Annotated in this window: 54 protein-coding genes (1 of these 54 cut by a window edge); 25 read left to right on the top strand and 29 right to left on the bottom strand. The window is 59.7% G+C overall.

Annotation, left to right across the window (positions count from 1 at the left end; all coding sequences use genetic code 11):
• The 5 genes from T18_RS13875 to T18_RS13855 all read right to left on the bottom strand — a co-directional run.
• Positions 1-181 carry the beginning of a M14 family metallopeptidase gene (locus T18_RS13875; RefSeq protein WP_038495894.1) on the bottom strand. It extends 1553 nt beyond the left edge of the window, so only the first 181 of its 1734 coding nucleotides appear in the window; the start codon lies at positions 179-181; its stop codon lies off the left edge, out of view.
• A gap of 5 nt (positions 182-186) precedes the next feature.
• Positions 187-1035 (bottom strand): ABC transporter permease, encoded by an 849-nt coding sequence (locus T18_RS13870; protein ID WP_004430999.1) that lies wholly within the window; start codon positions 1033-1035, stop codon positions 187-189.
• Positions 1036-1041: 6 nt separating this feature from the next.
• Positions 1042-1965 carry an ABC transporter permease gene (locus T18_RS13865; RefSeq protein WP_003499197.1) on the bottom strand — a complete coding sequence of 308 codons (924 nt, stop codon included), beginning with the start codon at positions 1963-1965 and terminating at the stop codon, positions 1042-1044.
• A 76-nt stretch (positions 1966-2041) separates the two neighbouring features.
• Positions 2042-3577: an ABC transporter substrate-binding protein gene (locus T18_RS13860; RefSeq protein WP_038495069.1), complete on the bottom strand. Its 1536-nt coding sequence runs from the start codon at positions 3575-3577 to the stop codon at positions 2042-2044.
• Positions 3578-3618: 41 nt separating this feature from the next.
• The gene (locus tag T18_RS13855) at positions 3619-5439 is read right to left on the bottom strand and encodes an ABC transporter ATP-binding protein (RefSeq protein WP_038495072.1); all 1821 of its coding nucleotides are present in this window, start codon (positions 5437-5439) and stop codon (positions 3619-3621) included.
• A gap of 522 nt (positions 5440-5961) precedes the next feature.
• Between T18_RS13855 and T18_RS13850 the strand changes: the two genes are divergently transcribed.
• Positions 5962-6255: a putative quinol monooxygenase gene (locus tag T18_RS13850; protein ID WP_013762362.1), complete on the top strand. Its 294-nt coding sequence runs from the start codon at positions 5962-5964 to the stop codon at positions 6253-6255.
• Positions 6256-6343: 88 nt separating this feature from the next.
• Here T18_RS13850 and T18_RS13845 read toward each other — a convergent pair whose 3' ends face one another.
• Entirely contained in the window at positions 6344-8245 is a 1902-nt protein-coding gene (locus T18_RS13845; RefSeq protein WP_026331045.1) for a bifunctional sugar phosphate isomerase/epimerase/4-hydroxyphenylpyruvate dioxygenase family protein, read from the bottom strand.
• Positions 8246-8366: 121 nt separating this feature from the next.
• Here T18_RS13845 and T18_RS13840 point away from each other — a divergent pair, with 121 nt between their 5' ends.
• Complete coding sequence (locus T18_RS13840; RefSeq protein ID WP_004431011.1) at positions 8367-9062, top strand: TetR/AcrR family transcriptional regulator; 696 nt, start codon at positions 8367-8369, stop codon at positions 9060-9062.
• Here T18_RS13840 and aroQ read toward each other — a convergent pair.
• The 12 genes from aroQ to pcaD form a co-directional block, all read right to left on the bottom strand.
• Complete coding sequence (aroQ, locus tag T18_RS13835) at positions 9034-9477, bottom strand: type II 3-dehydroquinate dehydratase (protein ID WP_038495075.1); 444 nt, start codon at positions 9475-9477, stop codon at positions 9034-9036. The two genes, T18_RS13840 and aroQ, sit on opposite strands and share 29 nt — an antisense overlap.
• On the bottom strand, positions 9474-10361 hold the full coding sequence (locus T18_RS13830) for a shikimate dehydrogenase (RefSeq protein ID WP_013762364.1): 888 nt from the start codon (positions 10359-10361) through the stop codon (positions 9474-9476). The genes aroQ and T18_RS13830 overlap by 4 nt, the downstream gene beginning before the upstream one ends.
• Before the next feature lie 58 nt (positions 10362-10419).
• Positions 10420-11181, bottom strand: a complete 762-nt coding sequence (locus T18_RS13825) for an amino acid ABC transporter ATP-binding protein (protein ID WP_004431018.1) — start codon at positions 11179-11181, stop codon at positions 10420-10422.
• A 29-nt stretch (positions 11182-11210) separates the two neighbouring features.
• Positions 11211-12050 carry a transporter substrate-binding domain-containing protein gene (locus T18_RS13820; protein ID WP_004431020.1) on the bottom strand — a complete coding sequence of 280 codons (840 nt, stop codon included), beginning with the start codon at positions 12048-12050 and terminating at the stop codon, positions 11211-11213.
• A gap of 34 nt (positions 12051-12084) precedes the next feature.
• On the bottom strand, positions 12085-12921 hold the full coding sequence (locus tag T18_RS13815; RefSeq protein ID WP_004431022.1) for a transporter substrate-binding domain-containing protein: 837 nt from the start codon (positions 12919-12921) through the stop codon (positions 12085-12087).
• Positions 12922-12964: 43 nt separating this feature from the next.
• Positions 12965-13615 carry an amino acid ABC transporter permease gene (locus tag T18_RS13810; protein WP_004431025.1) on the bottom strand — a complete coding sequence of 217 codons (651 nt, stop codon included), beginning with the start codon at positions 13613-13615 and terminating at the stop codon, positions 12965-12967.
• A gap of 10 nt (positions 13616-13625) precedes the next feature.
• Positions 13626-14294: an amino acid ABC transporter permease gene (locus T18_RS13805; RefSeq protein WP_004431026.1), complete on the bottom strand. Its 669-nt coding sequence runs from the start codon at positions 14292-14294 to the stop codon at positions 13626-13628.
• A gap of 368 nt (positions 14295-14662) precedes the next feature.
• Positions 14663-15724: a 3-carboxy-cis,cis-muconate cycloisomerase gene (locus tag T18_RS13800; protein ID WP_038495078.1), complete on the bottom strand. Its 1062-nt coding sequence runs from the start codon at positions 15722-15724 to the stop codon at positions 14663-14665.
• Between the two features lie 18 nt (positions 15725-15742).
• Positions 15743-16363 (bottom strand): protocatechuate 3,4-dioxygenase subunit alpha, encoded by a 621-nt coding sequence (gene pcaG, locus T18_RS13795; protein WP_025595017.1) that lies wholly within the window; start codon positions 16361-16363, stop codon positions 15743-15745.
• Between the two features lie 2 nt (positions 16364-16365).
• On the bottom strand, positions 16366-17106 hold the full coding sequence (pcaH, locus tag T18_RS13790) for a protocatechuate 3,4-dioxygenase subunit beta (RefSeq protein ID WP_038495081.1): 741 nt from the start codon (positions 17104-17106) through the stop codon (positions 16366-16368).
• Positions 17103-17525 carry a 4-carboxymuconolactone decarboxylase gene (gene pcaC / locus T18_RS13785; RefSeq protein ID WP_004431033.1) on the bottom strand — a complete coding sequence of 141 codons (423 nt, stop codon included), beginning with the start codon at positions 17523-17525 and terminating at the stop codon, positions 17103-17105. The genes pcaH and pcaC overlap by 4 nt, the downstream gene beginning before the upstream one ends.
• Positions 17526-17528: 3 nt before the next feature.
• Complete coding sequence (gene pcaD, locus T18_RS13780; protein WP_038495085.1) at positions 17529-18326, bottom strand: 3-oxoadipate enol-lactonase; 798 nt, start codon at positions 18324-18326, stop codon at positions 17529-17531.
• 95 nt (positions 18327-18421) lie between these two features.
• On the opposite strand from pcaD, the gene pcaQ reads away from it, so the two are divergent.
• Positions 18422-19363: a pca operon transcription factor PcaQ gene (gene pcaQ / locus T18_RS13775; protein ID WP_038495088.1), complete on the top strand. Its 942-nt coding sequence runs from the start codon at positions 18422-18424 to the stop codon at positions 19361-19363.
• Here pcaQ and pobA read toward each other — a convergent pair.
• The gene (gene pobA / locus T18_RS13770; RefSeq protein WP_038495092.1) at positions 19360-20532 is read right to left on the bottom strand and encodes a 4-hydroxybenzoate 3-monooxygenase; all 1173 of its coding nucleotides are present in this window, start codon (positions 20530-20532) and stop codon (positions 19360-19362) included. The genes pcaQ and pobA overlap by 4 nt on opposite strands.
• 118 nt (positions 20533-20650) lie before the next feature.
• On the opposite strand from pobA, the gene T18_RS13765 reads away from it, so the two are divergent.
• On the top strand, positions 20651-21598 hold the full coding sequence (locus T18_RS13765; protein ID WP_038495095.1) for a helix-turn-helix domain-containing protein: 948 nt from the start codon (positions 20651-20653) through the stop codon (positions 21596-21598).
• Here T18_RS13765 and T18_RS13760 read toward each other — a convergent pair.
• Entirely contained in the window at positions 21544-22305 is a 762-nt protein-coding gene (locus tag T18_RS13760; protein ID WP_038495899.1) for an IclR family transcriptional regulator, read from the bottom strand. The two genes, T18_RS13765 and T18_RS13760, sit on opposite strands and share 55 nt — an antisense overlap.
• Positions 22306-22442: 137 nt before the next feature.
• Between T18_RS13760 and T18_RS13755 the strand changes: the two genes are divergently transcribed.
• The 9 genes from T18_RS13755 (at position 22443) to T18_RS13710 (ending at position 31840) form a co-directional block, all read left to right on the top strand.
• Positions 22443-23150 (top strand): 3-oxoacid CoA-transferase subunit A, encoded by a 708-nt coding sequence (locus tag T18_RS13755; protein WP_038495098.1) that lies wholly within the window; start codon positions 22443-22445, stop codon positions 23148-23150.
• On the top strand, positions 23147-23842 hold the full coding sequence (locus T18_RS13750; RefSeq protein ID WP_038495101.1) for a CoA transferase subunit B: 696 nt from the start codon (positions 23147-23149) through the stop codon (positions 23840-23842). The genes T18_RS13755 and T18_RS13750 overlap by 4 nt, the downstream gene beginning before the upstream one ends.
• A gap of 10 nt (positions 23843-23852) precedes the next feature.
• Complete coding sequence (pcaF, locus tag T18_RS13745; protein WP_038495104.1) at positions 23853-25058, top strand: 3-oxoadipyl-CoA thiolase; 1206 nt, start codon at positions 23853-23855, stop codon at positions 25056-25058.
• Positions 25059-25461: 403 nt separating this feature from the next.
• Complete coding sequence (locus T18_RS13735) at positions 25462-26490, top strand: LacI family DNA-binding transcriptional regulator (protein ID WP_038495107.1); 1029 nt, start codon at positions 25462-25464, stop codon at positions 26488-26490.
• Positions 26491-26772: 282 nt separating this feature from the next.
• On the top strand, positions 26773-27714 hold the full coding sequence (locus tag T18_RS13730; protein ID WP_038495110.1) for a sugar ABC transporter substrate-binding protein: 942 nt from the start codon (positions 26773-26775) through the stop codon (positions 27712-27714).
• Positions 27715-27857: 143 nt separating this feature from the next.
• Positions 27858-28757 (top strand): sugar phosphate isomerase/epimerase family protein, encoded by a 900-nt coding sequence (locus tag T18_RS13725; protein WP_004431052.1) that lies wholly within the window; start codon positions 27858-27860, stop codon positions 28755-28757.
• 10 nt (positions 28758-28767) lie between these two features.
• A complete protein-coding gene (locus T18_RS13720; protein ID WP_038495113.1) occupies positions 28768-29778 on the top strand; it encodes a Gfo/Idh/MocA family protein in 1011 nt (336 codons plus the stop codon).
• Positions 29779-29787: 9 nt separating this feature from the next.
• Entirely contained in the window at positions 29788-30573 is a 786-nt protein-coding gene (locus tag T18_RS13715; RefSeq protein WP_038495116.1) for a TIM barrel protein, read from the top strand.
• A gap of 220 nt (positions 30574-30793) precedes the next feature.
• Complete coding sequence (locus T18_RS13710) at positions 30794-31840, top strand: LacI family DNA-binding transcriptional regulator (protein ID WP_013762382.1); 1047 nt, start codon at positions 30794-30796, stop codon at positions 31838-31840.
• Positions 31841-31850: 10 nt separating this feature from the next.
• Here T18_RS13710 and T18_RS13705 read toward each other — a convergent pair whose 3' ends face one another.
• From T18_RS13705 to T18_RS13680, 6 genes are read right to left on the bottom strand one after another with little or no spacing between them, the layout of a single operon-like run.
• A complete protein-coding gene (locus tag T18_RS13705; protein ID WP_004431060.1) occupies positions 31851-32897 on the bottom strand; it encodes a carbohydrate ABC transporter permease in 1047 nt (348 codons plus the stop codon).
• A 14-nt stretch (positions 32898-32911) separates the two neighbouring features.
• Positions 32912-33907 carry a carbohydrate ABC transporter permease gene (locus tag T18_RS13700; RefSeq protein WP_004431062.1) on the bottom strand — a complete coding sequence of 332 codons (996 nt, stop codon included), beginning with the start codon at positions 33905-33907 and terminating at the stop codon, positions 32912-32914.
• 1 nt (position 33908) lies between these two features.
• Positions 33909-35015 (bottom strand): ABC transporter ATP-binding protein, encoded by a 1107-nt coding sequence (locus T18_RS13695; protein ID WP_038495122.1) that lies wholly within the window; start codon positions 35013-35015, stop codon positions 33909-33911.
• The gene (locus T18_RS13690; protein WP_038495125.1) at positions 35015-36367 is read right to left on the bottom strand and encodes a glycoside hydrolase family 28 protein; all 1353 of its coding nucleotides are present in this window, start codon (positions 36365-36367) and stop codon (positions 35015-35017) included. The genes T18_RS13695 and T18_RS13690 overlap by 1 nt, the downstream gene beginning before the upstream one ends.
• Positions 36364-37458, bottom strand: coding sequence for a glycoside hydrolase family 88 protein (locus tag T18_RS13685; RefSeq protein ID WP_038495127.1), 1095 nt, complete (start codon positions 37456-37458; stop codon positions 36364-36366). The genes T18_RS13690 and T18_RS13685 overlap by 4 nt, the downstream gene beginning before the upstream one ends.
• Before the next feature lie 13 nt (positions 37459-37471).
• On the bottom strand, positions 37472-39997 hold the full coding sequence (locus T18_RS13680) for a hypothetical protein (RefSeq protein WP_038495130.1): 2526 nt from the start codon (positions 39995-39997) through the stop codon (positions 37472-37474).
• Between the two features lie 194 nt (positions 39998-40191).
• On the opposite strand from T18_RS13680, the gene T18_RS13675 reads away from it, so the two are divergent.
• Positions 40192-41472 (top strand): ABC transporter substrate-binding protein, encoded by a 1281-nt coding sequence (locus tag T18_RS13675; RefSeq protein WP_004431072.1) that lies wholly within the window; start codon positions 40192-40194, stop codon positions 41470-41472.
• A 231-nt stretch (positions 41473-41703) separates the two neighbouring features.
• Positions 41704-43686 carry a phosphatase PAP2 family protein gene (locus T18_RS13670; RefSeq protein WP_038495133.1) on the top strand — a complete coding sequence of 661 codons (1983 nt, stop codon included), beginning with the start codon at positions 41704-41706 and terminating at the stop codon, positions 43684-43686.
• Positions 43687-43742: 56 nt separating this feature from the next.
• On the opposite strand, the gene T18_RS13665 is transcribed toward T18_RS13670, so the two are convergent.
• The gene (locus T18_RS13665) at positions 43743-44891 is read right to left on the bottom strand and encodes an ROK family transcriptional regulator (protein ID WP_038495902.1); all 1149 of its coding nucleotides are present in this window, start codon (positions 44889-44891) and stop codon (positions 43743-43745) included.
• A gap of 145 nt (positions 44892-45036) precedes the next feature.
• Between T18_RS13665 and T18_RS13660 the strand changes: the two genes are divergently transcribed.
• The 6 genes from T18_RS13660 (at position 45037) to T18_RS13635 (ending at position 50835) form a co-directional block, all read left to right on the top strand.
• Positions 45037-46266: an extracellular solute-binding protein gene (locus T18_RS13660; protein WP_038495137.1), complete on the top strand. Its 1230-nt coding sequence runs from the start codon at positions 45037-45039 to the stop codon at positions 46264-46266.
• An 85-nt stretch (positions 46267-46351) separates the two neighbouring features.
• Complete coding sequence (locus T18_RS13655; protein WP_038495140.1) at positions 46352-47392, top strand: ABC transporter ATP-binding protein; 1041 nt, start codon at positions 46352-46354, stop codon at positions 47390-47392.
• Positions 47392-48246, top strand: coding sequence for an ABC transporter permease (locus tag T18_RS13650; protein ID WP_038495143.1), 855 nt, complete (start codon positions 47392-47394; stop codon positions 48244-48246). Before T18_RS13655 ends, T18_RS13650 begins: the two co-directional genes overlap by 1 nt.
• Positions 48246-49109: an ABC transporter permease gene (locus tag T18_RS13645; RefSeq protein ID WP_038495146.1), complete on the top strand. Its 864-nt coding sequence runs from the start codon at positions 48246-48248 to the stop codon at positions 49107-49109. The genes T18_RS13650 and T18_RS13645 overlap by 1 nt, the downstream gene beginning before the upstream one ends.
• 47 nt (positions 49110-49156) lie before the next feature.
• Entirely contained in the window at positions 49157-50053 is an 897-nt protein-coding gene (locus T18_RS13640; protein WP_038495149.1) for a glycerophosphodiester phosphodiesterase family protein, read from the top strand.
• Positions 50041-50835, top strand: a complete 795-nt coding sequence (locus tag T18_RS13635) for an inositol monophosphatase family protein (protein ID WP_162163084.1) — start codon at positions 50041-50043, stop codon at positions 50833-50835. Before T18_RS13640 ends, T18_RS13635 begins: the two co-directional genes overlap by 13 nt.
• Before the next feature lie 91 nt (positions 50836-50926).
• Here T18_RS13635 and T18_RS13630 read toward each other — a convergent pair whose 3' ends face one another.
• Positions 50927-52060 (bottom strand): ROK family transcriptional regulator, encoded by a 1134-nt coding sequence (locus tag T18_RS13630; RefSeq protein ID WP_004431088.1) that lies wholly within the window; start codon positions 52058-52060, stop codon positions 50927-50929.
• Between the two features lie 294 nt (positions 52061-52354).
• On the opposite strand from T18_RS13630, the gene T18_RS13625 reads away from it, so the two are divergent.
• The 4 genes from T18_RS13625 to T18_RS13610 all read left to right on the top strand — a co-directional run bounded on the left by T18_RS13625 (position 52355) and on the right by T18_RS13610 (position 57287).
• Positions 52355-53347 carry an ABC transporter substrate-binding protein gene (locus tag T18_RS13625; protein ID WP_013762397.1) on the top strand — a complete coding sequence of 331 codons (993 nt, stop codon included), beginning with the start codon at positions 52355-52357 and terminating at the stop codon, positions 53345-53347.
• A gap of 116 nt (positions 53348-53463) precedes the next feature.
• The gene (locus tag T18_RS13620; protein ID WP_038495908.1) at positions 53464-54549 is read left to right on the top strand and encodes an ABC transporter ATP-binding protein; all 1086 of its coding nucleotides are present in this window, start codon (positions 53464-53466) and stop codon (positions 54547-54549) included.
• Positions 54546-56231, top strand: coding sequence for an ABC transporter permease (locus T18_RS13615; protein WP_035200257.1), 1686 nt, complete (start codon positions 54546-54548; stop codon positions 56229-56231). Before T18_RS13620 ends, T18_RS13615 begins: the two co-directional genes overlap by 4 nt.
• A gap of 99 nt (positions 56232-56330) precedes the next feature.
• The gene (locus tag T18_RS13610; protein ID WP_038495156.1) at positions 56331-57287 is read left to right on the top strand and encodes a hypothetical protein; all 957 of its coding nucleotides are present in this window, start codon (positions 56331-56333) and stop codon (positions 57285-57287) included.
• Positions 57288-57471: 184 nt separating this feature from the next.
• Here the strand turns inward: T18_RS13610 and T18_RS27695 are convergent.
• A partial coding sequence (locus tag T18_RS27695) for a flavin reductase (protein WP_323455223.1) occupies positions 57472-57671 on the bottom strand: 200 nt, incomplete at its 5' end.

Raw genomic sequence — 57671 nt, 5'->3', positions numbered from 1 at the left:
GAAGCGGCTTGTAGGCGCTGCGGATGCGGGCACTGACGCCTTTTTTCTTCAGCCTTTCTTCGGCTTCGCGGCGGCTTTTGGCGTCATCGAACGTCCATGCCTCGAAGGACTGGCCGGGCGCGGCATTGGCGAGAAGCACATCCAGAGTACGCTTGAAGGTCTGGTCGAAAATCTGGCTCATCACGATCACCTTGAGGTTCTGCCGGTGGGGTCGAGGCTGTCGCGCAGCCAGTCACCGAGAAGGTTGAGGCCAAGCACGGTCAGAAGGATGGCAAGACCGGGGAAGACGCTGACCCACCATGCCGTTTGCAGATAGGTGCGGCCATCCGCCAGCATGCCGCCCCAGCTCGGAATGGTCGGATCGACACCGAGGCCGAGGAAGGTGAGGCTGCTTTCCAGCAGGATGTTGTTGGCGACGTTGAGCGTCATCAGCACGATGACCGGGCCGATCAGGTTCGGCAGAAGGTGCTGGAGGATGATGCGCCAGTCCTTCACGCCAATGGCGCGGGCGGACAGGATGAATTCCCGTTCGCGCAGCGTCAGCACCGAGCCGCGCACCAGGCGGGCATATTGTACCCATTGCGAGACGATCAGGAGGATGATGGTGTTGGTGAGGCTGCCGCCAACAATTGCGATGAAGGTGATCGCCAAGAGAATGAAGGGCATGGCGAGCTGTATATCGGCAAAGCGCATGACCAGCATGTCCCAGAAGCCGCGATAATAACCGGCGACCAGGCCGACGATCACGCCGAAGACCACGGCACCGATGACCGAGGTGAAACCGACGAGCAGCGAAATCTTGCCACCGGCCACGACACGGGCCAGTACGTCACGGCCGAGCGGATCGGTGCCGAGCGGATGGGCGGCGCTAGTGAAGGGCTTGGCAAGGCGCGCCATCAGGTCGATCTTTTCGGCACCGCCCGGAAACAGCACGTCGGAAAGAAGAACGGCAAGGCAGATGACGACGGTAAGCAGGGCGCCGAGGATGAATTCGAGATTGTTGAAGCGCGACAGGCGCGAGGTTTTGGCAGCCATCGTCAATTACTCCGTGCGGATGCGCGGATCGACCAGCCCGTAGGCGATATCGACCAGAAGGTTGATGCCGACGATCATCAGCGACAGCACGGTGATGACGGCCTGAAGCACGGGATAGTCGCGCGCGCCCACCGCATCGAAGGCGAGCGTGCCGAGACCCGGCCAGTTGAAGACGCGCTCGATGACGACGATGCCGCCGAGAAGTCCGCCGAATTGCAGGCCGAAATAGGTAATCAGCGGAATGGCGCAGTTACGCAGCGCATGCTTGTAAAGCACCTTGTTTTCGCTGAGGCCCTTGGCGCGCGCCACCATGACATATTGCGAGCGCAGCGTATCGAGCATCGCCGTGCGCACCAGACGCACATTGGTAGCCGTCAGGATAACGCCCATGGTGACCGATGGCATGATGTAGCTTGCAAAGCCGCCCATGCCGCTTGGCGGCAGCCAGCCGAGCGTGATGGAGAAAAGCAGCACCAGCATGGTGGCCAGCCAGAAATTGGGGAAGGACAGGCCGACGAGCGAGAAGATACGGATCACCTGATCGGCCGTCTTGCCGCGCGAGGTCGCGGCCTTGATGCCGAGCGGAATGGAAAGCGCAATCGACACCGCCATGGAGATGAAGGCGAGAAGCAGCGTGGCGGGCAGGGCATCGGCGATGAGCCGTGATACCGGCGTGCTGCCGGTGAAGCTGCGGCCGAAATCGAGCGTAACCAGACCTTTCAGGAAGCTGAAATATTGCACGAAGAACGGCCGGTCGGTTCCAAGCGCCGCACGAATGCGCGCCAGATCGTCTTCCGTCATGCTGCCGCCGCCCTGGAACATGGTGACAGCCGGATCGCCCGTCAGGCGGATGGCGAAGGAAACGAGAAGGGTGATGGCGATGACGACGAAAATCGCCTGCAGCAATCGCTTGATGAGGAAACCGGCCACGTTTTTTACCTTGAAGAGAGACCCGACCTTGCCCGCGGGATGGCGGGCAAGGCGCTTTTAGGGAGGATAAGCCTGATTATTCGACGGTGACGTCTGTCAGCTTCAGGCGGTTATCCGGCGGTGCCACGAAACCCTTGACCCGCTTGTTGATGCCGTAAATGGCATTGGTGTTGTAAAGCGGAATTTCCAGCGCGCGCTCGGCGGCATAGGCGCCGACTTGCTTGAGGATCTTTTCGCGCTCGGCTCGGTCAGTCAGTGGGCGCTGCGATTCCAGCAGCTTGTCCAGCTTCTCGTCCTTGTCGTAAGGATTCCACTTTTCACCCGAGTGGTACATGGAATAGGCCGTGTTGTCGTAATCGAAGGTCCAGCCGCCCCACTTCTGCTGGAACATCGCGCCGGTCTTGCCCTGCGGGATGATGTCGTTCAGGAGCACGTTGGTCTCATAGGGCTTGATGGTGGCGGTGATGCCGACCATGGACAGATAGCTGGAGATGACCTGCGCGACTTCGTTCATCGTCGCATCGTTGCCTCTGATATCGATCTGCAGCGCCGCACCCGGCTTGACGCCGGCTTCCGCGAGCAGCTTCTTTGCGCCTTCCAGATCATAAGGCAGCGGCTTCAGATCGGCGTCGTAACCGAAGGACAGCGCGCTCTGGAAGCTGGCGATTTCCGAGGCCTGACCGGCAAGGATCGACTTGACGATCGTGCCGCGATCAACGGCCATGATGATGGCCTTGCGCACCTTGGGATCAGCGGTGATGCCGTCACGAGTGTTGAAACGCAGCGCATCCACCGTCGGGCCTGGAACGCTGACGATCTCCAGCTTGGAATCGCCTTCGATGACCGGGATCATGCCGATCGGGATGGTGGGCGGAATGACGAGATCGACGCGGCCGGCCTGCAATTCGGCAACTGCGGTCGCCGGCTCGGCGATGAAGCGGAATTCCAGTTCGGAGAGCTTCGGTGCGCCGCCCCAGTAATCCGGGTTGGCTTCCAGCTTGATGTTGGTCTTCGGCGCATAGGAGACGAATTTGAACGCGCCGGTGCCGACCGGGTTGAGGTTAAAGTTGTCCTCACCCTTTTCCTGAATGTATTTCGGCGGAACGATCATGCCGCCATAACCGGCAAGCTTGGTCAGAAGCACCGGATCGGGCGCCTTGAGCTTCATGTCGACGGTGTAGTCGTCGATGACGTCGACGCTTTCGATGGCGACATAGTTGGAGCGCTGCGGGCCCTTGGCACCCTGTTCGCCGAGAAGGCGCTCGAAGGTGAACTTGACGGCGGCGGCGTTGAAGGGCTCGCCATTATGGAACTTGACGTTCTGGCGCAGCTTGAAGCGGATGCGCTTGCCTTCATCAAGCTCTTCCCAGGATTCGGCAAGGCCGGGCACGAGTTTCAGGTCCGGACCGCGATAGGTCAGGCCATCGAAGATGTTGGTGGCGACAGCTGCCCATTGCACCAGGAAGGTGTCGATCGGATCCCAGCTGCCGGGGTCCTGCGGGCTGGAAATGGTCATCTTGCCAGCGGCGAAAGCCGGCGCTGCGGTGAAGGCCGTGCCGGCCAGCGCAAGCGCGACGAACGTTGCCGTCATCCCCTTTTTGATTTTTGTCATCTACCTGTTCCTCTTCAGATGGTTACGGTTTTGGTTATTGTTCAGGCACTCTTCGCGATGAAGTGGCCTGGATTGATTTCCTCATGGGCGAGAATGGCGGGCTCATCGCCGACGCGGCGCACGGGATTGGGAATTTCGCCCTCGATCATGGCGATGCGGCGCTCGATCAGGGGATCGGCAACCGGCACTGCGGAAAGCAGCCGGCGCGTATAATCATGCGTGGGCGTTTCGAAGACCTGCTGGCGGCTGCCCATTTCCATGATCTGGCCGAGATAAAGCACCGCGACGCGGTGGCTCATCTTTTCCACCACCGCCATGTCATGGCTGATGAACAGGTAAGCAAGACCACGTTCCGCCTGCAAATCCATGAACAGATTGATGATCTGCGCCTGGATGGAGACATCGAGCGCCGACAGCGCTTCGTCGGCGATGATGAGTTTGGGATCGGAGGCGAGCGCGCGGGCAATGCAGACACGCTGCCGCTGGCCGCCCGAAAACTCGTGCGGATACCGCGATGCATGTTCCGAACTCAGACCCACCCGTTCCAGCAGTTCATCCACCCGGCGGCGCACCGCCTTGGCATCGTTGATCAGGCCGTGGGTGTTGATCGGTTCGGCGATCGAGAAGCCTACCGTCTTGCGCGGATCGAGCGAGGCGAAGGGGTCCTGGAAGATATATTGCACTTCCTGCCGCATGCGGAAACGTTCCGCTGCCGACATCTCAGAATAGCTGCGGCCGTTGAAGGATATTTCGCCTGATACCGCCGATTGCAGCTGCTGGATTGTGCGGCCGATGGTGGATTTGCCCGAACCGGATTCACCGACCAGCGCCAGCGTCTCTCCGGCGTGGATGTCGAAGCTGACCTTCTGCACGGCGCTGCAACGGTGCGTCGCCTTGCCGAACAGGTTCTTGCGAATATCGAAGCGAACGAACAGGTCGCGAACCGAAAGCAGCGGCTTCTCGTCGTATTTTGCGGTGTTCTGCACCCGTTCCTCGCCCACCACGACCGGCTGGCCATCCTGCAGGACGGTGAGCGGAAGGCGCTTGGGAAACTCTTCGCCGGTCATGCTGCCGAGGCGCGGAACGGCGGAAAGCAGCGCCCGCGTATAGGGATGCTGCGGATTGGCGAAGATGTCCTTGACCGGGCCTTCCTCAACCTTCCTGCCCTTCCACATGACGACGACGTCATCGGCCATTTCCGCCACCACGCCCATGTCATGGGTGATGAAGACCATGCCCATGCCGAGCTTCTTTTGCAGGTCGCGCATGATGTTGAGGATCTGCGCCTGAATCGTGACATCAAGTGCCGTCGTCGGTTCGTCGGCGATCAGCAGCTTCGGCCGACAGGCAAGCGCCATGGCAATCATCACGCGCTGGCGCATGCCGCCGGAAAGCTGATGCGGATAACGGTGCAGAAGCTCAGCCGCATCCGGCAACCGCACCATGTCGAGCAACTTTTTTGCCTCGGCCATGGCCGCCGCCTTGCCCATTTTCTCGTGCAGGACAAGCACTTCGCAGATCTGGTCACCGATGGTGAAGACCGGGTTCAGCGACGTCATCGGCTCCTGGAAGATCATGGCGATCTCCTTGCCGCGGATCGACCGCATTTCCTTCTGCGATGCCTTCAGCAGATCCTTGCCTTCGAACATGATGCGACCGGCGGGGTAAGTCGCGCCCATTATATCCGCAAGACGCATGGTCGAGAGCGACGTGACCGATTTGCCCGATCCGGATTCTCCGACGATCGCCACTGTCCTGCCGGCTTCCACGGCAAAGGAAATATCGTCCACGACGCGGCTGTCGCCGAACTCAACGCTCAGGTTTTCAACCGAGAGGAGGGCGTTGCGGTTTGCGGCAGTCATATCAGCGTCTCCGGCTTGGCATGCGCGGCAATGCCGGCGCGGCCATCTGAAATAGTGAGGGGGCAAGGGCGTGGGGCAGGCGCGCGGGATGAAACGCTGTGCCGGAGGATGGGAGTGTCAAAAGAAAGCGCATGGCGTTTCAGGCGCGATGTAGATTGGCTGCTGCCGGTCGATACGGAAATTGCGACCTGGTCGAAGCGCTACGGGCGACCTCACCGGTGCCGGTAAAATGCCTGATGCCAGTCTCAGAATCGATGATGCGCATGAACTTGTATTCCCCACCCCTTGTTTTACAAAAAAGCTAACAAAACAGGACAATCATGTCCAGAGTGTTGAACAATTTTTGTATACTGCTCTACAAATACGCAAGTGCATTTATTTTGGGCGCGGGTGTGCCGAAGGGCCGGACCCCGATTAAGGGATGTTTTTAGTCTGTATTGAGGATGTATCGATTTCAGTGGTTGCGGGTGCCGCTGCCCGTGATACAGGCCGGACGAAGACCATTGAAAAAGGATACCGGGTATGACGAATAGAACGGGTGCGGTCAGGCTATCCGGCTTCCTGCGTTGCGCATCGGTGCAGGATGTCCAACTTGTAGAAAGCCATCTCCCCGATCACATTCGCCTGACCAGAGCGGAGCCGGGCTGTATTTCCTTTGAGGTATCGCAGACCGAAGACCCCCTGATCTGGAGGGTGGAAGAGCTTTTTGTGGACCGCGCTGCTTTCGATTTTCATCAGCAGCGCACGCGCGCATCTAAGTGGTTTGTTGCCACCTCCGCCATTCCACGGGACTATGAGATAGTGACGCTGGCGTAAATAAAGACAGGCCGCAGCGGCATTCCTGCCGGCTGCGGCCTGTTTGGATTTTTGGAGCACCAGTGGACTGGTGGACTGGTGTCTGCGCCTATTCCTTCGGCATGCCGATCGGTGGCGCAAGACGCCGCTGCGCAGCGATGCGGAAGGGGGCGTTCATCGCGCCATATCCGCCGTAGGCACCGCGCCTTTCGACGATTTCGAAGAAGAACCCTTCGCCGAAGGTGCGGCTGTAGATCTGGAAATATTCGCCGTTGTCGTCCCGGTCGTAGAGGATGCTTGCTTCCCGGAGTGCGTCGGAGAATTCCGGTTCCAGCCCGAAGCGGGCCTCCAGATCGTCATAATAATTGCGCGAGATCGGCAGGGCGTGAAAGCCGCGCGCATGCAGAGCCTTGGCGGTGGCGAAGATATCGTCCGTGGCGAACGCGATGTGCTGGATGCTGGTGCCGAAACCTTCCGCCAGAAATTTGCCGGCGAAGGTCTTTCGGTTGTCGGCGCCGTTCATGGTCAGGCGGAAACGCGGGGAGGGCACGCTTTCTATGGCCTGGCTGCGCACCAGACCGCCGGGATCGACCACATCCACCATCGGCGTGCGGCGCGTTGAAAACAGCGATGTGTAAAACAGAAGCCAGGTCAGCATTTCATCGTAATGCGTTGTTTGCGCAAGATGGTCGATGCGGGTCAGTCCGGTATTGCCTGCCGGTGCCGTCGCATCTACCGGTGCGAATTCATTGTCCCAGATGGAGGCGAGCGCCGTGGACCCGTCGAGGAAATAGATGACGCCATTGCCCACGCCCTGAATGGCTGGAACCGCGACTTCGCCGGATTTGCGCGGTTCGGCGAATGTCGGCGCGCCCAGCGCTGCCGCACGCGCAAGCGCTGCCTGCGCATCATCGACCTTCAGGCCGAACGCATAGGCATTGGTGCCGTGGATGGAGTAGGATGCACCGGCGAAACTCTCACCGGTACCGCCGGTATTGATGACGATGCGAATGTCGCCCTGCGTATAGAGGTCGACATCGCGATTGCGGTGCCTCGCGGTTTTATCAAAACCGAGTGTGGCGAGCAGCGCTTCCAGATTGGCCTTTTCCTCCGGTGCCGTTGTGAACTCGACAAACTCCACGCCTTCCGTCTGCACCCGCTCAGGCATGGCGGGCGCCTCGATGCGGATGTCGGGCTCCAGACGGCGCACCTGATCCATGAGGTTGATGAGCGAACGATGGCCGTCCTCAGCCAAAAGGCGCGCCGAGCCACCGCGGAACTGGTCGTTGAAGATTTCGAGCGACAGCGGGCCGCTATAACCGGTTGCCGCGACAGCGCGCATGAAATCCACCACCGGCAGATCGCCTTCGCCGGGCATGTTGCGGAAATGGCGGCTCCAGTACAACAGGTCCATGTCGATCAGCGGTGCGTCGGCCAATTGCACGATGAAGATCTTGTCGCCGGGAATGGAGCGGATGGAGTTGGGATCGATCTTGCGCGACAGCGTGTGGAAGCTGTCGAGGATGATACCGACATTGGGGTGATCGGCGCGGCGCACCACTTCCCACGCATCGCGATGATCGCTGATGTGCCGGCCCCAGGCCAGCGCCTCGTAACCCACGCGAACACCATGCCTGGCCGCAAGTTCGCCAAGCTCATGGAAATCGGCGGCGGCGCGGTCTATGCCACCCAGCGACACCGGCGAGACATTCGAGCAGATCAGCATCAGATCGGTCCCGAGTTCGCCCATGATGTCGAATTTACGCCCTGCGCGCTCGAAGGCGCGGGCGCGGTGCGGTTCCGGCATGCCTTCGAAATCGCGGAACGGCTGGAAAAGCGTGATATCCAGCCCATGATCTGCCGCAAGGGCCTTCACCTCGCGCGGCGAGGCGTCGTAGGTCAGGAAATCGTTCTCGAAAATCTCCACGCCGGTGAAGCCGGCCTTGGCAATGGCCGCCAGTTTCTCCGGGAATTCGCCGCTGATGGAGACGGTGGCGATGGAAGTACGCATTGGCACACCCTGTTTGCCTGTGTCATAGCTCGCCATATTGCGTTCCTTTTCAGCGTTATGTACTAATTGGTTAATAATAGGGGTGCGGCGGCAAGCCGTATACCCTGCTGATGGATGGATCATGACAAAAAGCGCAACTTCGAACGGCACCAGCGAAACCCGGCAGGCGAAGCGCGATCCGGAAGGCGTGCGCCGAGACATTCTTTCCGTTGCGATGGAGGAGTTTTCGCAAAACGGCCTGTCGGGAGCGCGCATCGACGAGATCGCCGCCCGCACGCGTACGTCCAAGCGGATGATCTATTATTATTTTACCGACAAGGAAGGGCTTTACCAGCGCGTTCTTGAAGAAGCCTATGCCAAGGTGCGTGGCGGCGAGAGCGATCTGGAGCTGGACGGTCTGGAGCCGGTTGCGGCGCTCGAAAAGCTCTGTCGGTTCACCTTCGATCACCATCGCCGCAACCCGGCTTTCATCCGCATGGTGATGATCGAGAACATTCATCACGGCCGGCACATGCAATCGTCCGGAACGATCCGCCAGCTCAACCGGCCGGCCATCGATGCCCTGGAAAGCGTGCTGCTGCGCGGCCAGAAGAGCGGCATTTTCCGCAACGGCATCAATGCGCTGGAACTGCACTGGCAGATCAGCGCGCTGTCCTTTTTCAACGTCTCGAACGTCGCAACCTTCTCTTTCATCTTCGGCGACGGGCTGTTTACCGAGAAGGGTCAGCAAACATTGTCGCATCACGTCAGCGACATGGTGTTGCGATATGTGCTGAGCCCTGACCATATCACGAAGATCGGGAAAGACGGCCGATGAGGTGGCTGAGCGCCACCCCGTAACCTTCGATGCCGAGACCGGCGATCACGCCTTCGGCGCGCGTCGAGATATAGGAATGGTGGCGGAAGATCTCCCGTTTGTGGATGTTGGAAATGTGAACCTCGATCACCGGTGCCTCGAAGGTATTGAGTGCATCGAGGATCGCCACCGAGGTATGGGTAAAGGCACCGGGATTGATGACGATCCCTGCCGATGTGCCGCGCGCCGCATGGATCCAGTCTATCAACTCGTATTCCCGGTTACTCTGGGCAAAGAATACCTCGTGGCCCGCCGCCTCGGCAATCGCGCGGCAATTGGCCTCCACATCGGCCATCGTCTCGTAGCCGTAGATTTCCGGCTGGCGTTGGCCGAGCAGGTTGAGGTTCGGTCCGTTAAGTATGGTGAAAAGGCTCACGCCACACCCTCTTTCGTGCAAATTTCGGTAAAATGTGCCGTCATGCGCTCGGCATCAGGTTCACGGCCGCAGAACAGCCGAAACGCGCCAACAGCCTGAAACACCGTCATGCCGCCGCCGGGCAGGGTGCGACAGCCTTTTTGGGCCGCCGTCGCAAGAAGCTCGGTCACCAGCGGCATATAAACGATATCGGCCACCCAGTGCCGTTGTTCAAGGAGGTCGGCCTTGACCGGCATGCCGGGATGGGCGGGCATGCCCATCGGTGTGGCGTGGATCAACCCATCCGCGAAGGGCAGGGAATCTGCCGGGTCTTTCACGGCAAAGGCGTGGCCTTCGCCAAAACGGGCGTTGAGCTCGGCAGCCAGATGCTCGGCGCGGCTGAAATCGCGGTCGCAGATATCGAGGTGGGTAATGCCGAGTTTCAGCGCCGCATGGGCCACCGCAACGCCTGCACCACCAGCACCGACCAGCAGCGCCCGGTCGCGTTTCGCATCCGGCAGGCCGCGCATGAAGCTTTCGTAAAATCCGTACCAGTCTGTATTGTGCCCAATGCGACGTCCGTCCTTGAAGACGACGGTGTTGACCGCGCCGAGCATGCGGGCATCATCAGACAATTCATGCAGGTGCGGAAGGACCGCCTGCTTGAAGGGATGGGTAATGTTGGTGCCGGCAAAGCCGCGCGATTCCAGCTCATTGAGCAGATCGGGAAGCGCGCTTTCCGGCAGCTTGCGCGCCACGACATCGACAAGCTCATAGGAATAATCGAGGCCGTGGGCAGCCCCTTCGCGCATGTGCAGCGCGGGAGATTTGGAAAGCTGGATGTCGGCGCCAATCAGGCCGACCTTGAAGGATTTGGTGTCTGTCATGATCAGGTCATCGCTCATCGAACGTGGTGGGAGAGGCGGGGGTCATCCCCGCCTGCCTGTCGGCTCCGGGTGAGCCTTAGTGATGGGCGAGAATTTCGCCGAGGAATGTGCGGGTACGCTGGTGCTTGGGATCGCGGAAGAACTCGTCCGGCGGGCCTTCCTCGATGATTTCGCCTTCCGACATGAAGACCACACGGTCGGCAACCTGCCGGGCAAAGCCCATTTCATGGGTCACGCAGATCATCGTCATGCCGTCGCGGGCAAGACCGATCATTGTGTCGAGCACTTCCTTGACCATTTCGGGATCAAGCGCCGAAGTCGGCTCATCGAACAGCATGGCTTTCGGCTCCATGCAGAGCGCACGGGCAATAGCTGCGCGTTGCTGCTGGCCGCCGGAAAGCTGCGCCGGATATTTGTCGGCCTGATTGAGAATGCGCACGCGCTCCAGATATTTGCGCGCGGTCGCTTCCGCATCGGCTTTCGACAGGCCCTTCACCCGCATGGGCGCCAGGGTGCAGTTTTCCATGATGGTCTTGTGCGGGAAGAGATTGAAGCTCTGGAACACCATGCCCACTTCACGGCGAACCGCATCGATGGCGCGGGTCGAATCCGAAAGCGTGGTTCCCTCGACCGTGATCTTGCCCTCCTGGATTTCTTCCAGATGGTTGATGCAGCGGATAAGGGTGGATTTTCCTGAACCGGACGGGCCGCAAAGAACGATTTTTTCGCCTTTGCGAACCGTCATGTTGACGCCTTTCAGCGCATGGAAGGCTCCATACCACTTTCCAACCCCTTCAAGGGCGATCAGCGGAGCCTGTGCGGCGGAGGATTGCGACATGGAACTTTCCTTCATGCTGCGAAGCAGCGTTAGTTAACGGTGTAGGGAATGTCAGGAAGCGAGGCCGGGAAGTCCGGAACCGGGCGCTTCATCCATTTGGCATAGACTTTTGCGAGCTCGCCATTGGCCTTGGCTTTGTCGAGCCAAGCGTTGAGTGCCTCGTTCCAGTCCTTTTCACCGGGGCGCGTGGCGGCGCTGTTGTAGAGGGTCACGAGGTCGAACTTCACCTCGTAATCCTTGCCGCCAGCCGCTGCGAGACGGTCACCATAAAACTGGTTGCCGCCGATTGCCTCGATCTGGCCCGACAGGATCGCCTGAATGGTGGCGGCGTCATCGTCGAAACGCAGAATTTTTGCCTTGGTGCCGGCACCTGCGGTCAAAGCCGTGTCCATCGGACTTGATTTCGGCGCGCCGACGGTCATTCCCGTGAGATCGTCGAAGTTGGCGATCTTCTTGTCCTTGGTGGCATAGACCGACATGACGTTATGCGCGTAAGGCTGCGCATATTGTACGTTTTTCGCGCGTTCCGGCGTCATCCCCATCGACGCGAACAGGGCATCGACCTTTCCGGTGCGAAGCGACGGGATGCGGTTGGCGACTGCAAGCGGTACGAACTCCACTTTCAGTCCAAGATAGTCCGCAAACCCGCGGGCCAAATCCGCATCATAACCTTCCTGAACACCAGAGGAATTTATGAAGCCCCAGGGCGCGTTGTCGCCCTGAATGCCGATGATGATCTTGCCGCTGGACTTTGCTTCTTCAAGTGTTCTGGCTTCTGCGCCTGCGGGTGTGAGGATTGGCAGCAAAGCTGCTGCCAATCCGACGGCGATGGCTGTTCGCCAACGCGTCTGTCTGTTAAAGATTCCCATTGGTTACTCCTCCCAATCCAGCCTCTTCCGGTCTTCACTTCACGGTGAAAGGAATATCCGGCAGGCTTTCCGGGAAAGCGGGAACTTCGCGCTTCATCCACTTGTCGTAGATCTTGGCAAGCTGACCATCCGACTTGATCTTGTCGAGGAAGGCGTTGACGGTCTCGTTCCAGTCCTTTTCACCCGGACGGGTGCCGGCGCCGTTGTAAAGCGTCGTCAGGTCGAACTTCGGCTCGTATTTGCCGTTGGCAGCCTGATTGAGGCGGTCGCCATAAAACTGGTTGCCACCGACAACCTCGACCTGGCCGGAAATCAGCGCCTGAATGTTGGCGGCATCATCGTCAAAGCGCAGGATCTTGGCCTTGGAGCCTGCACCTGCCGTGATCGCCGTGTCCATGGCGCTGGACTTCGGAACGCCGACGGAGACGCCGGTCAGATCGTCATAGTTACCGATCTTCTTGTCCTTGGGGCCGTAGACGGAAAGCACGTTACCGGCATAGGGCTTGGAATACTGGATGGTCTTGGCGCGCTCGGCGGTCATTCCCATGGTTGCGAACAGCAGGTCGACCTTGCCCGTCAGAAGGGCCGGAATGCGGTTTGCCACGGCAAGCGGTACGAATTCCACCTTGACGCCGAGATATTCGGCAAACGCCTTGCCGATATCGGCATCGAGGCCGTCCTGAACGCCGCTCGAATTGACGAAGCCCCAGGGCGAATTGTCGCCCTGAATGCCGATTACGACCTTGCCCTTGGCCTTGGCCTCATCCACCGTGCCGGCGAAGGCGTCGACCGGTGCGATAAAGGGCAGGGCGACCGTTGCTGCGGCGAGCGCGAGCAGGGTGCGACGTGAGAATTTACCGTTGGATTTCATCTTTTGCTCCTCCTTACAAAGCTTGATGACATGTTGATGGGTATTAGCGGGAAGCGGCTTGCATCCGCTTTTCTACACTGGCGCCCCACAGGGAAAGCGGCCAGCAGATCAGGAAATACATGATGCCGACGATGGCAAAGACCGTCAGCGGACGGAACGTCTGGTTGGAGACGATCTGGCCGGCGCGGGACAGTTCGACGAAGCCGACAATGGCGGCAAGCGACGTGCCCTTGATGAGCTGCACCAGAAAACCGATGGTGGCGGGCAGCGAAATCTTGAAGGCCTGCGGCAGAACCACGTCTTTCATACGCGACACGTAGTGCAGGCCAAGCGCGTTGGCGGCTTCGGTCTGACCCTTCGGCACAGCCTGGATGCCACCGCGCCAGATTTCACCCAGAAAGGCGCTGGCATGCAGGGTGAATGCGATGGCGACCGCAATCCAGGCATCGACATTCAGGCCCGCAAGCGCCACGCCGTAATAGACGACGAAAAGCTGCATCAGGAGCGGTGTGCCCTGGAAAATCGCGATGAAGCCGGTGCTGGCGCGCTGGATCGCCGGGGTTTCGGCAACGCGGCCAAGCGCGACGCAAAGGCCGAAAATGCCGCCGCCGATGAAGCCGATCAGGGTCAGCGCAAGGGTCCATTTCAGGCCCTGCAGCAGGAAGAACAATTCGTTGGAACCGATGGATGCCATTGTCTTTTCCTCACTTGACCGGATAGCTGAACGATGTGCGGGAGATGAGGGAAAATACCCCCATCATCAGCGAGGAGATGACCAGATAAAGCAGCGTGATCGAGAAATAGACCTCAAAGGAGCGGAAGGTGTCCGCTTCGATCTGCTGGGCCACCGAGGTCAGCTCGTAAGCCGCAATCGAGGTACAGACCGAAGTGGTCAGCGTCAGCATGATGAACTGGCTGGTGAGTGACGGATAGACCGCCCGAAGCGCCGGCTTCAGAATGATGTGCCGGAAGATCTGCGCCCGGTGCAGGCCAAGCGCCAATCCCGCCTCAACCTGGCCCTTGGGAATGGAATCGACGCCGCCGCGAATGATTTCAATGGCATAAGCGCCGCCGTTCAACGCAAGCGCAATGATTGCCGTGACCGTGGGGTTAAGCTTGATGCCGATTTGCGGCAGGGCGAAGAAGATGAAGAATATCTGCACCAGAAACGGCGTGTTGCGAATGGCTTCCACGAATCCGATGACCAGACCGCGCAGCAGCTTGAAGCGCGAGCGGCGGGCCACGACGCCGAGAACCCCGATGACGGTGGCAAGCGACATGCCGGCGATTGCAAGGCCGATCGTTGCAAGACAGGCCAGAAGCAGCTCGGGCAGACGGTCTATGACCGCCGAAAAATCGAGACTGTAAGACATATTTCCTCCCAACCCGTTCGGGTCCGAACAGACGTTTCGCCTTGTTCGCATCGCTTTGGAAACCCTGTGGCTCCAAAGCCCTCCGTTTGTTTTTACCGTGCCGGGGAAGCTCCACACTTCTGTGCCAGCATAGCGTTAACCTGAATGTTTGTACCAGTTAGTTCAATTTTGTGTCAAGCGCCAACTCCGGTTAGAAACAGCTTAAAGATCACTTTTTCTTCATTCATCTTGTTCAAGAAAGTCGTTTTTTATCAACGACTAATGTGATTGGTCGCAAGCGTTTTCATCGCCCGCCCGCGCCATTCCCATCTCGCTGGCAAAAGCGCCCGAAGGCCGCTCAGTCTTCGCGAAAATCTGTCATTCCCTCTTTATTCTTCGCTTGCTCCCAGCCGGTCGATCTGCCCCGCGAGGCGCTCGGCGATCAGGAGTGAGGACCCCGTTGCCGTCACCATTTGCGGCAGCGACAGCCATTCGAGCATCCAGCCCGCGCCCGAACGTTCCTGTTCGTGAACGAGAGACTGGTGCAACGCCGAAATCTGCACGGCGTTGAAGCGTGCCAGCGTCACCAGCGTTTCCGCATTGACCGGGTTCTGCTTGTGCGGCATCGCCGAGGAACCACCCCCGCCGCTCATGCGAATTTCGGCGCCGACTTCGGCCAGAAGCGCGATATCCTGCCCGAACTTGCCAAGCGTGCCGGTGACGAGCGACAGCAGATTGGCAAGCTCGGCGATACCGTCGCGCTGGCTGTGCCACTGCGGCCTGTCAGAAAGGCCGAGCCACTTTGCGAGATCGGCGCGGACAGCGCCGGCATTGTCGCCGAGCTTTTCCAGCGTGCCGGCCGCGCCGCCGAACTGGACGGCAAAACCGTGCTGCAAAAACGTGTCGATCCGAACCAGATGCCGTTCCAGCGGATCGATCCAGCTTGCCACCCTGTCGCCGACCGTGATGGCGATGGCGGCCTGCATGCGGGTATATCCCGTCAGCGGGTTGCTGCCATCGCGGGCCGCAATATCACCCAGCGTATCGATGAGGCGGCCGAGCCGTGCCGCGATGATTTCCGCTGCCGCCTTCAGCCGGAGCATCAGGCTGGTATCGATGACATCCTGGCTGGTGGCGCCGAAATGCAGCTTTTCCGCCGCAGTATCGGCAACCGCCGCCCGCATCTGCCGGACAAGTTCCGGCACCACAACGCCGTCCTTGGCGACGCCATGGCGAAGCGAGGTGGTATCGGCGGCAAAATCGGAAAGGCGGGAGACGATCGCATCCGCCGCATCCGCTTCAATGACGCCCGCCCCGGCTTGCGCCTGCGCCAGCGCCGTCTCGAAACGGATCATGGCATCGATATCCGCTCTGGCCGAAAACAGCTCAACGATTTCGCTGTCGCCAAAAAGGCCGGAGAGAAACGGATGTTCGAAGGGGGAAAGGCTCATCTCAGGTTACAGCTCCGCTCAGATATCGAAAAACACGGTTTCGCCCTCGCCCTGAAGGCGGATATCGAAACGATAGATGTTTCCTTCCTCCTTTTTGGCGACAAGGGTGGCGATGCGGCTTTTCTGCTCGACGCGGGCAAGGACCGGATCGGCGGCATTGGCCTCCTGCTCCTCGGGAAAATACATGCGGGTTTGCAGGCCGATATTGATACCGCGCGCCACGATCCAGAAAGTGATGTGCGGCGCCATCCACCGGCCGTCGCGGAAGGGCACCTTGCCGGGCTTGATGGTGTCGAAGATGAATTCGCCGGTATCCATGTCGCCGGGCGAGCGGCCCCAGCCGGTGAAATTCGGATCCGCCTTGCCGCGTGTTTCGCTGGGGCTGTTGTAATAACCGTCCGTATCCGCCTGCCAGATTTCGATCAGGGCGTCCTTAAGCGGCATGCCAGCGCCGTCGTAGACCGTGCCACGCACGCTTATGCGTTCGCCGCGAGCCTTGTCGTTATAGAGCGCGCCGGAGCCCAGGTCCTTTTCGAACACGCCCTCGATGCCAACGAAATTGGGGGTGCAGCCGATATGGACATATGGACCTGCCGTCTGCGACGCTGATTCCTTGAGATAACCGAGCGGCTGGACCATGATCAGTTGCCTTCCTTGCGATTTTCGAAAAACGTGGAGCGACGGCCGCGAAGCACGATGTCGAACTTGTATGCCAGCATGTCCATGGGAATGTTTGAATTCATATCCAGCGGCGCGATCAGCCGCTTGATCGCATCCTCGTCCGGGATGGTTTTGACGATCGGACATTTCCAGATCAGCGGATCGCCTTCGAAATACATCTGAGTTATCAGCCGCTGGGCAAAACCGTGGCCGAAGACCGAGAAGTGGATATGGGCAGGCCGCCAGTCGTTGACGCCGTTCGGCCAGGGGTAAGCGCCCGGCTGGATGGTCTTGAACCAGTAATAACCGTTCTCATCCGTGATCGTGCGGCCGACGCCGCCAAAATTCGGATCGATGGCGGCGAGATAGGTTTCCTTCTTGTGGCGATACCGCCCGCCGGCATTGGCCTGCCAGAATTCCACGAGCGCACCGTCCACGCCGCGGCCGCGCTCGTCCAGCACCCGGCCGTGGACCAGAATGCGCGGGCCAATCGGCATTTCGCCAGGGCGGGCATAATTGAGGATCAGGTCGTTATCCAGCTCGTTCAGCAGGCTGTGGCCGAAAACCGGCCCGGTGATCTCGCTTTTGGTGCCTTCCAGCGAAATCAGGGCGCGCTGCGGAGAACGCAGGATAGAGGTCTTGTACCAGGGAGCATAGGCCAGCGGATGAATGTCGCGGTCGCGTGCGAAGAACGGCCCGGTTTCGGGCTTTGCATTACTCATTTCGTCTCCTCCTCGTCGCGGGAACTATCGGCTTTCATGCCGGCCAGAGCAAGCTTGGCGGTCTTGAAAGCGTGGTTGGCGGCAGGCACGCCGGCATAGATTGCGACATGCAGCAGCGCTTCGCGAATATCCGCTTCGGTGGCACCGGTATTGGCGGTGGCGCGCACATGCATGGCAAGCTCCTCGTCCTGGCCGAGTGCGGCAAGCAAGGCGATGGTGACCATCGAGCGCTCGCGCTTCGTCCAGTGGTTACCGGACCACACCGTGCCCCAGGCCGCTTCGGTGATGAGCTGCTGAAACGGCTGGTCGAACCCCGTCGTCACCGTCTGCGCGCGGTCGACATGCGCGTCACCGAGCACGGCGCGGCGCGTTTTCATGCCCTGCTCAAATCTCTCGTTCTTGTCGATATTGTCCGCCATCTGTCAGTGCTCCGGCAAGGTCTTCAGAAAATCACCGACCGCCTGCGCATAGGCGAGCGGTTGTTCAAGGCAAGGAATGTGGCCGCAGCGTGCAATGGTGGCGAGACGGCTTGCGGGAATGAGGTCCGCCAGTGATTGCACCAGTGCTGGCGGTGTCGACCCGTCTTCATCGCCCGCCACGCAGAGCGTCGGAACAGCGATGCGACCCGCTTCGTGCGTGAAATCGGCATCGCGTATGGCGGCGCAGGTGCCGCTGTAACCGGCCTCCGGCTGTTGGGAAAGCATGTTGCGCGCGCCCGCATAAACCACGTTGTCCGGCTGGCGAAAGGCTGGTGTGAACCAGCGCTCCATCACCGGATCGATCAGCGAGGCAAGGCCGTCAGCGGCGATCTTGTCGATGCGCGCGTTCCACATCTCGGCGGTGCCGATCCTGTGGGCGGTATTGCTGAGCACAAGGGCACGCACGAGATCGGGACGTCGGGCATAAAGTCCCTGTGCAACCAGTCCACCGACCGACAGACCCCAGATGACCGCATTGTTGACGGAAAGATGATCGAGGATGGCAATCAGGTCGTCCGCGTGATCGTCTATCGAATAGGCAGGGCGGCCGATATCGGACAGCCCATGGCCACGTTTGTCGTGCAGGACGAAAGCGTAGTTGTCACCAAGTTCCGCAATCACCGCATCCCAGATACGGAAATCGGTACCAAGTGAATTGATAAAGGCGATGACCGGCTTGCCGCTTTCCAGTTTGTGCGCACGATAATGGATCGCGTTTTCGCCACAGCGCAGAAAATGCATGATGTACGTCCTCCTGTTGACGATATTGCAAGCACGTTCCGGTTAAGTAAAATGACATTATCGGTGAAAAATATAACCAATGGATTATATGTTCGATGGTCGAGCAGCGTATAAAGTTCCGGCATCTTCAGACCTTCGTGGAGGTGGCGCGCCAGAAAAGCGTCATTCGTGCGGCGGAAATCCTGCATGTCAGCCAGCCGGCGGTAACGAAAACCATCCGCGAACTCGAGGAGATTCTCGGCGTCTCGCTGTTCGACCGCGAGGGGCGCGGCATCCGCATCAGCCGCTATGGCGAGGTGTTCCTGCGCCATGCCGGGGCAACGATGACGGCACTTCGCCATGCGGTCGATTCCGTCTCGCAGGAGGCGGCGCGTGCCGGCCCGCCGGTTCGCGTCGGTGCCTTGCCGACCGTTTCGGTGAGGATCATGCCGAAAGCCATGGCTGGGTTTCTTTCGGAAAAAACCGGCAGCCCGGTCAAGATCGTCACCGGTGACAATGCCGTTCTTCTGGAGCAGTTGCGCGTCGGCGATCTGGATCTCGTCGTCGGGCGCCTGGCTGCGCCGGAAAAGATGGCGGGCTTTTCCTTCGAGCATCTCTATTCCGAAAAGGTGCGGTTCGTCGTGCGCGCCGGCCATCCGCTGCTGTCGCCGAGCATTTCGGTTTTCGATCACCTGCACGAGTTCCCGGTATTGATCCCCACCCGCCAGTCGGTAATCGGTCCTATCGTCGAGCAGTTCCTGATCGCCAATGGGGTGCCGGCCTTGCCGATCCGCATCGAAACGGTATCGGATGCGTTTGGCCGCGCGTTCCTGCGCACCAGTGATGCCGTCTGGATCATTTCGGAAGGCGTGGTCGCAGGCGATGTGGCGGATGGAACTCTGGCGATCCTGCCGGTCGATACCGGCGATACCAGCGGTCCGGTCGGATTGACGGTGCGGGCCGATACGCAGCCCTCACTGCCGCTGTCGCTGCTGATACAGGCCATTCGCGAAGCTGCGCGCGAACTGCTCGACCCGAAGCCCGAAACTGTTTCCTAATAGGGAAGCCCGACATAGTTTTCCGCAAGCGCCGTGGAGGCCGCGCGGGAATGCACGAGGTAATCCAGCTCCGCTTCCTGGATGCGCTGGCCAAATTCGCCGGTATCGGGAAAGCGGTGCATCATTGTCGTCATCCACCAGGAAAAGCGCACGGCCTTCCAGACGCGGGATAGCGCTTTCTGCGAATAGGAATCGATGCCCGCTTCCGACCCTTCACGGTAAAATTCGATCAGCGCCTCGCTGAGATAATGCACGTCGCTGGCAGCAAGGTTGAGGCCCTTGGCGCCGGTTGGCGGCACGATGTGGGCGGCGTCGCCCGCCAGAAACAATCGCCCGAAGCGCATCGGTTCGCACACGAAGGACCGAAGCGGTGCAATGGATTTTTCAAATGACGGCCCAGTCACCAGGGCATCGGCGTGGTTTTCCGGCAGGCGGCGGCGGATTTCATCCCAGAAGCGCTCATCGCTCCAGTCCTCCGTCCGGTCTTCCAGCGAACATTGCAGGTAATAGCGGCTGCGCGTGTGCGAGCGCATCGAACAGAGCGCAAAACCACTGGGATGGTTGGCATAGATGAGTTCGTGGCTGACGGGTGGCACTTCGGCCAGAATACCGAGCCAGCCGAAGGGATATATTTTTTCGAATTCCTTGATCGACCGCTCAGGCACGGATTTGCGGCTGACGCCGTGAAACCCATCGCATCCGGCAATAAAATCACAATCGATCCGGTGGCTTACGCCGTCTTTCTCATAGGTGACATAGGGGCTGGTACCATCGAAATCATGCGGCTCCACATTCGAGGCTTCATAGATTGTGGTGAGCCCCGCTTTTTCGCGGGCATCCATCAGGTCGTGCGTCACCTCCGTCTGACCGTAGACCATTACACGTTTGCCGCCGGTAAGATCGAAGAGGTCGATACGGTGATCGCGCCCGTCAAAGGCCAGCGAGAAACCGTCATGTGGCAGACCTTCCTTGTGCAGGCGTTTGTCGGCGCCAACCTTTTCCAGAAGGTGCACTGTGCCTTCTTCCAGCACCCCGGCGCGGACCCGACCGAGGATGTAGTCCTTGCCGGCCCGGTCGAGAATGACGGTATCGATGCCTTCATTGGCAAGCAGCTGACCAAGCAGCAGACCCGAAGGGCCGGAGCCGATGATGACGACCTTGGTGCGCATTATTTTCCTCCCGGAATTGTCTCCTGTCAGGAAATTGACCAAAGCGCGCGACAAGCTCAATGGACTTTCTGATCCGTAAATTGCACAATTCGACCATGATGCGGGGAGCTGGGGTGACATGCGGGTTGCGGCGAATGAAGGCCTATATGGCGAGGAGACTGCGCAAGGAACCGCTTTCCGCTTTCATTGCGAGACGCTTTTTTCCAGAAGCAGCCTGCATCGCTTTGAAATCGGCCTGCACCGGCATGCCGCGTTCCTGCAAATCTTGTACATTTGGGGCGGCGAGGGCGATGCATTGCTGGATGGCCTCACCGAGGCTATCCGCCCACCGGTCGCCATTGTCGTACCGCCGGGTTTCGAGCACGGCTTTCGTTTTTCGCGTGATATTGGCGGGGTGATCGTCACCGTGCTGCCGGGCGCGCTTGCCGCATCCGTGCAGGCGCTGCTGCTGCGGAATTTCCAGCAGCCCGTGTTGTTGCCGTTACAGGATTTCTCCGAGGGCGAGCGATTGCGCAGGGATTTCGAACATATCTCCGCGGAGTATGAAAGCCACGAGATAGGCCGGGAGGCGATGATCGAAGGTCAGCTTGCCACCGTGGCTGCACTTCTTGCACGAGCGGCGCGGCCTCTACTGGAAAGAACCGGGGAAGGCCCTGCGGAACAGCGCTTCGAACTCCTGCTGTCACTGATCGCCCGACATATTCGCGAGCCGCGCAAGGCGGCGTTTTATGCGCAGAAGCTCGGCCTTTCCGAGACCCATCTCAACCGTCTCGTCCGTTCCGTTTCCGGCCTCAGCCTGCAACGGCTTGTTGCCAGGCGCCAGATCGAGATCGCCCAGCAGGAACTGATCTTCACCGTATCGACCGTGCAGATGATTGCGGAAGATCTCGGTTTTGCCGACCCGGCCTATTTCAACCGCTTCTTCAAGCGGGAAACAGGCATGACACCGCGGGCATGGCGATTGGCTGAACGGCGGAAAATGGGAGATGACGGCGCGGCTTCGGCCTCACCTCAGGCAAGCATTCTTCCCAGCTCACGCTGGACGGAAAGCAGTGGCGGCAAATAACGTTCCACCAGATCCTCCATGGACGCTACCGAGGCGGCAAGCCCGACATTGAGTGCTGCGACCGTCTGCCCGCGCACGGTTTTCACCGGCACGGCAATGGAGCGAAGGCCGATCTCCACCTCCTGATCGATCAGGGCATAACCACGATTGCGGGTCGCCTCGAGTTCGTCAAGCAGGGCGTCGATACCGGTCATCGTCTTTTCCGTCCGTGCCACCAGCCGCGAGTGTTCCAGGACCTCGCGCTGCCGTTCCGGTGTAAGGGCTGAGAGGAGAACGCGGCCCATGGAGGTGCAATAGGCGGGCAGGCGCGAGCCAGGCATGAGGGCGATGGACATGACCCGCTGCTGGGCGGCGCGCGCCACGTAGACGATTTCGGTATCGTCCAGAATGGAGACTGATGTGCTGTGGCCGATCTCTTCCGAAAGACGGTCGAGAAGGGGCTGGACGATGCGCGGCAGCGGCATGGTGGCAAGACAGCCGGTGCCAAGCCGCAGCACCTTGGGCGTCACAGTGAAGAACTTGCCGTCATAGGCGGCGTAACCCATTTCCGACAGTGTCAGCAGACAGCGCCGCGTGGTGGCGCGGTCGAGCCCGGCGATTTCTGCCGCGTCGGAAATGGAGAGGCGTGGACGCTCGGCGCTGAACGCCTCGATCACCTTCAGCCCCTTGGCGAGACCGCCCATCATGTCTCTTTCGTTGACGGCCATGTCGCGGCTCCATTTGTGCGATATACGAACAAAAATCATATAACGCACAAAATTGTTGCCGTCGAGGCGGATTCGGATTTAGCTCTGCGCCAAGCAGCCTTGCGAGTTCCCATTGCTGGGCTGGATGGAGGATTGATATGGACAAGACAATCAAAAGCGCGGCTGATGCCATTTCCGGTATCGGCGACGGCGCGACGGTGATGATCGGCGGTTTTGGCGGCTCCGGCGCGCCCATCGAGCTGATCCACGCCCTGATCGACAAGGGACCGAAAAACCTGACGGTCATCAACAACAACGCCGGCAATGGCCGTATCGGCATTGCCGCAATGATCGATGCGGGCATGGTCAAGAAGATGATCTGCTCGTTTCCGCGCTCTTCGGATCCGCGCGCTTTCACCGACAGATATCTGGCCGGCGAAATCGAGCTGGAACTTGTGCCGCAGGGCACGCTTGCCGAGCGCATCCGTGCCGGTGGCGCCGGCATTCCGGCATTCTACACCCCGACTGCCTTCGGCACGGAGCTTGCCAATGGCAAGCCGATCGCCGAATTCGACGGCCGGTCGTATGTTCAGGAACGCTGGCTGAAGGCGGATTTCGCCATCGTTAAGGCTGAGCTTGGCGATACCTACGGCAATCTCACCTACAACAAGGCGGGGCGCAATTTTAACCCGCTGATGTGCATGGCGGCAGCCACCACCATCGCCCAGGTCTCCAAGATCGTCGCTGCCGGCGAGATCGACCCCGAGCATGTCGTCACGCCCGGCATTTTCGTCAACGGCGTCGTGGAGATCGCCAATCCGCAACAGGAAGAAATCCTCATTCGTGCGGGAGTAGCCTACGCATGACCCAGCCAATCAACACTCGCGACGATATCAAGCTTTCCAACGCCCAGATCGCCTGGCGCGCGGCGCAGGACATCGAGGATGGAGCTTACGTCAATCTCGGTATCGGTTTTCCCGAAATGGTCGCCCGTTACCAGCCGCCCGGCCGTCAGGCTATCTTCCACACCGAAAACGGCATCCTGAATTTCGGCGAAGCGCCGCCGGAAGGTGAAGAGGACTGGAACCTCATCAATGCCGGCAAGAAGGCCGTGACGCTGAAGCCGGGTGCCTCCTTCTTCCACCATGCCGACAGCTTCGCCATGGTGCGCGGCGGGCATCTGGATGTGGCGATCCTCGGCGCCTATCAGGTGGCGCAGAATGGTGATCTCGCCAATTGGCGCGTTGGCTCCAAGGGCGTGCCCGCCGTTGGCGGCGCCATGGATCTGGTGCATGGCGCCAAGCAGGTTTTCGTCATCACCGAACATGTGACGAAGAACGGCGAGCCGAAGCTTGTCGAAAAATGCGCCTTTCCGCTGACTGGCGTCGGCTGCATCACCCGCATCTACACCAGCCATGCGGTGATTGACGTCGTGGATGGCCGTTTCGTTTTGCGCGAAAAGCTGGCGGCGATGAGCTTCGATGAATTGCAGGCCATGACCGGCGCGCGTCTCCATGTCGATGGCGAAGTCGCCGATCTTGTCGCCCCGGAACTTTGAGGAACAACCGATGACCGATGCATTCATCTGCGACTATATCCGCACACCGATCGGCCGTTTCGGCGGTGCATTGTCTTCAGTGCGGGCTGACGATCTCGGTGCTGTGCCCTTGCGGGCGCTTGTCGAGCGTAACCCGTCCGTGGATTGGGAAGCCGTTGAGGACGTGATCTTTGGCTGCGCCAACCAGGCGGGTGAAGATAACCGCAATGTTGCCCGCATGTCACTGCTGCTGGCAGGCCTGCCGGTTTCGGTGACCGGAACCACCATCAACCGGTTGTGCGGTTCGGGCATGGACGCTGTCATCGCCGCTGCCCGTGCCGTCAAATCCGGCGAGGCGGAATTGATGATCGCAGGCGGCGTGGAAAGCATGAGCCGCGCGCCCTTCGTGCTGCCCAAGGCCGAAAGTGCCTTTTCACGCAATGCCGAAATCTACGACACGACCATCGGCTGGCGTTTCGTCAACCCGCTGATGAAGGCGCAATATGGCGTCGATTCCATGCCGGAGACCGGTGATAACGTCGCCGTCGATTATCAGGTCTCCCGCGAAGATCAGGACGCCTTTGCCGTTCGCAGCCAGCAAAAGGCAGCCGACGCGCAGGCCAATGGCCGCCTCGACAAGGAAATCGTCTCGGTCACGATCCCGCAGCGCAAGGGCGATCCGCTGGTGGTGTCTAAAGACGAACATCCGCGCGCGACGAGCCTTGAGGCCCTTGCAAAGCTGAAGCCGGTCAACAAGCGCGACGGTGCGACAGTGACGGCGGGCAATGCATCCGGCGTCAATGACGGTGCGGCGGCTCTCATCATCGCTTCGGCTGAAGCCGCAAAGAAATACGGCCTGACGCCGATTGCCCGCATTCTCGGCGGAGCAACTGCCGGCGTTCCGCCGCGCGTCATGGGCATCGGCCCTGCGCCTGCCTCAGCCAAGCTTCTGGCGCGTCTAGGCCTGAAACAGGAAGAGCTTGACGTGATCGAGCTGAACGAAGCCTTCGCCAGCCAGGGTCTCGCAACGCTTCGCCAGCTCGGCATTGCCGATGACGATGCGCGGCTGAATGCAAATGGCGGCGCGATTGCGCTTGGGCATCCGCTTGGCATGTCCGGTGCGCGCATTGCCGGCACCGCAGCACTCGAGCTTTCTCTGACCGGCAAGCGTTATGCGCTTTCGACCATGTGCATCGGCGTCGGGCAGGGCATTGCCGTGGCGCTCGAGCGGGTCTGACGGGACCGCGGCATTCGGTTCTGTTGAACGGTCCGGATGCCGCTGCCGCCGTGTCTTCAGCTATGTCGGCAGGTGCTCAGGAACTCCACGCATGATTTTCTCGCGTTGGTGCATTCCAACTCCCCTCATTCCTGTGCTTGTCACAGGAATCCAGCCGACGCGCGCCTGCGCGGCGGAGGGAGTCTTTTCAGCCCAAGGATTTGGGCTGGCTGGATCTCTGTGAAAAGCACAAAGATGAGGGAAGTGGAAAAGCAGGCCTCGCACCGGACACCCCAGCCATCAATATTTATGCCGCGTGCTATGGCACCCCTCGCCGAAATCTCGGTTTGCGTTGGATTCTATCATGATCTGTGACATGTTTTGCGGGGTATGACAGGATTCTTTCCGTGTAAGGGGTGTCTTCATGAAGCGTCCGACAATCACAGATGTTGCAAACGCCGCCGGCGTCAGCGTTGCGACTGTCGACAGGGTATTGAATGGTCGCCTGCCGGTGCGGGAGGAAACCTCGCGGCGGGTGTTCGAGGCGGCGGAAAAGATCGGTTTCCATGCCACCAACATTATCCGCCAGCGCATGCTGGCCGATCTGCCGTCCTATAATCTCGGAATCATTCTGCGGAAAGAACGGCACTCCTTTTACCAGGCATTTGCCGATGAGCTGGAGCTTGCGGCGCGTAACGTGAGGGATCGCCATCTGAACCTGCGCATCGAATTTGCGCAGTCGGGCGAGCCGAGCGAGCTTGCGGCCCTTCTGTCCGGCATGAAAGGTCGGGTGCAGGCCGTTGCAGCCACCGGTCCTGACCATCATGACGTTACGGCGGCCGTTGAGGCTCTGAAGGCGAAGGGTATTCCCACCTTTTCCCTGCTTTCCGATTTCGCGCAGGGTGTGCGGGAGGCCTATCTTGGCGCGAATAACATGAAGGTTGGGCGCACGGCGGCGTGGATGATCTCGCGGCTGGCGCGCAGCAAGGGCAAGGTGCTGCTATTGCTCGGTGGCCACCGTTTTCACGGCCATTCACTGCGGGAGACCGGCTTTCGCAGCTATATCAGGGAATATGCGCCGGAATTCGAGGTGATGGATGCGCTGATCACGTTGGAAACGCGGCGGCTGACCTACGAGCTTGTCATGGACACCATCGCCAAACACCAAGATCTCGTCGGCATCTATTGCATCGGCGGCGGCATGGAAGGTGTGATCGAGGCCTTGCAGCAGGAGAACCGCCAGGAAACCATCGTCTGCCTCGTCAACGAGTTGACGCCGGAATCCCGTCAGGCGCTGCTTGAGCGGCGTATTACCGGCGTGTTCCAGACACCGCTTCGCGAACTGTGCACGGACCTTGTTGCCACGATGGTTCACACCATCGAACACGGCATGGCGGAAACGCCGGGACAGAGATTTGTGCCCGCTCATCTATGGGTTCCTGAGAGCCTTTGATCGTTTGATAGATTCTATCATAAATGCCGCGTCTATTTCTATCAGCCATGATGGTTTTGCCCGCCGAAGACGCGTTGACGCCGGCCCCGGACTAGGATCATGTTGCCGGCATGTGGAGCGGGCAGGAGGCTGATCCACGACAATAACGATGTTTCAAGGTTGCCAAACGCCGCAGATTTCCATCTTCGGCGACGGGTATCCTTTTGCCGGCGATCGGCTGTGGCGCGATGCACTTGCGGCTGTGCGACCGGTTTCTTTTCAAGAGTTTCGGAGGAGGATGACATGAAAAGACATTTTGCGATTGCGGCTCTGGCCACCATGCTGGCGACCACGGCTTCGGCTCAGACCATCGGCGTTTCGATGGCCCTGTTCGACGACAATTTCCTGACCGTGCTGCGTAACGGCATGATCGACTATTCGAAGGGCATGAACGGTGTCTCGCTGCAGATCGAGGACGCCCAGAACGATGTCGGCAAACAATTGAGCCAGGTGCAGAACTTTGTCGCCGCCGGCGTCGACGCCATCATCGTCAATCCCGTCGATACGGATGCGACGGTGGCGCTTTCGCAGGCGGCTGCCGCAGCCGGCATTCCGCTTGTCTACGTCAACCGCCAGCCGGTCAATCTCGACAATCTGCCGGACAAGCAGGCCTTCGTCGCTTCCGATGAAAAACAGTCGGGAACGTTGCAGACGCAGGAAGTCTGCCGGCTTCTGAAGGCTGCCGGCAAGACGGAAGCCAAGGCCGTGGTGATGATGGGCGAGCTCTCCAACCAGGCGGCGCGCATGCGGACTGAGGACATCAAGAAGGTCGTCGCCACTCCGGATTGCAGCTTCATCAAGCTCGTTGAGGAGCAATCAGCCAACTGGTCGCGCACGCAGGGGTCGGACCTGATGACCAACTGGCTCTCGGCTGGCGTTGAGTTCGATGCGGTGATTTCCAACAATGACGAGATGGCGATAGGCGCGATCCAGTCGCTGAAGGCGACCGGCCGGCCGATGGACGGCGTCATCATCGCGGGCATCGACGCGACCCAGGATGCACTTGCCGCGATGGCGGCGGGCGAACTGGATGTCAGTGTTTTCCAGAATGCCGCCGGCCAGGGCAAGGGCGCGGTGGATGCCGCGCTGAAACTCGCCAAGGGCGAGACGATCGACAAGAAGGTCTTCGTGCCCTTCGAACTCGTTACACCCGCCAACCTCAAGGATTATCAGGCGAAGAACTGAGGCCAGCATTCACTGGGAATGCCGGCAATAAACCAAGGGGCCGCTCATGGACAAGCAGGCCCAAGGCCGCGGTCTCTTCTCCCGGACCGCGGCCTAACCTGTCCGCAACGACCTCAACAGATACCGACGACAAGGAAGCGTAAATGCGCATCGCCATCGACCCGTTCATGCACCGCCATCTCAGCCTCGAAGCCCTTCCCGCCAAAGTTAGGGAGCTCGGCTACGACTGGATCGAGCTCAGCCCGCGCGCCGATTTCCTCGAATGGTTCAAGGCGCCGCGCGTGTTTCCCGAAAGGATACGCTCGTTCAAGAAGGCGCTGGCGGCCGAAAACGTCAAGATTGCCTCGCTGCTGCCGATGTATCGCTGGGCCTCCAATGACGAGACCGAGCGGCAGGCGGCAGTGAAGCACTGGAAACGCGCCATCGAGATCGCCGTCGAACTGGAGGTCGACACGATGAACTCCGAATTTGGCCGTGGACCGCATCCCGACAAGGGTTCCTGCTATTGCTGCCATACTGGCTCGATGATCGAGGCCTGCGAGGATGCCTGGTGGCGTTCAATGGAAGAACTTGTGCCGATCTTCGAGCGCGAAGGCATCAATCTGCATGTCGAGCCGCATCCGGAAGACTGGTGCGAGACACTTCAGCCGGCGCTCGACATCATCCGCACCGTCAATTCGAAGAATGTGAAGTTTCTCTATTGCGCCCCGCACACCTTCTATTTCGGCGACGACACCAAGGCGATGCTGCGCGAAGCGAAGGATGTGCTCGCACACGTGCATGTCGGTGACACCTTCAATCACAAGGCCAGTTCAGGGCTGCGCTACATTCTCAACCCGCCCGGCACGCAAGCGCGCGTGCACCAGCACTTGAACATCGGCCAGGGCGAGGTGCCGTGGGACGACTTCTTCGGCACGCTTTCCGAAATCGGCTTCGACGGCATCATGACCTCCTGTGTTTTTGCCTGGGAGGACAGGGCCGATGAATCGGGCAGGTTCATGTGCGCCGAGATCAACAACTATATCGAAAAATACCGCAAGTGAGGTTTTTCCCATGACTGTGAGAATTGGTGTCATCGGCACCGGCGCGATTGGCCGTGACCATGCCCGCCGCATCAACAAGGTCCTCGGATGCGCAAAGGTCGTGGCGCTGAGTGACGTCAACCCTGCATCCGCCGAGGCGGTGAAGAACGACATTGCTCCGGACGCCGTCATTTTCGCCACCGGCGAGGAACTGATTGCATCGCCGGATGTGGACGCCGTTCTGGTGACATCTTGGGGTGCCACGCATGAGCAATATGTGCTGGCCGCCATTGCCGCCGGCAAGCCCTGCTTTTGCGAAAAGCCGCTGGCGACAACGGCGGAAGGGGCAAAACGCATCGTTGACGCCGAGGTGGCGCAGTGCAAGCGGCTGGTTCAGGTGGGCTTCATGCGCCGTTATGACGCCGGTTATGTGGCGTTGAAACAGGCCGTCGACACCAAGATCGGCCCGCCGATCATGGTGCACGCCGCCCATCGCAATCCGGCGGTTCCGGAGCAATATGTGACTGCTATGGCCATCCACGACACGATGATCCACGAGATCGACGTGCTGCGCTGGCTGCTCGACGATGACTATGTTTCGGCGCGGGTTCTCTTTCCCCGCTCGGCGGCCAGAAGCCATGCGCAGCTGAAGGATCCGCAGATCGTCATTCTGGAGACCACCAGGGGCACGCTCATCGACGTCGAAATTTTCGTCAATTGCCATTATGGCTATGATATTCAGTGCCAGGTGGTGGGAGAGGATGGCATCGCCAGCCTGCCGGAACCGATGTCCGTCCAGACCCGCCTTGGCGCCAAGCTACAGAACGATATCCTGACAGACTGGAAGGATCGCTTTATCGCGAGCTATGATGTGGAGCTGCAGGATTTCATCCATGCGGCGGCGAAGGGGACCGCGGCCGGACCGAATTCCTGGGACGGTTACGTGGCCGCCATCACATCCGATGCCTGCGTCACGGCGCAGGAAACCGGTGGCGCTGCGGTCGCCATCGACCTTCCCGCGCGTCCTGCCCTTTATAAGTGAGGATATCTCATGCGTTTTGCCATCAACCACATCACCGCACCAAAACTCTCCCTCGAGGACTTCTTCGCGACAGCGCGCAATCTTGGCCTTAGCGAAGTTGAAATCCGCAACGACCTGCCTGACATCGTCGGCACGGTGGACCCGGCTGCCGTGAAGGCCGCGGCCGAAAAGGCCGGCGTGACGATCATCTCCATCAACGCGCTATACCCATTCAACGTCTGGTCGGGCGATCTGCCAAAAAGGGCAGTCGTGATGGCTGATTACGCCGCCGCAAGTGGCGCGAAGGCGCTTGTCATGTGCCCGCTCAACGAGGGCCGACAGGTACCCTTCGACGATCTCGTGGCCGCGCTCAAGGCCATGAAGCCCATCCTCGAGGAACGTGGGCTGACCGGCCTTGTCGAACCGCTCGGTTTCCCCGTCTCGTCGCTGCGCACCAAGGCTGAGGCCGTCAAGGCGATTGACGCGGCAGGCGGGGGCAATGTCTACAGGCTGGTGCACGACACTTTCCATCATCATCTGGCAGGAGAGACGGTGTTTTTCCCCGAACGCACCGGCCTCGTCCACATATCAGGCGTGACAGACCCCGCTGTCTCCGTCGCCGACATGCTGGACGCCCACCGCGTTCTGGTGGATAGCGACGACCGGCTGGAGAATCTTGCCCAGATCAGGACGCTGGAGGCAGCTGGCTACAAGGGGCCTTACAGCTTCGAGCCTTTCGCGGCTGAGGTGCATGAGTTGAAAGACCCGGCTGCTGCCGTCAGAGACAGTATCGACCATATCTCCCAGGCGCTATGACCGCCTCACCGCCTGCGGTTTGCTGCAGGCGGTGCTTGCGTTCGAATACAGGCTGATTGGTAGAAAACACAGAGAAATCAATTCCGCTTTTACGGATGATGCTGTAATCTTTGCGTGACAAAACAGAGCAGCAATCGGGCTCGGGTATTCTTGAAATCAACTGCTTTGTGCCGGTTTCTTGCCCGCCCCATCCTTAAAAGAGCGAGTGAATTTCCCTTTTATGAAAATAGACAGGAAAACGACGCTTAAGGATGTGGCGCAGCAGGCAAATGTTTCGCTTAGCACCGCTTCGCACGCCCTTAACGGCACGGCCCCCTTGACCACGCTGGTGCGCGAGCGGGTGCTGGAAGCGGCCCGTTCGCTCGGTTATCTCGAAAACCGCCGACAGAAGGCGACGATTGCGACCCTGCGCGTGGTGTTGCTGGCAATGACCAACGATGCGGCTCCGCAAAGTGATCTCAACATGGTCAGCTGGACGATGCTGAACGGCTTCCGGCGCGAATGCGAACGGCGCGGTATTCGCATCGTTCCCTTCGTCAGCGCCACAAGCCGGCTTGACCCTGTCGCGGTGGCGCAGGCGGCGGATGCCGACAATGTGGATGGCATCGTGGTGTTGAACGATGACCGGTCGCAACTGGTTCAGGCGCTTTCGGCGCTCGGCAAACCGGTGGTGCTGATCAATGGCGAGGACCCGGCCATGATCGTCGATACGGTAACGGCCGAGAACCGTTTCGGCGCCCGCCTCGGCATCGAGCACCTGCTTTCCCTTGGGCATCGCAATATTCTGCACATTACCTGGAAGGGGCGCACGACGATCCGCCGCCGTTACGACGGCTATAGCGACGCATTTCTTGCGGCGGGGTTTCCGGTGCCTGCGGATATGGTCATTGAGGTGGAGAGTTATGAACCCCAATGGGGCGAAACCGCCATTCGTCGCCTGCTGGCTGAGGAGCGCCCGCTCAGAAATGCAACGGCGATTTTCTGCGCGGCCGACAATCTGGCGCTCGGCTGTCTGAAAGCACTGACGGAAGCCGGTGTCCGGGTTCCCGATGACGTTTCGGTATTGGGTTTTGACGATATCATGCCGGCGGCCTTCAGTGCGCCGCCGCTCAGCACCATTCAATTGCCCGCCGACAGGCTGGGTGGTGCGGCACTTTCCCTGCTGGAGCAGCGGCTTGTCGCCGCCGACCCGACCCGGCCTGCTCACCGGCTGGAACTTGGCTGTCGACTTGTGCTGAGGGGCAGCATCGCACCGCCCCCCAAGTGATACCGAGCTTTTACTTCATGCCCGTCCCAGCAATGCCTGTCGTGATATAGCGTTGCAGGAACAGGAACACGACGGTGACCGGCGCCAGGCTGAGGAAGGTCATGGCAAGAATATAGTGCCATTGCACCGAGAACTCGCCCTGGAAGGCGTTCAGACCCACCTGCAGTGTGAAGTTCTCGCGGCTGCTGAGGACGATCAACGGCCAGAGGAAGTCGTTCCAGCGCCACAGCACCGAGAAGATTGCGAGAACCGCTAGTGCAGGTGCCGTCAGCGGCAGGATGATGCGCCAGAAGATGCGGAACTCGCTGGCCGCATCGACGCGCGCGGCTTCGATCAGTTCGTCCGGGATCGTCAGCATATATTGCCGGAGCAGGAACACGCCGGTTGGCGTCGCGACGGTGGGAATGATGACACCCCAGAGATTGTCGACGAGGCCGACACCGACGATAACAAGATAGGCTGGCACCATGACGACGGTAAGAGGGATCATCAGCGTGGAGATGATCAGCACGAAAATCGCCTTCTCGCCGCGGAAGCGGTATTTCGAGAGAGCAAACGCCGCCATGGCGTTGACGATCAAGGTTAAAACGGTCGCGACAACGGTGACGAAGACCGAGTTTTTCAGGAAAGTCAGGAAGTTGAACTGGGTCAAGGGATCGGTGAAATTCTGCGTCGCGATCGTCAGTTTCTGGACGGGCGACATTTCGCGTGTGTCGACGCTGACCGGCGGGCCGGGATTGGCCGGATCCACCATCTGCGCCTTGATGCCAACGCGCCGGACCATGGCCATCTCCCGCTCCATGCCGTCGATGGTGACGGTCCAGAGGCTGAGCGGCCTGTCATAACCTGGAACTTCCACCTGCACGGCGGCGCGCGGCAGAAGGCTCGGCGGAAACCGTGTGATCTCGGCTTCCGGCTTCAGCGAGGACATCGCGGCCCAGACGACGGGTATCAACACCGCGAGCGTGCCGCCGATGAGCCACACCCAGGAGAGAATATCGGTGAGACCGATCCTGCCGGGGCGGCGGGTTCGCGTCAGGAAAGTGACTGCGTTCATATTGCCGGACATGATCAGGACTCCATCTTTTTGCCGAGGCGCAGTTGCACGAGCGTCAGCGCGAGAAGAACAAGGCCCATTAGAACCGATGCGGCGGATGCGAGGCCGAAGAGCCTGAGATCGCTGCCAAAGGCCATCTGGTAGATATATTGCACCACGAACGTGTTGGCCGTGCCCGGCCCGCCGCCATTGGTCAAAACCCAGGCCTCATCAAATATTTGCACTGAGCGGATCATCAAAAGGATCAGTACGACGAGAAGGTTGGGAGCCAGCAGCGGCAGGGTGATGCGCAGCAATGTGCGCCGGGGCGAAGCGGCGTCGATTGCGGCTGCCTCATAAAGGTCTTTGGGAATGGCCTGCAGCCCTGCCAGCAGGATGAGCGTGTAAAAGCCCATGTGGAACCAGACGGATACGACCACGACGAAGAAGCGCGACCAGCCGACATCCAGCAGGAAGATTTCCGGCGGCACGCCGAGCATCTGGAAGAAGGCGTTCAGCAGTCCGTTGCGGTCAAGAAACCATTTCCAGATGAGGCCGATGACGACAGGTGACAGCAGCACGGGATAAAAGAACATGGCGCGGAAGAAGCCGCGCGCGGCAATCGCCCTGTTAAGAATGAGGGCCGTGACCAGCGCGACGAACAGCGTGGCGACAACGTTGAAGCCGACAAACCAGAGCGTGTTCCAGATCGCTGTCCAGAACAGCGATTCCCGGCAGCTTCCAGGGTCCATATAGCTCTGGCAATCGAGCAGCTTGCCGAAATTCTCCAGACCGACAAAGGGGCGGTCGGTGATCAGCAGCTCGGTGCCGCCGGTAAAGGCGTAACCGACGGCAATGGCAATCGGCAGGAAGGTGAAGATGCCGAAGAGAACGAGGTTCGGCATCAGGAAAATATAGGGCATGCGCCGTTTGCCGATCAGCCGCTCTATGAGGTTGAGCGGCACTTCGGCAATCGCCATCACGGCGTCGAGCACGCGGTCGGACAGTCTCGCAAGCGTCGGATTGGCCATGCTAGTCTCTCCCGTGGCTGTCAAGGCGCGGCAGCGCCAGTTCGGTTTCGGGGTCGAAGACATGCACTCTTTCGCGCGCCGGCATGATGTTCAGAATTGAGCCTGAAGCGGGTGCGAAGTGGCCAGCCTGGTGCACGATGATCTGCTCTTTCTGGCCCTGAAGATTGCCGTAGAGATAGGTCTCGGTGCCGAGGCTCTCGTGATACTGCACCTCGAAGGGCAGGCCCTTTTCCTGCGTGATGACAAAATGCGAGGGGCGGATGCCCGCCAGAACTGCCTGTCCGGGGGTAGCCACGGCGGGATCGACGAGGCAGGGCAGGGACACGCCGTATCCGGTGTCGATTGCGAAGCCGCCGTCGCTGCCGGCGACGAATGTGCCCTTTAATATGTTCATGCGCGGTGAACCGAGGAAGCCGGCGACGAAGAGGTTGCGCGGATTGTCGAAAAGCTCGAGCGGGCTGCCTACCTGTTCGATGCGGCCTGCACGCAGCACCACGATCTTGTCGGCCATGGTCATGGCTTCCACCTGATCGTGGGTCACATAGATCATCGTCGTCTTGATATCGCGATGCAGCCTTGTGATTTCGGCGCGGGTCTGCACGCGCAGCGCCGCATCGAGGTTCGACAGCGGCTCGTCAAACAGGAAAATGTCAGGCTCGCGCACGATGGCGCGGCCGATGGCGACGCGCTGGCGCTGGCCGCCGGAAAGCTGTTTCGGCTTGCGGTCGAGATAGGGTTCGATAGCCAGCATGCGCGCCGCCTCGTTGATGCGGCTTTCGATTTCCGCCCGCTTGAAACGCAGGTTTTCAAGTCCGAAGGCGAGGTTCTTGCGCACACTCATATGTGGATAGAGCGCATAGGACTGGAAGACCATGGCGATCTTGCGCTCCGCCGGCGAGAGCGCGCTGACATCGCGTCCGCCAATGCCGATGGTGCCTGACGTCACATCCTCAAGGCCGGCGATGATGCGCAGCAGCGTGGATTTTCCGCAGCCGGAAGGACCGACGAAAACGACGAATTCCCCGTTCTCGATCTGAAGATCGATATCATGCAGGACATGAACGGCACCGAATGCCTTGTTGAGGTTTTCCAGCTTTAGACTTCCCATTACCTGCTCCCTTCGGGCAAGGTCGTCTCTGCGACGATCTCTTTTGCATTCCAGCCCTCGGGTAAGGGCATCGTTCTTCCAATGGCAACGTCGCGCGCAGAAAATCCGTGAACGCCGGACAGATAGACCGCAGGCATGCCGCCGGGGTAATCTTCAAGTCCGACGATCCTGCCGTCGGCGCTGCGTGTCCAGGCATTGGCGCGGCCGGCAGCTTCCGGGCTTGGTGCAATGTCCGCATTGGTCGGGCGAAGATCATATTGCAGGCCGGTGCCGAGTTTGCCGGGCTGCTGCGACAGTGAAATGCGCGCGAGCGTGACATTGTGGATGCCGGCGCTCGAGGTGGCGACGAGGTTTATCGCCCCTTCCATCGAGCCGCTCAGGTCTTCCACCACAAGGTTTTCAACCTTGCCGGCCTGACGTTCCGGCCGGCGGTCTACCACGGTGACAGTCACGGCTTCGCCCGATCCCCAGAAACCGCCCGGTGTTTCGTGGCACTCCGCCTCGATCCGCGAAAAGCGGATGTTGCGCATGGCGCCGCCATCGCGGGAGAAAAGGCCGATGCCGCGATTGGATGCGATGACTTTGCAGTCCTCGAACGCCACATCGGTGAAATCGCCGAAGGATTCCGTGCCGAGCTTCAAGGCGCAGCTCATGCTTGAGACAGTGCAGCGGCGAACCGTGATATCGGCGCAGGCGCCAACGGCCTTGCCATCCGGTCCGGCGCTGGTCTTCAGGCAGATACCGTCATCAGCGGTGGAGATGGAGCAATCCTCGATCAGTGCGCGCCGGCAGGCATCCAGCACGATGCCGTCGGTGTTGGGCAGGCGCCGATCGTTTTCGACACGGATGTTGCAGAAACTCAGATCTTCGCAATCGACCATGTGCAGGGTCCACATTGGCGAACCGCTGACGACGAGGTTTTCAAGGCGAACGTCGCGGCAGGATTCCAGGACAATGACACGCGGCCTCTTTTTCGCGGGCACATAGGTTCCCATGGCTTCGTCGTCACCGATGATGAAGTTCTCACCGCCAGCCTCGATACGGCCGGGGCCGGTGACGGCGATGTTGCTCGCGCCCTTTGCGACGATCATGCCGCGGTTGGAATCCTCGGCGATGACAGAAACGGACGTATGGGCAAAGGCGTCGTAGTCGGAAATCGGCGCAAGCACCGCGTCTTGTGCAAGGTGAAGTTCCACGCCGCTTTTAAGATGGAGGCCGCCGCTGACATGCCGTCCGGCCAGGAGCGACACGACGCCGCCGCCTGCAGCCGATGCTGTATCGATTGCCTGCTGGATATCGGCAGTGGCGTCATGTCCCTCAGCGGCAATGGTGATATTGGTGTGAGCACTCATGATGCCTGCGGCCTTTTCAGAAAGACGTCGATCAGGAGCAGCATCGTCAGCGCCTGCCCATAGGGTGTCGGCAAATTGGGAATGCGGCGGTAGAAATCGAGGTCGTGGCCCATGGGCGTTCCGTCCGACACACCGTGCACGACGCCTTCATCATCGATATTGCCCAGCACCGCCTTCAGCGCCCGCTCGGCATGGGCGCGGTTTTCTTCGCCGAGAATACCTGCCTCGATGCCGCGCAGAATGCCATAGGCGATGCCAGCGGTTGCCGACGTCTCGACCGGCGAAGTCGGATCGTCGAGGAGCGTGTGGAACATGCCATCCTCGCGCTGATACTGGCGCAGCGAACGCACCTGGCTTGCAAGCACATTGGCGAGGAAACGTTTGTCCTTTTCGGCAAGCGTCGGCACCAGTTCGAAGAGTTCGGGGATTGCAACGGTGATCCAGGAATTGCCGCGTGCCCAGAAGGCATGCGCAAAATTGTGGCGTCCGATAAAGGTCCAGCCGTGATACCACAGCCCGGTCACGGGGTCTGACAGGTAACGCGCATGGATCATGAACTGGTAAACTGCCTCATCGATCCAGTCCTGACGTTTGCAGACCACACCGGCGCGGGCAAGGAACAGACAAGCCATGAACAGCGTGTCGTCCCAGAGTTCACCCTCGTTAAGCCGCTCCTTGACCACGTGCTGGAAGCCGCCATCTTCGGTTTTCGGCAATTTGTGCACAAGCCAGTCGGCCCAGTCTTCTACCAGCGCCCGGAAATCCGGCCGGTCGACATGTTCGGTGAGGATGACGAGCGGCAGCATTGGCGCGGAACTGTTGATCTGGCGTGGCGGCAGGCCACGATCGATCTGCCAGCTGTACCAGGTCACGAGATCGTCCAGAGCTTTCTGGTCGTTTGCGGCAAGCGCCCGGCGCAGGAAGCCGTAAAGGCCAACGCCCACCTCCCAATCCCATTCATCGAACTGGATCTTGCCGTCGGAACTGCCACTTGCCAGGCCTTCCTGTATGCCCTTGAGGCGGCTGAAGGCGGCGGCGACGCTGTCGATCGTCGTTCTGAGAGTGTCTTTCTCGATGCTTTGCTGGTTCATCTGGTCATTCCGCTTAGGAGTAAAATGGCCGTGCCACGCCGTTGCCTGCGGCGGTTTTGGCACTGTCGAAGGTGATCTGTGGCTGTGGCTGCTCGTGGTCGAAGGCCATGCCTTGCCCGCCGATGGTGAAGTTGCCGTCCCAGTTGAGGGAGAGTTCGGGGCCACCGGGCGGCGTGACAGACAGCAGGCGCCTGTCGGCGTCGAACATGACCTGCGTGGCGAGAATTTTTTCGCGAAAGTGCGCGAATGCGTTCGTATCTCCGCAGCTGATAATGCCGATCCAGCCAGCGCGGCGGCCAGGTGATCTGATCTCGCGGTCGGCGGTGGCGCCTGCTGTTACAGGTTCAAGCCCATTGGTCGCATAAAGTGCTGCAAAGCCGCGGCCCGCGCGGGTGATGAGCCAGTTACCCTTCGTCACCACCTCGTCCAGCCCGTCGCGACCGAGATAGGCATGGGTCCAATCATTGCGGTGATCATCCGTATCGAAGATCATCATGGCGATATCCCGGTGCTGCGCCACGCGCGGCAGGATGCCGCTGCCGGCCCAATAAGAGGGGCGCTGTGTGCCCCACGGATCATCTTCGCCGGGATGGTTGACCCACAGCCGCGCCATCGGATGGCCGGCAAGCTTGATGTCCATGACGTGCTGCTGGTGGCCCTTGCGACCTGTCTTGTGGTCCACCACAGTGGAAAGCTGGGCTGCTTCGTTCTTGAAAAGCACGAGTTTGCCCGGCTCCAGTCCCTGCGCATAACGCGCCTCCACCATGCGGCCGCCTGTCAGTTGCGAGAGGGCGGCAAGATGCGGTGGCGGCAGGTAATCTCCACAACAGAACATCGGCAGCGAGGCGACGCCGTTGTTGAGCCAGCCCTGACCGAAGGCAACTTGCGCAAAAGGTGCAAGTTCCGTCAGCGGCCCGGCGCGCAGCTCCTTGTCATAGGCTCTGCCCTGGGAACCGGAGGGAACGCCACCAAGCGTGTGCAGAGCGATCATTTCGAAAATGAGATCGAGCTGGTGGCGGGCGCGGGCGGCAAGTTCCGGTTCGGCCCAATGTTCGATGGCGAGCAGGCCGATGAAATCCACCGGGTAATAGGCGGCCGAATTCCATTCGGCGAGACCGTGCGCCTCGACGCTGTCGAACCAGCGCTGCAGCCGGTCTGCGGCCAGCACCGCCTGCTCCCTGCCGGTGCGCCCGGAGGCGCTGAAGGTGGCGTCCGGCAGATAGTCTCCCGCGAGCAGCTGGCTGGTATGGAAGCACAGAACGTGGTTTTCGCTCCAGAACCACATGACGTCGTTGCCGGGTTCGTCCACCCAGTAGCGATAGGAGAGAATAGAAGAGTTGATCCGCTCAAGCATCTGAGGGGGAAGCTGGTCACCATAGGCGCGCACCAGCCAGAGAAGCGGCACCAGCACGAAATCTGAACAATCCTCACGCCGGTCGATGGACCGCAGCGTTGCGTCGACTATGCCGGAAATCGTCTTCATGTCACCGCTGCCGGTAGCGACCATTGCCAGCGCGCGGCCGATGCGCCATGCACCAAAGCGGGCGCTGAAGGACAATGCCGCTTTCTTTCGCTCGGCAATATCGGTGGCGGCCGGTTGTGGCGCCATATCGCCCATGAAGGCTGCGTCGATGACGCGCGTCACGGTTCCGGCACCTGAACCCATGGTGATCCTGACGCCATGATATCCGTCCGAAATGCCTGCCGTCTCGGGGATCGTCAGGGTCGATTGCCCGGCTTTCAGCACGGTATCGACCTCGGCAAGGGCGGCGCGCTCGTGGCCGTGGCTTTTCACCGCAATGTGGACAGGAAGGTCGCTGGCAGGTGCTGCCCCGAAAACCAGCTCGAGGGCCGCGCCGGAAAAAACGTCGCGTGCGGGGCGAACATCGCGCACCAGTGCGGCGAGACGTTTCGTTTCTTCCCGGTCGAGCGGCACCGGCAGCACGACGGTGAGCGGCGTGGCGTCCGTAACCTCAAGCTCGAAGAACCAGATGATGTCACGTTCCGCCAGATCTTCGCAAAGCAGCAGCACTTCGTTATCACCGGCCGCAAGTTCGAGCGTGATATCGCGGCTGCTTTCGACATTGCGGATAAAGGGCTCAAAGCGGACCTGTTCCACGCCGCCCACCCAGATGCGCACGCCGCCGCAGGTGCGCAGCCGGAAATGCGCCTGTCTTGTGGTGTCGCTGCGGAACGTGCCCTTCAGCCAGCGCTGCACATGGGTCGGAACATGCCAGAAACCGGTGAATTCAACGCGTCGGTTGGAACCCGGTAGGTTGAGGTGCGAAACCGTAAAGCTGGAGTCGGGCGCGATGTCACGGCCGATCATCGTCTCTTGAAAGGCCTTGCGGCAGGGCAGGTCGCCAACATCCACAAAGCCGTTGATGAAGCGATAATTGACCCGGTCTTCCGCCGGTGCCGCAATTCCCGGAAATGAGGTTTCCACCAGATCCGAGACGATCCAGGCGGTAACCGTTTCGCCCTGCGGTACGGTATATGTGGGCTGCGACATGCCCGTCGCCAATGGTCCATCCGTCATAATGGATCGCCTCCCGTCGATCTTTATGAAATTATTTTCACAAATCTATTTTTGCTTTGTTGCGGCGATTTGTGCGATTTAGCCGAAACAAACAGCTTGACGTTTATTCTGTCAAGTCGCAAAACAAGCGAAATCGAATTAAGACGAGGAGCTTCAATTCGATTTGTGAAAAGTTTTTCATTGGGAGGATGAGCATGCTGAAACTGTTTTCGGGCGTCAGCGCCCTCGTATTGGCCTCTATCGCCGGCCTTTCGGTCGCAGAGGCCGAGACAAGAACGATCACGTTCCTTTTTACGGATGACGACCAGGGTTATGTGCAGCGCATGTCTGAACTCAGCAAGGAGTTCGAGGCGGCCAATCCGGGCGTGAAGATCAACTTCGTGTCTTCCGGTTATGATGCCGTTTCCAAGCAGCTGCCGGTACAGCTAGCGGTGGGCGAGGGGCCGGATGTTGCCAAGATCACCGACTGGCAGCTCGCTTCCTACTATCTCGACATGCGCCCCTACATGAAGGATGCGGATGGCTTTGCCAAACTGCACGGTTCGAGCCTTGCCCAGCTTCGTCTGCCTGGTGTCAACGATCCGCAGTCGATCAACGGTTACATGGCCTCGCAGACGCTGAACCTGCCCTTCGTCAACAAGACGCTGTTCGAGCAGGCGGGTGAACCCTTGCCCGGCCCGACCGCGAAATTGAGCGAGATTGTCGAGGCGTCCGCGCGCGTTGCCAAGTCGACCGGCGTGCAGATTCCCTTCACCATGGACCGCTCCGGCCACCGCTTCTCTGGCGGCGCCTTCGCTTATGGTGCGACCTATGTGAAGGACGGCAAGTTCAGCTTCCCCGACGACGCGGCGAAAAAATACATCTCCGACATCTATTCATGGACGCAGAACGGCAGCTTCCCAAAGGAAATGTGGGGTGCTGCGGGTGGCTCGCAATACAAGAACATGGGCGATGAATTCGTCAACGGCAATGTCGTGACCTATCTGGCCGGCAACTGGATGGTCAATCCATTCCAGAACAAGATCGGTGACAGCTTCGAATGGACCGCGATCAACGCCCCCTGCGGCGATGCCGGTTGCTATGCCATGCCCGGCGGCACGGCGATTGTCGGCTTCAAGCGCACCAAATATCCCGAAGATGTCGCCCATTTCGTCGAATTTCTCGGCTCTGAAAAGGTGCAGCGGGAAATCGCCGAAAATTACGTGATCCTGACGGGCGCCGAAATCGTCGATCCGCAATACAAGCTGAAAAGCGAAAACGCCAAGGCGGCGATGAAGGTCTTCCTGGACAACAAGAAGAATGTGCCGCAGGCCGCCCGCGAATTCGAGCACGCCAAGGGTGGCACTGCCATGTATCAGCAGATCGTCCAGCGCATGAGCCAGCTCATCGTCGGCGAACTGACGCTCGACCAGACCTACAAGGTTCTGGAAGACGATGTCGCCAAGATCAATGAGGCCGTTGCGGTCAAGAAATGATGAGCGCCCGTTCTTTCATCACGAAATAACGATGCTCTCGATCTGCCCGGAGTTATGCTCCGGGCATACGTCACCGCTTGTTCGCCGGCTGTTGTGGCATATGCGATCTGACTTAATCAGCAAGTCGAAAAAAAACTGCAATACGCCCGGCATAAAAGCTGACGGCGAGGCGCGCCGGAAGCTGCGTGCGCGCTTCGTCACGCGTCATCCGCTGAAATCATAGGATTCGTCATGGCTAAACTGAAGATGTCGTCTTTTCCGTTCGTGCGGTCGGCCTTGCTTGCCTCCGTCGCATTGCTGGTTCTTGTCCCGAACGCACAGGCATTCGAGCGCACTCAACCCGCAGGTCAGGGTTATGCCATTACGGTACCCGAACCCGCAGCAAGATATCCGTTGCCGCTTTCCGACACCTATCGCAACCAGACTGGCAAGAATGCCAAGGGCGAAGACGTCCGTGCCTATGACGACCGCGACAATCCCGTCATCGAAATCCTCTCGGGTTTTAATCGCATCTGGACGCTGGGCGATGAAGAATGGGCGGATGGCGGCGCCAATGGCGACGGTCCTGCCGATTTCAGCCATGTGAAGGCCGTCAATCCCGCTGTGTGGCAGGAAAACATGCGTTACGTGCTTTCCGTAACCGGTGAGAACCGCACCCCCGCCGCGGCCTTGAACGCCTATATGAAAGACCGCCGCTCGCAGGGTTACAGCATGATCGACGGCATGGGGCCGCTTGCTCCGTGGTATCGCGAAGGCGCGGGCGCGACGACGACCATCAACCACACCCTGGCGGATTTCGATCCGAACGAGGTCATCACGCGCAAGGAAGAGGACAAGGGCACCGAGGCTGGAGCGGCCGATTCCGAGCTGAAGGATGTCGTGGCCCTCATGAAGGTAATGCGTGGCCCGGAAGGCACGACGTCGCCAGCGAAATATTTCTATTCCACGCCGCGCCCATGGCGCATGAATGCCAAGGGCGAGGTGATAGAGACAGGCACCGAGACCATCGGCGACCGCAAGTTTGAAACTTACGAAACCGATCCCGGCGTCATTGTGCCCGCGCTCAAATATGCGCGCGAGAACCGTGGACGCGGCAAGGATGGCGGCTTTCCGAGCGGTCACACCAATGCCGCCTATCTCGCCGCCATCACTTATGCTTACGTTGTGCCGGAGCGGTTTTCCGAATTGCTGACTGCCGCTTCCGAGCTTGGCGAAAGCCGTATCGTTGCAGGGATGCATTCCCCAGTCGACGTGATCGGCGGCCGCATTACGGCCACCGCCATAGCCGCCGCTATTCTGCAGGATCCGAAAAACGCCGATCTCAAGAAGGCCGCGCATGATGAATTGCAGGCCTATTTTGCCAAACGCTTACCAGCGGGACACTCCCTGATCGACTTTGCCCATAGCGCGAAACCGGATGTAGACCCTTTTGCGGATGCGGCGACCAACGAGGCTGATTATCGCCGGCGTATGACCATGTCCTTCAGCCGCGACAAAACCGTTGGCGATGCGCCCATGGTGGTGCCGAAGGGTGCCGAGGTTCTGCTGGAGACACGCCTGCCTTATCTCGATGCCGCGCAACGCCGCGCCGTCCTGTTCTCCACCGGTATCGAGGCCGGTTATCCGCTGCTTGACGACAGTAATGGCTGGGGCCGGATCAATCTGGTGGCCGCCGCTGCCGGTTATGGTGCCTTTAACGGCGATGTCGATGTGACGATGGATGCTGCAGCCGGCGGGTTCAATGCGGCTGACCGCTGGACGAACGATATTGCCGGGGCAGGGCGTCTCGTCAAATCCGGCAGTGGCGCGCTCACGCTCACCGGCGCCAACAGCTATAGCGGCGGCACCGTCTTGCAGGACGGAACGCTTGTGGCATCCTCCGCCAATGCGCTTGGTACAGGCGGCGTGCTTGTCTCCGGCGGAACGCTTTTGCTGAACGGTGAAAGTGACATCGTCATTGGCGGCGATTACGCCCAGACGGGCGGCACGCTGGCGCTTGATCCGCAAAAGGCTCCGCTGCGGGTCAAGGGCAACGCGACGCTTGATGGCGCAACCCTGCGGCTCGCCTTCGATGGCGCCGCACCCGCTGCCGGCACGCGCTTCAACGTCATCGCCGCAGACGGCCTGACTGGCACCTTCGCTGCGATCGACGCGGGCAATGTGAAGGTGCGGCCGGTTTATACCGGCTCGTCGCTGTCCGTGGTGGTCGAATAGGCTGCGAGGCCAAGGTTTCGCGGGCGCGGTTTAATCGCCGCGCCCGGCCGGCCCGGTTACAGGAAATAACGGATCCTGAGCGGCAGCAATGTGGCGCCGAGTGCCGAGGAATCGCCTTCTGTCTCGCTGAGCACCAGTTTTGCTTCCTGCGGGCCGATGCCGTAACGGTGTTCGCGTTGCGAGGGCATGTGTACACGTTCGATCATCATCCGGCCGAGTGCGCGCGGCAATTGTCCACCAAAGACGATCGCCTGTGGATCGAGTACCGCAATCAGGCTCGCCACCAGCCGGTCCACCTGCGGCATGGTCCGCTCAAGCCATTCCTCGACGCCCGGCCAGGCAGGGTCAAAATGCTGATAGAGCGCTTCGATCGAATCTATCTCGCTCCCGTGTTTCTGCAGCGTCGCGATCAGATATTGCAGCGCCGGCCGCCTGTCGGCTTCATCCGGGTTGAAGATGCCGCTGAATTCACCGGCATTGCCATGAAAACCGTAGAAAGGCTGACCTCCCAGAATGAGGCCGCCGCCGAAACCATAGTTGAAGGATAGATAGGCGAAGGTCTGGCACCACAGTCCCACGCCGCGAAGGCTTTCGCCGATCGCGCCGGTGGTGGCGTTGTTTTCCAGCCAGACCGGCAGACGGAATTTCTCTTCAAGGATCGGTTTCAGGTCCATCAGCGACCAGTCGCGCAATGGTTCCGGCGCGTTGAACGCCCGATCTTCCGACACGAAAAATCCCGACATGGAAAAGCCGAGGCCGAGCAGGCGTTCGCGCGGGATGCCGTGGTCCGCCAGCAACCGGTCCAGAGCGAGCGACAGTGCGGCAAGCGTCATTTCGCGATCGCTGGGAAGCATCCGCAATTTTTCTTCGACAACCACCATGCAGCGGAAATCGGCGATGCAGATCACCACGGAGTCAGTGTTGATGGAAATTCCGAGCGAATAGGCCGCCTCAGGCACCAGTTCAATGGTCGGGCTCGGCTGGCCACGCGTTCCTTTAAGCGGTGCGCCGGTACGCAAAAGGCCGCGTTCCAGCAGGCCTTCGATCAACCGATGCACGGATTGCTGCGTCAGGTTCGTGTGACCAGTGATTGTTGCACGGGCAATGGGGCCGTGGCGGCGCACGATATCGAGAATGAGGCGCTCATTCTCGCTGGCAAGCGGCTGGCGGTCGAAGGTCTGGCGCGGTGTACTATCTGTTGTCATGGCCTTGGATAGCGGCTGCACAAGGCCTTCGCAACTCGGGCCGCGCGCCGGGGACGGCATTTTTCACTGGACTGTCACAAATAATACACTTAGAGTGTAGTAATAAGAAGCCGGTCAATAACGGATCCCCAGGAGGAACCATTCAATGAGCATTAAATTTATTGCGATCGCCGCGCTTGCGCTGGCGACGACGGTAGCGCCTTGCCTTGCGGCGGATACCAACATGAAGAACCTCGACTTCGATCTGTCGAAGGTCACGCGCGAAAATTTCTATGACATCGTCGTTCCCGCTGCCAAAGCGGAAGGCACGGTGACGATGTACAATTTCGCCGGCAGTTTCGCGGATACGTGGAAAGAACTGATCACCCGGTTCGAGGCCAAATATGGCATCAAGGTCACCTATAGCGACGTAAAGGGTGATCAGGCGAACCAGCAGCTCATCGCCGTGCAGGCGGCTGGCCAGGATTCACCCGTCGACGCCTATTTCGCTGGCGGTGGCGGTTATCCGCTTTTGTCTTCCAAGGGCGTCGTCGGCAATATTCCGCTGACGAAGATCTTGCCCAACATGGCCAATTACAATCCGGAACTGGCCGAGACCGTTTTCGGCAAGGCGCATGGCGGCAGTTTCCCTCTGGTGCATCTCAACCAGACCGCCCTCGGTTACGATTCCGCCTTCGTGAAAGCCGAAGACGTGCCGAAGAGCTTCGACGATCTTCTCGTCTGGGCTGAAAAGAACCCGAAGCGCCTTGGCGTCACCCTGCCAGCCAAGGGCGGCTCCGGCGGCGGCTTCATCTATTCGGTGGCGCTCAATTATCTCACCGGCGACTGCCGCAAGCAGCTTACCGACTATAATCAGACGCTGCAGCAGGCCGAAGACTGGGCAATGACGTCCGAGTGCCTTACGCCGGTCTGGGATTATTACCGTCGTCTTCTTGCCGTGGCTGAACTGACAAACGGCAACGCCGACACGCTCAACCTGATCAACAACCAGCAGCTCTACGTGGGCACCGTCTGGGAAGACCAGGTCATGAGCTTCCTCGGCACCAAGCAGCTGCCGGAAAGCTTCCGCGTCACGCTGCTGGAAAAAGGCCAGGTCGGCTCGGGCGATGCCATTTTCGTGCCGGCAAATGCCAAGAACGTCGCATCCGCGCTCCTTCTCATCGATATGGCGATGAGCAAGGAGTTCCAGCTCTGGAAGCTGGAGAACAAGGCTTCGCGCTCTCCGCGGGCGGATGTCACCAACGACCTGATGCCCAAAGCCGTACAGGAGCATGTTCTGCCGCAAAGCGTTTATCCCCGCCTGTCGGTTCCGGCGTTCTGGGACATGTCGACGGCCCTTGCCGAAGCGCTCGATGAAAAAGTGCTCAACCAGTAACACCTGCCCGGATCGACCGGACCGTGGGGCTGGAAACCGCCAAACGGTCCGGGAGCCTTGGTCGCAACCATGAGGGAGCCTCGCCATGAGTGAACTCGAGATCAGCAATATCAGCAAGGATTACGGTTTGAGCCGGGCGCTTCATCCCGTGTCGATCACTGTCGAGCGGGGCGAATTCGTCACCATTCTCGGCCCCTCGGGCTGCGGCAAGTCCACGCTTTTGCGCATCCTCACCGGCATCAGCCAGCCTTCGGGAGGCGAAATCCGGCTGGGCGGCAAGCGTATCGATCAGGCGCCGCCGGAAGCGCGCGACATCGCCATGGTATTCCAGTCCTATGCGCTTTTCCCGCATATGTCGGTTGCCAAAAACCTTGGCTTCGGCCTGAAGATGAAGAAGGTCCCGAAGGACGAGCGCGCGCGCCGCATCGCCCATGCGCTTGAAATCTGTAATCTTGCCGGCCTGGTGGACCGCATGCCGCGGCAACTGTCCGGCGGGCAGCAGCAGCGCGTTGCGCTGGCGCGCGCCATTGTCATGCAGCCAAGCCTGTTGCTGTTCGATGAGCCGCTCTCGAACCTCGACGCCAAGCTCCGCGACACGCTGCGTCATGAACTGACTGAACTTCACCACCGGATCGGCGCGACCAGCCTTTATGTGACGCATGATCAGGCCGAGGCCATGGCGATGTCGGACCGGATCGTGGTGATGAATGCCGGCCGCGTCGTCGAAGTGGGAACGCCGCTCGAACTTTACCGTGCGCCCAAACACGCCTTTACTGCCGGTTTTCTGGGGCAGACCAACCTTTTGCCGGTTTTGGCTGAGGGTAGGCAGGCGCAATTGCCCTGGGAGCAGTCCGTAACGCTGGATGCGACTGCTGCCGGCTCCGCACAGATTTCGGTTCGTCCGGAAAACATCCACATCAGCGCCGACGAGGCGGGTGCCGGCACGGTCTCTGCCGTTTCCTTCATGGGCGCCAATGCGCTTTATACGGTCGAAATCGGCGGCCACCAGATCAAGATCAGCCACTCCGGTGCGGAAAATCTTATCGATGCGGGACGCAGGGTCGCCTTGCGTTTTCCCGGATCGGTGCATCTGCTCGATGACGGGCTGGCAGGGGAGGCGGCGTGATGCGCGGGGTGCTGCGCGACAGGCGCGCCCAGCTGCTGGTCCTGCTTGCGCCGGGGGTGGGTTATTTGCTGATCTTCTTCGGCGGTCCGCTGCTTTCGGCACTGATCGGCAGCTTCAGGCAGGACGATGGCAGCTTCACGATGATGTTCTACGAGCGGATCTTCACACGTCCGTCGATGATCCGCGGCCTGACGACGTCCATCTATTACGGTGTCATGCCGGTGATGGTGTCGCTTGCGGCTTCGGTGCCGCTGGCGCTTCTGATCCGCAAGAGCTTTCTTGGCCGCAAGCTGTTCAGCGGCCTTTACAAGCTGCCGATGGCGGTGCCCGGCATTATCGTTGGCCTGATGGTGATCGTCGTTTTCGAAAGGGGCGGTTTTCTCGACCGGCTGGTCGCGCCGCTCGGGCTTGAATTGCCCAAACTCGTGCGTGACGACTGGGGCATTGGCGTCATTCTCGCCAGTGTCTGGAAGCAGATACCTTTCATGACGCTGATCATCACCAGTGCCTTTGCCGCCATTCCGGAGGACATCCGTTACGCGTCGCGCACGCTCGGCGCCTCGAGGCTGAAGACCTTTCTGTTCGTGGAAGTTCCGCTTGCCATGCCCGGCATCACCGCCGCCATCCTTCTTACCTTCATCGGCTCGATGGGCTCCTACGCCATACCCGATATTGTCGGTCCGCCCACTGCCCGGCCGCTTTCGGTTCTCATGGTCACGGAGTTCAATCAGGGGCGGTTCAATCAGGTCTATGCCATGGGCATGGTGCTGAGCCTCTTCGCGGTCTCCGTCCTGCTTCTGTATTACTCCCTGACATCCCGCATCGGCCCCGGCCAAACCCGAGGAGACGCATAATGAGCGCCATTGCCCTCGATCCCGTCACCATGACACGCCGCCGCACCTTCACGCCGGACGACCGGATTTTTGTCTCCATCGGGCTCTTTACCGCGCTGGCGCTCGCTATCGCCGTGCCTCTGGTGCTGATGTTCCTGTGGAGCATTGCCGATGGATGGACGCCGCCTCTGGTGGTGCCGAAGGATTACACCATCACGCGCTGGGCGAGCATTCTTGGCGATGCAAGCCTCATCCAGGCCGCCGTCAACAGCATCCTCATCGCCATCGTCGTGACTTTCTCGACGGCCGCGATCGCCCTGCCGACCGCGTGGGCCATGGCCCGTTTTCCCTTCCGGCTGAAACGGCTGGTGGAGATCTTCATTCTGGCCCCCATCATCATTCCGGGGCTGGTCGTCGCTGTCGGCATCGGCCAGGTGTTTCTTCTTTTCGGTCTCGCTTATTCGGTGACCGGGGTCATCCTTGTGCAGATCGTCGGCACGCTGCCGCTGATGATACGGCTGATGACGGCGACGCTCGAAGCCATTCCCGACGACCTGATCCATGCCGCCCGTTCGCTCGGCGCGGGAACGGTCGGCATCGTCATCCACATCATCCTGCCGCTTGCGGTGCCCGGCCTTCTGGCCGGTGGCCTGATGTCTTTCATCGGCAGCTTCGAGGAATTCGACAAGTCCTTCATCGTCGGCGCGCCTGTCGTGCAGACGCTGCCGATCAAGCTCTACATGTATCTCGACCCCTATTCGATGCAGATCCCGCTCGCCTCCATCGTCTCCTTCATCCTGCTTCTTCCCGCACTCGTCGTTTTCATCATCGCCGGCCGCATTCTGCGCGACGACCTGATGGCGGCGGGCATGGGGAAAATCTGATCCGGGCAACCCAACTCCGGTAAACGCAACATCCGAAAGTGAAAAAAATGCCTCAAGCCCTTGCAGCCCAACGAAAAGTCTCCAGTCCGTGCAACGTTCTCGCCCTCTGCTCGCGCGACAATCCCGCGATCCTCACCATCGCCCATCGTGGGTTCTGGACCGCGACCGCTGAAAATTCGCTGGCTTCGGTTCGCGCAGCGGTCGCTGCCGGGGTCGAGATGATCGAGATCGACACGCAGGCGACGGCCGATGGCCGGCTGGTCGTCATTCACGACGAGACGCTCGACCGCACGACGACGGGGCGGGGGACAGTGAGCGAACTGGCCTTTGATGTCGTCCGTTCCGCACGGCTGAAGGCAGGTGCTGGCGGCGATGCAGCCGATGTGACGGAGGAATGCGTACCGACGCTGGAAGAATTGCTGGAAGAGGCGCGTGGCAAAATCACCGTCAATATCGATACCAAGTTCACCCGTGACCTGCCTCAGGTCATGGAAACCGTACTGCGCCTCGGCGTCGCGGATCAGGTTCTGGTGAAAACCGATATCGATCCTGAAGCCGCGCATTTCGATGTGCTGGATACCGACTGGTTCGGCAAAATCCCGCATATGCCGATGTTTCCGGTGAGAAAGGGCAAGTTTGCCGAGGATCTGCGCCGCATCGAAGCGTTGCGCGCGCCGATGATCGAGGTAAAATTTACCGATATCGCTGATCTGGTCGAAGGCCGCGCCGAAATGGAGCGTCAGAATATCCGCCTCTGGATCAACACGCTCGACGTTTCCCATTGCCTCGATCTCAACGACACGCGCGCACTTTCCGATGCAGAAGGTGTGTGGGGCGCACTGGCGCAGGTCGGCGTCGGTGCAATCCAGACGGATGAAGTCGAGGCCTTCACGGGCTGGCTGAAGGCGGATGCAGGCGAGACGGGCAGGTCATGGACACGATGAACCAGCGCCTCGAGCGTGCAGCCGGCATCATAGAGGAGGCGATGGGGCTTGCCCTTCGCTTTTTCGAAGCGCGCGGCAGCATCGCCACCCGCACCAAGGGTTTTCAGGACTTCGTCTCGGAAGCGGATACCGCGGTTGAAAGGCTGGTGCGCGACCGGCTGGCGGCGGCATTTCCGGGTGAAACCGTTCTCGGCGAGGAGATGGGCGGGATCGCCGATGACGCCTATTGGATCATCGATCCCATCGACGGCACCGCAAACTTCCTGCGCGGCTCACCGCTCTGGGGCATCTCGCTGGGCTTCGTGCGCAACGGCGTCCCGGAAATCGGGGTCGTCGCCATGCCAGTCTTCCAGGAAATCTATTCGGCTGCCGAAGGAACAGGGTTGCTGCTGAACGGCAAGCCGCTTGCGCGCGATGTTCCATTTAAGGAAGTGCAGGTGATGTCGCTCGGTGACAGCGCGTCTGCCGATGCCGCGGAGGTGGCGGCGCTCAATGTCGGCTTGAGGCATGCGGGCTGGGTGGTGGAATCCATCCGTTCGACCTCGATTTCACTGGTTTTTGCAGCGCGCGGCATCTTCGATGGCCATCTGCAAAAACTGACGACCATGTGGGACATCGCCGGTGGCGTTGTTCTGGCAAGGGAGGCGGGTCTTGACGTGCGGATTGGAACGCGCGGCGAAACCGGCATTCCCTGGGTTGCCGCCGCAACGCCTGAATTGATAGCCGTGACGGAGACGCTCTGGCCTGAGATCGCGGAATTGGTCCCGGCCGAACTTGCCTGAAATTTCCATAAAAATCGGCGCCGGGTGAGAAATCCAGACACCCGGCGCCTTCCACCGGCAACTGGACCGAAAAACCTCTGACGACCGGCGGTTAAGCCCAACCCTTCAACGCCCGGCCGGAATAATAGCTGGGCGTTGTGGCGCGGTAGATCGGTATGCTGGCGGCACCGAGATGGGGCAGGTCGCTCATCATCGATTTGCGTATTTCAGGTGGCTCGACGAAAAAGTCTTCGCCGAGCATTTCCAGCGAGCCGATGCGCTGCACGATATGTTCAAGAACCCAGTCAGGTAGCGATCCTCCAAAAATGATGGCGCCGGGATCCATCGTTCTGGCAACCGTCAGCGCCAGCAGACGAAGCTGGTCGGTCGCCCTTTCCAGCCAGGCAACCACGGCGGGGTGGTCGCAATAGCTTTCATCAATATCTTTCAAACGCCGGATGCCCACTCCGTGGGCGGCCAGCGTGTCGCAAAGGTCCTGTCCAGAGGGACGTGGATGGGATTTGGGAAACAGGCCGCCAAACTCGCCGGCATTGCCGTTCGTGCCGCGATAGAGATGGCGCTGAACCACAACGGCGCCGCCTATGCCGTATGTCAGCCAGATCATCGCAAAATTGCGGATGCTTCGACCCGCTCCGTAATACAGCTCCGAGAGGATGACGGTATTGCCGTCATTTTCGTGAAAGACCGGGAAATCGAAATAGGGCTGGAAGTCCTTGTCCACGTCGATGTCGCGCCAGCTCTCGAACTGCTTGATGCGAAAGACATGGCCTCGATCACGCTTGAAGTGGCCTGGAAAGCTGATGCCGCAGCCTAGCACATCCTTCTTTTTGATCTTGGCCTTTTCAACCACCTGTCGGGCGGCCGTCTCGGCCATCTCCATGATATGCTCGAAACTGTGTCCCTCAAGCTCGGACCTGATTTCCTGCCTGATTGTGCCGTTGAGATCGGCCAGGCAGACACGCAGATCGTCCGGGTTGAAATAGACCCCGAGCGTGAAAAGTCCGTTCGGATTTATCTCGATGGCAGTGGATGGCTTCCCCCGTTTGCCGTCGCTGCGCGCTTCCTCGGCTTCCAGGATCAGGCCGGATTCCAGAAGATTGGCCGTCAGGCGGGTGAGGGTCGGTGCGGAAACATCCATCTCGCGCGCCAGTTCGATGCGCGACATGCCTCCCTTGCCGCGCAGGATTTCGAGCAGACGCCGTTCATTGTAGCCGAGGTCGATCAACCAAGTCTCCCACGAGAAGTTAAGTCGGATGATTAGCGCAATTTCAGTGGCTGTGCACCTTGTTTTCCGGAACGTCCTGACTTTTCAGGTTCGAAGATTAAGCGCGGCTGTCTTCAAATGTTGAGTTTTTTCAGACGCATATTGGATTTTTGTATTCAAGATAAATTGCAGCTTGACTAATTAATTTACGTAAAGAAAATAAATAGCAGACGGCGGGTAGCGACACGCAAAATCAATAAGAAATTATGTCGTACTGCCTTGCCAGTCAGGGAACAAAAAAACGGAGCACCCTTTATGCGTCAATCATGCACTATTTTCGCGCGCCTTGTTGCTGGCGCAACTTTCCTTGCCAGTGCGGCTTTCGCCCATGCGGAAGGTACCGTCGTGGTCTATTCGGCAGCGCCGCAGCAGCTCATGGATGAGTTGCTGCCCATGTTTGAAAAGAAGACCGGCACCAAGGTCGAGCTTGTCAAAGCCGGGTCCGGTGAGCTGATGAACCGCATCAAGGCGGAAAGCGGCAAGGCGGCTGGCGACGTGATCTGGAGTGTTGATGGCACCGTCATCGACTTTTCCGCCGACCTCTTCGAACCTTACAAGCCTGTCGAGGCAGCATCGATCAACCCTGCCTTTTCGCCGAGCACCAACTGGGTTCCTTTTACCGCAGTCGTTACGGCCTTCATCGTCAACAAGGAAGCGCTGAAAGGTGCGCCGGTTCCGACATCCTGGGCCGATCTTGCCAAGCCTGAATACAAGGGTCTGATTTCCTCGGCCCGTGCCGATCAGTCCGGCTCCGCCTATATCCAGATGGCGACGGTTTTGCAGGATTTCGATAGTGAAGAGAAGGGCTGGGAGGTCTATACCGGCATTCTCGGCAATTCCGTTCTTTCCACCTCTTCAGGCGCTGTTCCGCGTTTCGTCAATGATGGCGAGCAGGCGGTAGGTATCACGCTCGAAGACGCCGCCCTGCGCTACAAGCTTGGCAGCGCCCCGGTAGAGATCGTTTATCCGAAAGAAGGCACAGCAATCGCGCCTGACGGCATGGCGCTCGTCAAGGGTGCGCCGAACGCCGAAAACGGCAAGGCCTTCATCGATTTCATCGTCTCCAAGGAAGCGCAGGAAGTCGTGGTGAAAGCCGGTCGTCGCTCTGTCAGAACCGATGTTCCTGCCAATTCGGCGCTCGTTCCGCTGTCCGATGTTCCGGATGCGAAGTACGACTTCAAGTGGGCTGCGGACAACCGCTCGCGTCTGATGGAAAAGTGGAACGAGATCCTGCTCGACGTCCAGTAAGAACATTGCCGGGGGCGGTGCGTCAGGCAGCCGTCCCCCCACGCCTCGTTCACAACAGCATTTTCGTTCCGTCCACCGTGGTCGTGTGCCGCGCAGGATATGTCATGGAGCAGCACATGGCCGCCGTAGAAATTACCAGCATCAAGAAAAGTTACCGGGATGTCGTTGCCCTCTCCGACATCAACATCTCCATTCCCTCCGGATCGTTTTTTACGCTTCTTGGACCCAGCGGTTGTGGCAAGACGACCCTTTTGCGCACGATTGCAGGTTTTCACCAGCAGGATAGCGGCAGCATCAGCATCGAAAGACAGGCGATCGAACATGTGCCCGCCCACAAGCGCGATGTCGGCATGGTCTTTCAGGACTATGCGGTGTTTCCGCATATTTCGGTATTTGACAACATTGCCTTCGGTCTGAAACAGCGCAAGGCGTCTTCAGCCGAGATCCGCGTACGGGTCAGCAAGATTCTCGATGTCGTGCAGCTCGCTCCCTATGCCAAGCGTATGCCTCACGAACTCTCCGGCGGCCAGCAGCAGCGTGTGGGTCTTGCGCGCGCACTCGTCATCAACCCGAAAGTGCTGTTGATGGACGAGCCGCTGTCCAACCTCGACGCCAAACTTCGCGTGGACCTGCGCCGGGAACTGCGTGAAATCCAGCAGGCCATGAACATCACCACCGTCTATGTCACGCATGATCAGGAAGAGGCGCTTGCCATGTCCGATTTGGTTTGCGTCATGTATGGCGGCGTCATTCAGCAGGCTGCACCACCCTGGGAAGTCTACAACAATCCCGCCAACCGCTTCGTTGCGTCGTTCGTGGGCGCAAACAACTTCCTGTCGCTTGATCGTGCAGGCGGGCAGACATCCATTTCCGGCCACAAGGTCGCATTGCCGCAGGCGGATGCGATTTCCCCGCAGCGGAAGATCGTCGCCGCCATCCGCCCGGAGGCGATTTCTGTCGGTCCTGCCGCGATCGATGGTGACGAGCGCATCGAACTGCCCGTGACCATAAGACTGGTCAGCTTCACGGGGCGTGAGATGAACGTTGCAGCCGTTCTCTCGTCGGGCGAGGAAATCGAGGCGATCACCAAGCCATCGCCTGAGATCATTGCACTGCAGCCCAACCAGAAGACCACTTTCTCCTGGCGCGCGGCCGATGCGAAGCTGTTCGGCGAGGGCGTAACCGGGGAGCGCCTGTCATGACGGATATGACTGCGACTGCAACTCCCGGCGGTTTCCGCCTGCGACTGCCAGGTTTTTGGACAAGCGTGACGGTATTTGCCGTCATCCTGCTGGCGATCTTCCTGATCCTGCCGATTTTCAGCGTCTTCTTCATAAGTTTCTTCGATGCCAAAACCGGGGCCTTCGGTCTCAGCAACTATGCGGAAGTGTTCACACGGCGTTTTTATACCGTCGCACTCTGGAATACGCTTCTCATCGGTGTGCTGGGCATGCTGGGCGCCTGCCTTCTCGGTATTCCGCTTGCCTTTTGCACGTCCCGTTATCGCATCAAGGGGCGCACTTTCATTGCCACCTTCGCGGTTCTGGTTCTGTGCGCACCGCCGTTCATTGGTGCTTACGCCTGGATTATGCTGTTCGGTGCCAACGGTGCCGTCACCAATCTCTTGTCCTTCGCCGGCATTTCATTGCCGACGATCTACGGGATCCCGGGCATCGTGATGGTCTTCAGCCTGAAGTTCTTTCCCTACATCTTCCTGATGACGGAGAACGCGCTGAACACCATCAACAAGTCCTATGAGGACGCGGCGGAAAATCTCGGCTGCACGGCGTTCGAGCGTTTCCGCAAGATCACCTTGCCGCTGGTCTTTCCGGCAGTCAGCACCGGCGCGATCATCTGCTTCGTGCTGTCCATCGCCGACTTCGGAACGCCTGCAATCCTCGGCAAGGGCATCAGAACGCTTTCGACAATCGCCTATGCGCAATACACCTCCGAAATGGCCGGTACGCCGACCATGGCGGTGACGATTTCCATGGTGATGATTGCAATTTCGATGGCGGCACTTCTGTTGCAGCGGCACATTCTTGCCAAGCGCCGTTACGCCAGTTCACTGACCAACAGGCCGGTAAAGCAGTCCATGCGCCCGTTGAAGTCGTTCATCGTGCACGGCTTCTGCTATCTGGTCGTCTTCATCGCCATGCTGCCGTCTCTCACGGTCATCTACACCTCGTTCCTCGCAACCAGCGGTCCCGTCTTTACCGGCGGCTTCGGGTTGGACAGCTATGCCCGTATCCTTCGTGATTCACCGCAGGCGATTGCCAACAGTTTCACGTTTGCACTGGCTGCCGTGGTACTGATTGCGATCGTTTCCGGCCTGCTGTCCTTCATCGTGGTGCGACGCGACAATGCTGTCTCCGGCTCGCTCGATCTCCTGCTGATGGTGCCTTACCTCATTCCCGGCGTTGTCATGGCGATCGGCTACGTTACGACGTTCCGCTATCCACCCTTTGATATCACTGGGACGGCGCTCATCATCATCGTCCTGGTGTTTATCCGCCGGCTGCCCTACGGCGTCCGCTCCACGACATCGATCCTCAGGCAGATCAAACCGTCCATCGAGGAGGCTGCGGTCAATCTCGGGGCTTCGCCGGCAAAGACCTTCGTGTCGGTGACGGTGCCGCTGATGCTGCCAGGTCTCATCATCGGTTCGCTGATGAGCTTCATAACGGCTATCAACGAGCTGTCCTCGACGCTGATCCTTTACACGGCACGAACGATCACCATGCCGGTTCTCATCTATGTTCAGGTGATTGACGGCGAGTTTGGCACGGCTGCAGCGCTTTCAACCGTCCTTCTGGTCAGCACTGGACTTTGCGTCTTCATCGTGTTCCGCCTCTCGGAAGACAAAGAAGCCTCTTTCGTCTGAAACCATACCATCCCTCACCAAACGACTGCAGGAGCGGCGACATACGTGTCGCCGCCAGCCTCCCTCTGCCCAGCCTCCCTCTGCAAGGAATACACGACGATGAATATCGCGAGCTTTTCGCAATCGAAATACAAGAACGCCGCAACGCCCGGGGACGATGTGGCGCTGATCATACCGGGACGGGTTCTGGCCGTTTTTGACGGTGCGACCGACCCGACCGGTGCAAGTTACGGCGGCTTGAGCTCGGGCCGTATCGCAGCACTTGCTGCCGCAAATGCCGTGGCGAAAATGGGCCTCGATGGCACGCTGGAAACAATAGCCGCGCCCAAGCTCTTTCAGAACATCAGCGATATCTTGAAGCAGGAGGCCGAGCGCATCAATGCCAGCCATCCACCGTCGACAACCCTGGCAATCGTTGCCGACCTGGGAGACAGTTTCCGCCTGCTTCTGGCCGGCGATTCCGGTGTGCGTATCAACGGCTCCCGGTTGCTGCAGCATGCCAAGCTTATAGACAAGGTAAGTACATCGGCACGCATCCTTGTCTTCAAGCAGCTTTTTGCCTTTATGGGGGATGGTGATGCAGCCGAGGCACGCACGCGCGCGACCATCTTTTCCGGCCTGCGTTCCGCTGTCGAAAACGGCATCATGACTGCGCAGGAGGCGGAGAATGTTGTCATTGCCGCAGCCCGCATGATCGGTCTTGAGAGCGATATCGAAGCGGTCGAGGAATTCCTGATGGGCGGAATTCGCGTCCAGCCGCACTTCGCAAACAGGCAGGGACACGTACTGGGATACGCCTCGGTCAATGGTGGGATGGTTATTGAGGACGGGACGGTCGACCTGTCGCTCGCCAAGGACACGATCAACAGTCTGGAAATCTTTACTGACGGCTATCTCTCACTACCCACCGGGATCGACGTCGTCGACTGGGAAGCCGAATTCGCTCGCGTTGAAAGGGCGGATTTTCACAAGATCAACGAGTACCCGTCGGTGAAGGGGTCAACATCGAGCGAATTCAGCGACGACAGGACCGTGGTGTGCATGAAGGCGCGGTGAAGAGATATCGGAGCCGAAAAGTATTTCGAAGCTGTCCGTCTTTCGAAGTGACAACCGTGAAAATTCCACCGCTCATTGGCAGTGTTTGTCGTACGCTATCGCCCCCATTCGAAAGGTCTTGCCCTTGAGGGCGAAAAAAGACGCTGCGCACATGAGATCATGGGAAGGTAAGTCTATGGTTTAGCTAACGGCTTACCTCCGTGCCTAGATAGTTGCGTTCACTCCAGAGCAAGGGTTTGCGCAGTGGATCAAAGCTCGCTTCGATGATCGATCCAACAAACAGGATGTGGTCGGCGGCATCAATGGAGCCAACGAGTTCGCAATCCATCGAGAGCAGCGCGTCGGCAAGCCTTGAGCTTCCCGACGGCCAGACATCCCAATGGC

This window comes from Rhizobium sp. TBD182, assembly GCF_001950375.1.
Taxonomy (GTDB): Bacteria; Pseudomonadota; Alphaproteobacteria; order Rhizobiales; family Rhizobiaceae; genus Agrobacterium; species Agrobacterium tumefaciens.
Note: the sequence above shows the minus strand (reverse complement) of the source record. Positions and strands in the feature narration are given on the sequence as shown.

Bases quoted from the DNA above. Each gene is read 5' to 3' on its own strand.
- T18_RS13860 (WP_038495069.1), bottom strand. From the start codon at position 3,577: ATGACAAAAATCAAAAAGGGGATGACGGCAACGTTCGTCGCGCTTGCG.
- T18_RS13755 (WP_038495098.1), top strand. From the start codon at position 22,443: ATGGACAAGACAATCAAAAGCGCGGCTGATGCCATTTCCGGTATCGGC.
- T18_RS13690 (WP_038495125.1), bottom strand. From the start codon at position 36,367: ATGAGTGCTCACACCAATATCACCATTGCCGCTGAGGGACATGACGCC.
- pcaD (WP_038495085.1), bottom strand. From the start codon at position 18,326: ATGCATTTTCTGCGCTGTGGCGAAAACGCGATCCATTATCGTGCGCAC.
- T18_RS13730 (WP_038495110.1), top strand. From the start codon at position 26,773: ATGAAAAGACATTTTGCGATTGCGGCTCTGGCCACCATGCTGGCGACC.
- T18_RS13645 (WP_038495146.1), top strand. From the start codon at position 48,246: ATGAGCGCCATTGCCCTCGATCCCGTCACCATGACACGCCGCCGCACC.
- T18_RS13700 (WP_004431062.1), bottom strand. From the start codon at position 33,907: ATGGCCAATCCGACGCTTGCGAGACTGTCCGACCGCGTGCTCGACGCC.
- T18_RS13710 (WP_013762382.1), top strand. From the start codon at position 30,794: ATGAAAATAGACAGGAAAACGACGCTTAAGGATGTGGCGCAGCAGGCA.
- T18_RS13640 (WP_038495149.1), top strand. From the start codon at position 49,157: ATGCCTCAAGCCCTTGCAGCCCAACGAAAAGTCTCCAGTCCGTGCAAC.
- T18_RS13615 (WP_035200257.1), top strand. From the start codon at position 54,546: ATGACGGATATGACTGCGACTGCAACTCCCGGCGGTTTCCGCCTGCGA.
- T18_RS13625 (WP_013762397.1), top strand. From the start codon at position 52,355: ATGCGTCAATCATGCACTATTTTCGCGCGCCTTGTTGCTGGCGCAACT.
- T18_RS13635 (WP_162163084.1), top strand. From the start codon at position 50,041: ATGGACACGATGAACCAGCGCCTCGAGCGTGCAGCCGGCATCATAGAG.
- T18_RS13820 (WP_004431020.1), bottom strand. From the start codon at position 12,050: ATGGGAATCTTTAACAGACAGACGCGTTGGCGAACAGCCATCGCCGTC.
- T18_RS13685 (WP_038495127.1), bottom strand. From the start codon at position 37,458: ATGAACCAGCAAAGCATCGAGAAAGACACTCTCAGAACGACGATCGAC.
- T18_RS13855 (WP_038495072.1), bottom strand. From the start codon at position 5,439: ATGACTGCCGCAAACCGCAACGCCCTCCTCTCGGTTGAAAACCTGAGC.
- pobA (WP_038495092.1), bottom strand. From the start codon at position 20,532: ATGCGCACCAAGGTCGTCATCATCGGCTCCGGCCCTTCGGGTCTGCTG.
- T18_RS13845 (WP_026331045.1), bottom strand. From the start codon at position 8,245: ATGCGTACTTCCATCGCCACCGTCTCCATCAGCGGCGAATTCCCGGAG.
- T18_RS13705 (WP_004431060.1), bottom strand. From the start codon at position 32,897: ATGAACGCAGTCACTTTCCTGACGCGAACCCGCCGCCCCGGCAGGATC.
- pcaH (WP_038495081.1), bottom strand. From the start codon at position 17,106: ATGAGTAATGCAAAGCCCGAAACCGGGCCGTTCTTCGCACGCGACCGC.
- T18_RS13870 (WP_004430999.1), bottom strand. From the start codon at position 1,035: ATGGCTGCCAAAACCTCGCGCCTGTCGCGCTTCAACAATCTCGAATTC.
- pcaQ (WP_038495088.1), top strand. From the start codon at position 18,422: ATGGTCGAGCAGCGTATAAAGTTCCGGCATCTTCAGACCTTCGTGGAG.
- T18_RS13750 (WP_038495101.1), top strand. From the start codon at position 23,147: ATGACCCAGCCAATCAACACTCGCGACGATATCAAGCTTTCCAACGCC.
- T18_RS13760 (WP_038495899.1), bottom strand. From the start codon at position 22,305: ATGGCCGTCAACGAAAGAGACATGATGGGCGGTCTCGCCAAGGGGCTG.
- T18_RS13765 (WP_038495095.1), top strand. From the start codon at position 20,651: ATGCGGGTTGCGGCGAATGAAGGCCTATATGGCGAGGAGACTGCGCAA.
- T18_RS13665 (WP_038495902.1), bottom strand. From the start codon at position 44,891: ATGACAACAGATAGTACACCGCGCCAGACCTTCGACCGCCAGCCGCTT.
- T18_RS13825 (WP_004431018.1), bottom strand. From the start codon at position 11,181: ATGTCGCAATCCTCCGCCGCACAGGCTCCGCTGATCGCCCTTGAAGGG.
- pcaG (WP_025595017.1), bottom strand. From the start codon at position 16,363: ATGGTCCAGCCGCTCGGTTATCTCAAGGAATCAGCGTCGCAGACGGCA.
- T18_RS13735 (WP_038495107.1), top strand. From the start codon at position 25,462: ATGAAGCGTCCGACAATCACAGATGTTGCAAACGCCGCCGGCGTCAGC.
- T18_RS13805 (WP_004431026.1), bottom strand. From the start codon at position 14,294: ATGTCTTACAGTCTCGATTTTTCGGCGGTCATAGACCGTCTGCCCGAG.
- T18_RS13655 (WP_038495140.1), top strand. From the start codon at position 46,352: ATGAGTGAACTCGAGATCAGCAATATCAGCAAGGATTACGGTTTGAGC.
- T18_RS13620 (WP_038495908.1), top strand. From the start codon at position 53,464: ATGGCCGCCGTAGAAATTACCAGCATCAAGAAAAGTTACCGGGATGTC.
- T18_RS13850 (WP_013762362.1), top strand. From the start codon at position 5,962: ATGACGAATAGAACGGGTGCGGTCAGGCTATCCGGCTTCCTGCGTTGC.
- T18_RS13800 (WP_038495078.1), bottom strand. From the start codon at position 15,724: ATGAGCCTTTCCCCCTTCGAACATCCGTTTCTCTCCGGCCTTTTTGGC.
- T18_RS13715 (WP_038495116.1), top strand. From the start codon at position 29,788: ATGCGTTTTGCCATCAACCACATCACCGCACCAAAACTCTCCCTCGAG.
- pcaF (WP_038495104.1), top strand. From the start codon at position 23,853: ATGACCGATGCATTCATCTGCGACTATATCCGCACACCGATCGGCCGT.
- T18_RS13815 (WP_004431022.1), bottom strand. From the start codon at position 12,921: ATGAAATCCAACGGTAAATTCTCACGTCGCACCCTGCTCGCGCTCGCC.
- T18_RS13695 (WP_038495122.1), bottom strand. From the start codon at position 35,015: ATGGGAAGTCTAAAGCTGGAAAACCTCAACAAGGCATTCGGTGCCGTT.
- T18_RS13660 (WP_038495137.1), top strand. From the start codon at position 45,037: ATGAGCATTAAATTTATTGCGATCGCCGCGCTTGCGCTGGCGACGACG.
- T18_RS13810 (WP_004431025.1), bottom strand. From the start codon at position 13,615: ATGGCATCCATCGGTTCCAACGAATTGTTCTTCCTGCTGCAGGGCCTG.
- T18_RS13840 (WP_004431011.1), top strand. From the start codon at position 8,367: ATGACAAAAAGCGCAACTTCGAACGGCACCAGCGAAACCCGGCAGGCG.
- T18_RS13680 (WP_038495130.1), bottom strand. From the start codon at position 39,997: ATGACGGATGGACCATTGGCGACGGGCATGTCGCAGCCCACATATACC.
- T18_RS13650 (WP_038495143.1), top strand. From the start codon at position 47,392: ATGCGCGGGGTGCTGCGCGACAGGCGCGCCCAGCTGCTGGTCCTGCTT.
- T18_RS13670 (WP_038495133.1), top strand. From the start codon at position 41,704: ATGGCTAAACTGAAGATGTCGTCTTTTCCGTTCGTGCGGTCGGCCTTG.
- T18_RS13830 (WP_013762364.1), bottom strand. From the start codon at position 10,361: ATGAGCGATGACCTGATCATGACAGACACCAAATCCTTCAAGGTCGGC.
- T18_RS13720 (WP_038495113.1), top strand. From the start codon at position 28,768: ATGACTGTGAGAATTGGTGTCATCGGCACCGGCGCGATTGGCCGTGAC.
- T18_RS13675 (WP_004431072.1), top strand. From the start codon at position 40,192: ATGCTGAAACTGTTTTCGGGCGTCAGCGCCCTCGTATTGGCCTCTATC.
- T18_RS13725 (WP_004431052.1), top strand. From the start codon at position 27,858: ATGCGCATCGCCATCGACCCGTTCATGCACCGCCATCTCAGCCTCGAA.
- T18_RS13610 (WP_038495156.1), top strand. From the start codon at position 56,331: ATGAATATCGCGAGCTTTTCGCAATCGAAATACAAGAACGCCGCAACG.
- pcaC (WP_004431033.1), bottom strand. From the start codon at position 17,525: ATGGCGGACAATATCGACAAGAACGAGAGATTTGAGCAGGGCATGAAA.